This is a genomic window from Ignatzschineria ureiclastica (assembly GCF_003121845.1).
In the GTDB taxonomy this organism is placed as follows: Bacteria; Pseudomonadota; Gammaproteobacteria; order Cardiobacteriales; family Wohlfahrtiimonadaceae; genus Ignatzschineria; species Ignatzschineria ureiclastica.
In genome coordinates, this window is sequence record NZ_QEWQ01000002.1 from 1 (window position 1) to 57671 (window position 57671).

At 40.5% G+C, this 57671-nt stretch carries 45 protein-coding genes and 2 tRNA genes (1 of these 47 running past the window's edge); 29 read left to right on the plus strand and 18 right to left on the minus strand.

What is annotated here, in order from left to right:
* The coding region (locus DC083_RS02835) for a YadA-like family protein (RefSeq protein WP_192875279.1) at positions 1–3002 on the plus strand (3002 nt) is incomplete at its 5' end.
* Between the two features lie 130 nt (positions 3003–3132).
* Here DC083_RS02835 and folD read toward each other — a convergent pair.
* From folD to recC, 4 genes are all read right to left on the minus strand, one after another.
* Positions 3133–4017 carry a bifunctional methylenetetrahydrofolate dehydrogenase/methenyltetrahydrofolate cyclohydrolase FolD gene (gene folD / locus DC083_RS02840; protein ID WP_109188771.1) on the minus strand — a complete coding sequence of 295 codons (885 nt, stop codon included), beginning with the start codon at positions 4015–4017 and terminating at the stop codon, positions 3133–3135.
* Between the two features lie 236 nt (positions 4018–4253).
* Entirely contained in the window at positions 4254–5114 is an 861-nt protein-coding gene (rapZ, locus tag DC083_RS02845; RefSeq protein WP_229822651.1) for an RNase adapter RapZ, read from the minus strand.
* Positions 5115–5242: 128 nt separating this feature from the next.
* Positions 5243–5605 (minus strand): hypothetical protein, encoded by a 363-nt coding sequence (locus tag DC083_RS02850; protein ID WP_109188772.1) that lies wholly within the window; start codon positions 5603–5605, stop codon positions 5243–5245.
* Positions 5606–5746: 141 nt separating this feature from the next.
* Positions 5747–9598, minus strand: coding sequence for an exodeoxyribonuclease V subunit gamma (gene recC, locus DC083_RS02855; protein WP_109188773.1), 3852 nt, complete (start codon positions 9596–9598; stop codon positions 5747–5749).
* 507 nt (positions 9599–10105) lie between these two features.
* On the opposite strand from recC, the gene DC083_RS02860 reads away from it, so the two are divergent.
* Both DC083_RS02860 and DC083_RS02865 read left to right on the plus strand, forming a co-directional pair.
* Entirely contained in the window at positions 10106–11317 is a 1212-nt protein-coding gene (locus DC083_RS02860) for an aminotransferase-like domain-containing protein (protein WP_109188774.1), read from the plus strand.
* Between the two features lie 111 nt (positions 11318–11428).
* Entirely contained in the window at positions 11429–12040 is a 612-nt protein-coding gene (locus tag DC083_RS02865) for an IMPACT family protein (RefSeq protein ID WP_109188775.1), read from the plus strand.
* A gap of 199 nt (positions 12041–12239) precedes the next feature.
* Here DC083_RS02865 and DC083_RS02870 read toward each other — a convergent pair whose 3' ends face one another.
* The 4 genes from DC083_RS02870 to DC083_RS02885 form a co-directional block, all read right to left on the minus strand.
* Entirely contained in the window at positions 12240–13010 is a 771-nt protein-coding gene (locus tag DC083_RS02870) for an endonuclease/exonuclease/phosphatase family protein (protein WP_109188776.1), read from the minus strand.
* 561 nt (positions 13011–13571) lie between these two features.
* A complete protein-coding gene (locus DC083_RS02875; protein WP_157954878.1) occupies positions 13572–14225 on the minus strand; it encodes a C40 family peptidase in 654 nt (217 codons plus the stop codon).
* Between the two features lie 173 nt (positions 14226–14398).
* The gene (locus tag DC083_RS02880; protein WP_157954879.1) at positions 14399–14824 is read right to left on the minus strand and encodes a DUF4878 domain-containing protein; all 426 of its coding nucleotides are present in this window, start codon (positions 14822–14824) and stop codon (positions 14399–14401) included.
* Between the two features lie 565 nt (positions 14825–15389).
* A complete protein-coding gene (locus DC083_RS02885) occupies positions 15390–16394 on the minus strand; it encodes a formamidase (protein ID WP_026879181.1) in 1005 nt (334 codons plus the stop codon).
* Between the two features lie 598 nt (positions 16395–16992).
* Here DC083_RS02885 and focA point away from each other — a divergent pair.
* The 5 genes from focA to DC083_RS02910 all read left to right on the plus strand — a co-directional run bounded on the left by focA (position 16993) and on the right by DC083_RS02910 (position 23924).
* Entirely contained in the window at positions 16993–17853 is an 861-nt protein-coding gene (focA, locus tag DC083_RS02890) for a formate transporter FocA (protein ID WP_109188779.1), read from the plus strand.
* A gap of 46 nt (positions 17854–17899) precedes the next feature.
* Positions 17900–20182, plus strand: a complete 2283-nt coding sequence (gene pflB, locus DC083_RS02895) for a formate C-acetyltransferase (protein WP_109188780.1) — start codon at positions 17900–17902, stop codon at positions 20180–20182.
* A 127-nt stretch (positions 20183–20309) separates the two neighbouring features.
* Positions 20310–20510 carry a hypothetical protein gene (locus DC083_RS02900; RefSeq protein WP_109188781.1) on the plus strand — a complete coding sequence of 67 codons (201 nt, stop codon included), beginning with the start codon at positions 20310–20312 and terminating at the stop codon, positions 20508–20510.
* A 345-nt stretch (positions 20511–20855) separates the two neighbouring features.
* The gene (locus tag DC083_RS02905; protein ID WP_109188782.1) at positions 20856–22220 is read left to right on the plus strand and encodes an HAAAP family serine/threonine permease; all 1365 of its coding nucleotides are present in this window, start codon (positions 20856–20858) and stop codon (positions 22218–22220) included.
* 336 nt (positions 22221–22556) lie between these two features.
* Positions 22557–23924 (plus strand): L-serine ammonia-lyase, encoded by a 1368-nt coding sequence (locus DC083_RS02910; RefSeq protein WP_109188957.1) that lies wholly within the window; start codon positions 22557–22559, stop codon positions 23922–23924.
* 190 nt (positions 23925–24114) lie between these two features.
* Here DC083_RS02910 and DC083_RS02915 read toward each other — a convergent pair whose 3' ends face one another.
* On the minus strand, positions 24115–25434 hold the full coding sequence (locus DC083_RS02915) for an MFS transporter (RefSeq protein WP_229822658.1): 1320 nt from the start codon (positions 25432–25434) through the stop codon (positions 24115–24117).
* A 522-nt stretch (positions 25435–25956) separates the two neighbouring features.
* Between DC083_RS02915 and DC083_RS02920 the strand changes: the two genes are divergently transcribed.
* A complete protein-coding gene (locus DC083_RS02920) occupies positions 25957–26379 on the plus strand; it encodes a hypothetical protein (RefSeq protein ID WP_229822667.1) in 423 nt (140 codons plus the stop codon).
* Between the two features lie 160 nt (positions 26380–26539).
* On the opposite strand, the gene DC083_RS02925 is transcribed toward DC083_RS02920, so the two are convergent.
* From DC083_RS02925 to DC083_RS02940, 4 genes are all read right to left on the minus strand, one after another.
* Positions 26540–27043 carry a hypothetical protein gene (locus DC083_RS02925; protein WP_109188783.1) on the minus strand — a complete coding sequence of 168 codons (504 nt, stop codon included), beginning with the start codon at positions 27041–27043 and terminating at the stop codon, positions 26540–26542.
* Positions 27044–27157: 114 nt separating this feature from the next.
* On the minus strand, positions 27158–27997 hold the full coding sequence (gene mepA, locus DC083_RS02930) for a penicillin-insensitive murein endopeptidase (protein ID WP_109188784.1): 840 nt from the start codon (positions 27995–27997) through the stop codon (positions 27158–27160).
* Positions 27998–28290: 293 nt separating this feature from the next.
* Positions 28291–28367: transfer RNA gene (locus tag DC083_RS02935), tRNA-Asp, on the minus strand.
* A gap of 79 nt (positions 28368–28446) precedes the next feature.
* Positions 28447–28523: transfer RNA gene (locus DC083_RS02940), tRNA-Asp, on the minus strand.
* 225 nt (positions 28524–28748) lie between these two features.
* Between DC083_RS02940 and DC083_RS02945 the strand changes: the two genes are divergently transcribed.
* Positions 28749–29444, plus strand: coding sequence for a DUF4377 domain-containing protein (locus tag DC083_RS02945; protein WP_109188785.1), 696 nt, complete (start codon positions 28749–28751; stop codon positions 29442–29444).
* Between the two features lie 120 nt (positions 29445–29564).
* Here the strand turns inward: DC083_RS02945 and corA are convergent, their stop codons facing one another.
* Positions 29565–30599: a magnesium/cobalt transporter CorA gene (corA, locus tag DC083_RS02950; protein WP_109188786.1), complete on the minus strand. Its 1035-nt coding sequence runs from the start codon at positions 30597–30599 to the stop codon at positions 29565–29567.
* 296 nt (positions 30600–30895) lie between these two features.
* Here corA and DC083_RS02955 point away from each other — a divergent pair, with 296 nt between their 5' ends.
* The 14 genes from DC083_RS02955 (at position 30896) to arcC (ending at position 45034) form a co-directional block, all read left to right on the plus strand.
* Positions 30896–31114, plus strand: a complete 219-nt coding sequence (locus tag DC083_RS02955) for a PA3496 family putative envelope integrity protein (protein WP_109188787.1) — start codon at positions 30896–30898, stop codon at positions 31112–31114.
* Positions 31115–31453: 339 nt separating this feature from the next.
* Entirely contained in the window at positions 31454–32002 is a 549-nt protein-coding gene (grpE, locus tag DC083_RS02960; RefSeq protein WP_109188788.1) for a nucleotide exchange factor GrpE, read from the plus strand.
* 114 nt (positions 32003–32116) lie between these two features.
* Positions 32117–32950: a c-type cytochrome gene (locus DC083_RS02965; protein ID WP_157954880.1), complete on the plus strand. Its 834-nt coding sequence runs from the start codon at positions 32117–32119 to the stop codon at positions 32948–32950.
* A gap of 147 nt (positions 32951–33097) precedes the next feature.
* Complete coding sequence (locus DC083_RS02970; protein WP_109188790.1) at positions 33098–33517, plus strand: VOC family protein; 420 nt, start codon at positions 33098–33100, stop codon at positions 33515–33517.
* A gap of 93 nt (positions 33518–33610) precedes the next feature.
* Positions 33611–34087, plus strand: coding sequence for a transcription elongation factor GreA (gene greA, locus DC083_RS02975; protein WP_109188791.1), 477 nt, complete (start codon positions 33611–33613; stop codon positions 34085–34087).
* A gap of 43 nt (positions 34088–34130) precedes the next feature.
* Positions 34131–35222 (plus strand): AI-2E family transporter, encoded by a 1092-nt coding sequence (locus DC083_RS02980; RefSeq protein ID WP_109188792.1) that lies wholly within the window; start codon positions 34131–34133, stop codon positions 35220–35222.
* Positions 35223–35690: 468 nt separating this feature from the next.
* A complete protein-coding gene (locus tag DC083_RS02985) occupies positions 35691–36866 on the plus strand; it encodes an efflux RND transporter periplasmic adaptor subunit (protein WP_109188793.1) in 1176 nt (391 codons plus the stop codon).
* Entirely contained in the window at positions 36866–40009 is a 3144-nt protein-coding gene (locus DC083_RS02990; protein ID WP_109188794.1) for an efflux RND transporter permease subunit, read from the plus strand. The genes DC083_RS02985 and DC083_RS02990 overlap by 1 nt, the downstream gene beginning before the upstream one ends.
* A gap of 398 nt (positions 40010–40407) precedes the next feature.
* Entirely contained in the window at positions 40408–41046 is a 639-nt protein-coding gene (gene lipB, locus DC083_RS02995) for a lipoyl(octanoyl) transferase LipB (RefSeq protein ID WP_109188795.1), read from the plus strand.
* Positions 41047–41280: 234 nt separating this feature from the next.
* Positions 41281–42006 (plus strand): AzlC family ABC transporter permease, encoded by a 726-nt coding sequence (locus DC083_RS03000; RefSeq protein WP_109188796.1) that lies wholly within the window; start codon positions 41281–41283, stop codon positions 42004–42006.
* The gene (locus tag DC083_RS03005) at positions 41999–42346 is read left to right on the plus strand and encodes an AzlD domain-containing protein (RefSeq protein WP_109188797.1); all 348 of its coding nucleotides are present in this window, start codon (positions 41999–42001) and stop codon (positions 42344–42346) included. Before DC083_RS03000 ends, DC083_RS03005 begins: the two co-directional genes overlap by 8 nt.
* A gap of 184 nt (positions 42347–42530) precedes the next feature.
* The gene (locus DC083_RS03010; RefSeq protein WP_109188798.1) at positions 42531–42929 is read left to right on the plus strand and encodes a VanZ family protein; all 399 of its coding nucleotides are present in this window, start codon (positions 42531–42533) and stop codon (positions 42927–42929) included.
* Entirely contained in the window at positions 42926–43816 is an 891-nt protein-coding gene (locus DC083_RS03015; RefSeq protein WP_109188799.1) for an oxamate carbamoyltransferase subunit AllH family protein, read from the plus strand. Before DC083_RS03010 ends, DC083_RS03015 begins: the two co-directional genes overlap by 4 nt.
* 255 nt (positions 43817–44071) lie before the next feature.
* Entirely contained in the window at positions 44072–45034 is a 963-nt protein-coding gene (arcC, locus tag DC083_RS03020) for a carbamate kinase (RefSeq protein ID WP_275667258.1), read from the plus strand.
* A gap of 193 nt (positions 45035–45227) precedes the next feature.
* Here the strand turns inward: arcC and waaC are convergent, their stop codons facing one another.
* The 4 genes from waaC to fdrA form a co-directional block, all read right to left on the minus strand.
* Entirely contained in the window at positions 45228–46220 is a 993-nt protein-coding gene (gene waaC / locus DC083_RS03025) for a lipopolysaccharide heptosyltransferase I (RefSeq protein ID WP_109188800.1), read from the minus strand.
* A 145-nt stretch (positions 46221–46365) separates the two neighbouring features.
* Positions 46366–47313 carry an HTH-type transcriptional activator AllS gene (gene allS / locus DC083_RS03030; protein ID WP_109188801.1) on the minus strand — a complete coding sequence of 316 codons (948 nt, stop codon included), beginning with the start codon at positions 47311–47313 and terminating at the stop codon, positions 46366–46368.
* Between the two features lie 593 nt (positions 47314–47906).
* Complete coding sequence (locus DC083_RS03035; RefSeq protein ID WP_109188802.1) at positions 47907–49169, minus strand: YlbE family protein; 1263 nt, start codon at positions 49167–49169, stop codon at positions 47907–47909.
* Positions 49170–49181: 12 nt separating this feature from the next.
* Positions 49182–50846, minus strand: coding sequence for an acyl-CoA synthetase FdrA (fdrA, locus tag DC083_RS03040; RefSeq protein WP_109188803.1), 1665 nt, complete (start codon positions 50844–50846; stop codon positions 49182–49184).
* 334 nt (positions 50847–51180) lie between these two features.
* Here fdrA and DC083_RS03045 point away from each other — a divergent pair, with 334 nt between their 5' ends.
* The 5 genes from DC083_RS03045 to argB form a co-directional block, all read left to right on the plus strand.
* Entirely contained in the window at positions 51181–52440 is a 1260-nt protein-coding gene (locus DC083_RS03045; RefSeq protein WP_109188804.1) for an MFS transporter, read from the plus strand.
* A gap of 440 nt (positions 52441–52880) precedes the next feature.
* The gene (allD, locus tag DC083_RS03050) at positions 52881–53930 is read left to right on the plus strand and encodes an ureidoglycolate dehydrogenase (protein WP_109188805.1); all 1050 of its coding nucleotides are present in this window, start codon (positions 52881–52883) and stop codon (positions 53928–53930) included.
* A 415-nt stretch (positions 53931–54345) separates the two neighbouring features.
* Complete coding sequence (gene argC, locus DC083_RS03055) at positions 54346–55386, plus strand: N-acetyl-gamma-glutamyl-phosphate reductase (protein ID WP_109188806.1); 1041 nt, start codon at positions 54346–54348, stop codon at positions 55384–55386.
* Positions 55387–55518: 132 nt separating this feature from the next.
* On the plus strand, positions 55519–56736 hold the full coding sequence (argJ, locus tag DC083_RS03060) for a bifunctional glutamate N-acetyltransferase/amino-acid acetyltransferase ArgJ (protein WP_109188961.1): 1218 nt from the start codon (positions 55519–55521) through the stop codon (positions 56734–56736).
* Positions 56737–57181: 445 nt separating this feature from the next.
* Positions 57182–57671 carry the 5' portion of an acetylglutamate kinase gene (argB, locus tag DC083_RS03065; protein WP_109188807.1) on the plus strand. The gene runs 392 nt beyond the window's last position, so 490 of the gene's 882 nt are visible here — the first part of the coding sequence; it begins with the start codon at positions 57182–57184; the stop codon falls past the right edge of the window.

A 57671-nucleotide genomic window follows, 5' to 3' on the forward strand; every position in this document is an offset into this window, starting at 1 on the left:
ATATCGAAACCTCTATTGATGAAGAGGGCATTAAAGTAAACCTTGCTAAGAATCTTGACCTAGGTAAAGACGGATCCTTGACGACTGGTCAGACTGTTGTGAATAACGGTGGTGTGAAAGTAGGCGAGAACGTTACGCTTGGCGATCAAGGCTTAATCATCAAAGATGGCCCAAGTGTCACTAAAGATGGTATCAACGCAGGCGATAAAGTGATCGCAGGTGTTGCTGATGGTAAAGATGGTAAAGATGCCGTTAACAAAGGTCAGTTAGATGAAGTTAAAGAAGGTCTTACAGAGGCAGGTCTTAAGTTTGCCGGTAACAAAGGCGAAGTTCAGAAGAAACTTGGTGAGACTTTAACTATCAAAGGTGATTTAGCAGATGATGCTGACGCAACTGCGGAAAACCTCCGTGTTGATGTTAATGATGATGGTGATCTAGTCGTTAAGATGTCATCGAAGTTAACCGGCATCAATGATCTTCAAGTCGGAAAACCAGGTAAAGATGGTGAAGGTGGCGTAGATGGTAAGATCGGTGTTAACGGTAAAGATGGATCTTCAGTTGTTATTAATGGTGAAGATGGATCTATCGGTTTAACCGGTCCTGCTGGTAAAAATGGTAAATCGCCAGAATTGAATATCTCAGTGAAAGACGGTAGCCCAGGCTTAGACGGTAAAGATGGTGAAGTTCGTATCGTTTATAAAGATAAGGAAGGCAATGAGAAAGAAGTTGCAAGCCTTGACGATGGTCTCAAGTTTGGTGCAGATAGAGGTGATGATTTAGCGGTTAAGCTCAATGAGAAGCTCGATATCAAAGGTGATGACAATATCACAACCTCTGTAGATGAGAACGGCATTAAAGTGAACCTTGCGAAAAATCTTAACCTTGGCGAAGAAGGTTCGGTTACTACTGGTAATACTATTGTGAATAACGGTGGTGTGAAAGTAGGCGATAATGTTCTTCTCAACGGTACAGGTTTAACTATCATTGGTAAAGATGGCAAACCAGGCCCAAGCATCACGCAAGATGGCATCAATGCTGGTGGTAATAAAATTACTGGCGTTGCGACAGGTGAAGAAGATGCTGATGCCGTTAACTTAGCGCAACTTAAAAATGTTCAAGCTAAAGGAGATGTTGGATTAGACGGTATTGCTGAGGCATTTGGTGGTGGTGCAGAGTATGATAAAGAGACAGGTCGGTTTAAAGCCCCTAATTATACAGTTGCATTAAGTCTTCCTAAAGATAAAGCGATTGAGGATGGTGTTGAAGCTGGTTTTGAGTATGTAGGGGAGACCTTAGCGGATCATGAAGGGCGTATTGAAGAAAATACAACGAATATCCAAAATATCACCCAAGGAACAGCAGGTCTTGTGAAGCTTGATGGCGATAAGATTGTAATTGATAATGAACTTGCCAAAGGTGCTGATACTTTTGACTTCTCTAATAATGAAGGTGCTACTCGAACTTTAGCAGGTGTTACAGCGGGTAAAGTGGGAACTGATGCGGTAAATGTGACGCAATTAGGAACAGCTTTAGGTGGTGGAAGTCTTGATGATGAAGGTAATTGGCAAGGCCCGACCTATGAAGTCGGTGGTAAAGAGGTCAATAATGTCGGTGATGCGATTACTAATATTGATCAATCAATTACTAATATCAATCAAGGAACAGCAGGTCTTGTGAAGCTCGATGGCGAGAAGATTGTGATTGATAATAATCTTGCCAAAGATGCTAATGTCTTTGACTTCTCTAATGTAGATGAAAATGGCAATCCTATTGCCCGTAAATTGGTAGGTGTGGATAATGGAATAATTGCAAATCATTCTACCGATGCGATTAATGGTGGTCAGCTATTTGAAATATTGGGTACTAAAGCAGTATTGTTAAGTGATGGGCAGCCTGTCGTTAATTTTTCAAGTGCATTTAGAGGATTACCAGAAGGGCAGCAAATAACGACTATTTATGCCGGATTTGAGAATCTTGATAAACGTGTGACAGACTTAGAAACGGGTCAATCCGGTGTTGTTTTAGTTCCAAAACCAGATGGCGTAACAGGTAACGGTGATACTCAAGATGTTGTGATTAATCAACCTCCTGTCACAGCTAAACCGGAAGTTAAACCAACAACTCCAGTTGAATCAATACCACCAACTAATGGATCAGGTTCGACTGCAAGCAACGGTAATAGAGGAGATCAAATAATTATTAATAATGATTTGGCAGGTGATCGTCATGTTGTCAATATTGGTGGGGCCAATTCAACAGATGACAATCCATTAGGAGATCGTAAATTGACCGGTGTCGCTGATGGTAAGATAGGAGAAGGTTCTAGTGATGCCATCAATGGTAGTCAACTCTATACTTCAAATAATGCGATAGCAAACTTAATTGGAGGAGGAGCTAAGGTCGATAACAATGGTAATGTCTATTTCCCTGAAAATGCTGGATTTACAGTGGGAGGTGAATCACATATTACAATTGGTGGTGCGATTAATGCTTTAGATAAGAATCAGATGTTTAAGCTAGATCGTGATAAGAATCAGATTATTATTGCAAATGAAGAAGTGAATCAAGATACGGTGATGAATTTAGGGGGTCATAAACTCACTGGCATTACCAATGGTGCGATCGAAAAAGACTCTACTGATGCCGTAAATGGGGGGCAATTGTGGGAGCTTGATCAGAAAGTAGATCGGGAAGTGACTTCAATTCAAAATCAATTCAAGCATTACGATACGCGCCTCAATACCATAGAGAAGACCGTTCATCAAAACCGTAAGATTGCAAGTGCAGGTATTGCGGGAGCAATGGCGATGGCTTCTATGCCGTATGTTGAAACATCAAAATATTCATTTGGGCTAGGAACAGCCGTTTATGATAGTGAAGCTGCTATTTCTGCAGGATTTACCTTTAAGATGGGTGAGAAGAGCCTACTTCGGATTAATGCTTCATACGATACACAAAATAAAGCCGGTGTTGGTATTGGCGTTGCTTTTGGTTGGGATTAATTTCGTTTGATCTCACAGAAAAAGGTCAAGGATGATCTTTTTATTAAGAAGCCTAGCAAGATTAAATACTTGCTAGGCTCTATTTTTGCCATTCAAAAATTGACCGAAAGAATTTTATCGATAATCTATTTTACAACTTATTCGGGTCTACAATTTTATGTTGCTGGCACATTGCGGTAAGCGTATTCCGAAGTAAGCAAGCAATCGTCATTGGTCCTACACCGCCGGGAACTGGGGTGATAAATTCGGCGTTTTCTTTAGCCGTTGCGAACTCTACATCGCCGACAAGTTTGGTTTTACCATCGACTTCAATGCGGTTAATACCTACATCTATCACTGTCGCACCTTTTTTAATCCAGTCGCCTTTGACGAGCTCAGGTACGCCGACTGCGGCAATGACAATATCTGCTTCTCGGCAGAGGCTTGCGACATCTTTAGTACGGGAATGAGCTACGGTTACAGTACAGTTTTGACTGAGCAAAAGCTGCATCATCGGTTTACCTACAATATTAGATCGCCCTACAATCACAGCGTGTTTGCCGGAGAGGTCTTTGCCTAATTTATCTTGTAACAAGAGGAGCGAGCCTAATGGTGTACAAGGAATGAGTGAGGGTTTGCCGATCGAGAGAAGTCCGATATTGATAGGATGAAAGCCATCGACATCTTTTTGGGGATCGATTGCATAAAGTACCTCTTCTTCATTGAGGCCTTTAGGGAGCGGTAATTGCACCAAGATTCCGTGAATGGTTGCATCATTATTAAGCGTCTGAATGAGTTCAAGTAACTCAGCTTGTGAAGTCGTTGCAGGTAAACGGAAAGTCTCTGACTTAAAGCCACATTCAATGGCAAATTTCTCTTTGTTACGGACATATACTTGACTTGCAGGATCTTCGCCAACAAGCACAACCGCAAGACCTGGGCGAATATGGTGCTCTTTTTCAATATCGACAACTTGTGATGCGATAGTTTTACGTAGATTTTCGGCAAAAGCTTTGCCATCAATTAATTGACTCATTACAAATTTCCTTACTCAATGGTAGATTGTACTAGGTAGTTCAAGAGTGATGATGAGACCGATAGTGACTACTGCGAATCAAGATTCGAATAATCAGATCGGTTCTCGATGATGTTAGGGGAATGGATACACAATAATGATTTAAGTTTAAGAGCGATTATGATTTTTCTCTCTCATTTTTGAACCTCATTTTTGCTATCTATTCTCTATTTTCTATTCTCGGTTTAATGCATATGTTATGCAGTAATTTCGCGATGTTTGACGATCACATTCTCTTCTTTTTCGAGGGCATCGAATAATTTTTGAGAAAGATAAACGGAGCGATGTTTACCGCCGGTACAGCCAATGGCTACCGTTAGATAGGAACGGGTTCCCTCTTTGAAGGAAGGGAGCCATTTGGTAATAAAGTTGAGAATATCTTGATAGAAATCTTGGATATCTTGCATCTCGGCAAAATACTCGATAATGGGCGCTTCAAGTCCTGTATATTCCCGTAATTCGGGTACCCAATGAGGATTAGTGAGCATTCTGGCATCAAAGACAAAGTCGGCATCTAAAGGGATTCCATTTCTAAAACCAAATGAGACGATCTGAATCGCAAGAGTGGATTTATGACTTTCTAGTAACCGGGCTTTGAGAAGTGCTCTTAATTCGTGGACATTAAGGAAAGTGGTATCAATTGTGACATCTGCACGAGAGCGAAGCGGGGAGAGCAGTTCACGTTCTTTATTGATCGCTTCAAGTAATGAGACTTTAGTGGAGGTTAAAGGATGACGCCGGCGAGTATGGCTATAACGCTTAATCAACGTATCATCATTGGTTTCAAGGAAGAGAATTTGCGGACTTAATGCGGTAAATGCTTCGATTTCATCGAAAATGGATTCTGATGCAGAGAGATCTTCGGGGAAGCTTCGGGCATCTACGCCGATAGCGAGTTTTTGATGCCGATCTTTATGTTGAAATTCTTGTAAAAATTGAGGAATGAAGGTGAGTGGGAGGTTATCAATACAGAAGAAGCCCTCATCTTCTAGAGTTTGTAGTGCGATCGATTTACCTGAGCCGGATAGGCCACTAATAATGATCATTTTTTGCATCATAGCGCAAGACTCCTGATAGTAGGATTGTATAAATAGACAAGTGAAAGGGATCTTGGAAACGAACCCACATTATGCCATTCTCTCAGCATTTCTGATACATTTATCCTATAAGCGATTGAAAAATATCCTTAACGATTGGCCTTTTTATTGTGGGATACTTTTGCGCGATTAGCAGATTTTGTTTTTGTCGGTTTCTTCCGAGTCTTATGACTCACTTGATAGGACTTGAGTTTACTTAGAAGAGCTGAGGCAATAAAAAAGAGTGCGATGCCAATCCCGATAGGAACTTGGTAATCGGTAAAAAGATATTTAAGTGGGCCCCGAAAGTTAATTGACGGCAGTAGAAAGATCAATACTGCAAGCGCCACAACGCCAAAGCCTAGATGAAAAACAGGCGGAATGGCAAGCCAAGTACCGGCAATGCCATCATAATCATAATCAGAGGAAGGGTAGAGATGATCGGCTGTTTTATCTTTTTCAGAATGAGGCATCTTATTCTCTTTTACATTATATAGTAGGAAGATTCTGCATTAATGTACGGCAGAATTCTCTATGATTCAAGGAGATAAATCTTTACAAAATGGATGAGTTTTATCCGATCTATCTCTCTTCCTATCTCGAGTCCTCTTTCTCTATTTTTTCTTCTCTTCATCTTCTCCATTCTTGCCGGTACTTGTGATCAGCTCTACTTGCTGTAACAGCGGATCTGCATATTGCATCGTAAAGAGCAGAGCAATAATAAATACTTGAATACCGGCATTAGGGAAGAGGCGTTTAAAGGCTTCTGATTGTCCGGCGATTTCAAAGAACGTTTTAAAGCTCTCTTGGGCTTCTTCCGTAAAATCTTCTAACCATTGATTTTGACTCATTAGGGTGATGAACTGTTCGGGATTCCACTGTTCAATAGGTTGTAGTGAGTCGAGATTGAGAGGATAAGGATAATTGAGATCTTGGGAGAGGATCTTTGTGATCACCTCGTGCATCTCTTTTTGTAAGAAGAATGGATCACGACTCTCTAATTGGTAGAGGAAAGGGATCGGTGCTTTCATTCCAATCTGGTAACCACGAATGAGGTGATTAAGTTTTTCCTGCGCTTCTTCCTTACTAAGAGAAACGCCTTTCAATGCCGCTAATTGCCCTTTATGTTTACTATAGAGCCATAAGGTGCCGGGGGAATCCTCTGTTTTAGTGGCGTGGAAGAAGAGATTCAAAATAGCGGTTTTAATAGAGCGTTTATAATTGAGCGATGCTACATCCCATATAATAAGATCGCCATCGGGTGTGGCAAGGGGGAGTTTTGCTGTGAGTAGCAGGTTTTGGTAACGATAGCGATGTTGGCTAAATTGACCATAAGGGTAGCCCTTTTCGCGTAAGTGAATGGCAAGATGACCTGCAAATTGGCTCTGCATCTGCCAAGCCAATTGACCAAAGGCAAATTTCGGTAATGCCCCTTTGAGACGAAATTGTTGATAGAGTCCCTCAATGGCTTGACGATCAGCAAGGGAGAGTTTGATCTCATTCCCTTTTGATTCACCGATCTTATCTGACGCTGTAATTGATGCTGAATTTTTCGCCTCTTCTTCTATCTCTTCTTCCAGATTTTCCTCCAGATTCTGCTCAATATGGATCAATCCTTGCGCTAAAAGCTGATCAAAAATAGGATCTTCTGTTGAAGTAAGCAGTTTCTCTAAGATATTATCCGTTAAAGTCTGCTGTAATTGATATTCATCTAATCCTTTCACAATGGTAAATAGTTCATCATCTTCAATCAGCATCTCTTGAGAGCGATAAGGATTCATATTGAGATGCATTCGGGCAAAATATTGCGTAGGATCTTGATAGAACTGTATTAAATGAGTAAGTGAAAGCTGTTGTAATAGCTCATCCTGTTGCGATTCATTACTATAATGTTCAACGAGTGTGTCATACGTGTAAGGTGCGTAGAAATGCTCCGTTGGATTATGCAATATCCACTCATTTTGGAAGCTTTGAATTGGACTACTAGGATTAAAGAGCGATGCATTATAAGAGGCCATGGGGTGATGATAGGTAATAACCTCGGAAGGCTTTTCCCCTGATTCTGTTTGTGCGACTTGATCGATATAGCGAAGCAGTTCATCGATTAAGAGAGAAGGACGCAAAATACTATTATCCCGAATAGAGCGACCTACAAAGCTCAAGTAGAGATAACGCTGCGCCGAGAGAAGTGCTTCTAAGAAGAGATAGCGGTCATCAGTATTACGAGTGCGATCACCGCGCATTGGCAGATATTGCATCAAATCGAAGTTATGATAAATCGTAGATTGCGGAAAATCACTCTGATTCATACCGATCATTCCAATCATTTTAAAAGGAATAGTCCGCATCGGAATAAAGGAACAGAAGGTGATTTTACCTTGAATAAAGTTTTGTTCTGGTTTCTCTTCCAAGAGTTTTTGCTCTAACAAGGCTGTTAACGCGCTGAGGGGCAACGTGGCATTAAAATCAATCGCTAATGCACCATCAATGAGCTCTTGCCAAATTTGTTGGGTGTAATGAAGTTTATCGCGATTATCACTGTTATCTTCAAAGAATCGTTGCCAAATAACCGGTAATATTGTGAGCCACTCTGTGAGAGGACGCTCGGTCGCGAGTTCCGCTTTGGTTTGAATCAGTAGGTCAACAAAGTAGCAGAGTCGACCTAAGATTTGAGCGTTACTCCCCTCAATATAGGGATAAGGTAGTAGGCTTGGGATAGATTGCGCTTCCGATTCATAATCGAGAGTAAGGCGATCGGTACTATAGCCTAACAGCATCCGCTCTAATCCCCAGCGCCAGGTATTGATATCCCAATCAATTTGGGCATTATAAGCTGTTTGTAGCTCATCTGTGAGATGAGTGCCATCAATTGCCTGTTTAATATTGCTATCATTGACCCAATAATGAATGAGTGAAAGATCCTGCTCTTCAAAATGGAATTTCGCCATCATCTCAGGCATTTGTAACAGTAATAAAAGATCGCTTGCTTTAAAAGCGCTTTCAGGCAGAGAGAGAAGCGAGAGCAGTGTTGTGAAGATCGTATCACTCTCTTTAAGACTAATATCGGAGATGGCATAAGGGAGTGATCGCTCAGCAGGGGCGCTACCGAATATTGCCTCGATAAAAGGCGCGTATTGCTCAATATCCGGTGTCATAATCACAATATCTTCCGGCGCTAAATCAGGATCCTTTTCTAGCAAATGGAGGATCTGATTATAGAGCGCTTCCACTTCACGCATCGGGCTATAAGTGACGTGTAGGGAGAGTGAATGATCATCGTTTGCAATAGGATATTTCTCGCTTTCGCGGGCAGGTCGTAGATGAAATATCTCAGCTTGAATATGTGATAAAAGAGAGGTCACTTCAGGCTCAGAGAAGGCTTCCATTGTCGTAAGATTGAGCTTCCCCTCATATTGTTGCAAAAGATGCAGATGATCTCGTCCCACTTTTCCAAGGGATGCTAAGAGAGGATTGCCGTAGCTGCTTTGCCAATACTCATTGATTTCAGCTTGAATCTCTTCAAGGCGCATCTCTCGATCAAAAGATGCGCGTAAAGAGGGGGAAATCGGATCGATCTGACTTTTACGATTTTCGTAGAAGTTTATAAAATCAAATTGCGGTAATCCCATCTGTTTCGTGAGATCTCCCCAATAATATTGGGAAGGATTGTTAAAGAAGAGATGAATATCCATCACTTGAGAGAATTGGGCGATTAAATCTAAAAAGAGGGGTGGCAGTGAATTAAGTCCGATAATAAAGATCCGCTTAGGGAGTTTGGCAATAATCTTGGGATCTTGTAGTTTTTCCTCAATTAACGGCGCAATTAATCCAAAATGGAGCGGTCGACCAAGGGCATTATAGAGTTTTTGAAATAGTGCCGATTGCCAATGCTCTAATGTTTCCGGGAGCTGTTGTTCAAAATAGGTGGGCGCTGGTTGCCCATTGGCCCATGCATTGATCCATTGACTACGATAAACAATATATTTATCAAAAATCGTCGCTAACGTTTCCGCTAAATGCATTATGGCAAGTAGGGGGTTCGGCGGTTGATGACTATTCTCTAGCTGATGACTATTTTGATACTTTTCAAGATAACCATAGAGTGGTGCAAAGAGTTCTCTCTCGTTATCATTATCGGATTGTCGAAGTTCCTCAATAATTTTCACTAATGGCCAAAAGAGCTGATCTTTGGAGAGTCTTTCAATCGGAGCCTTTTGCCGCTCTTCAGTTGCAAAAATCATCTCAATGAGATTCATTAGCATCTTTGAGGGAAGTAGAAATTCCGCTTGGGTTAAAATACCGAGTTGTTCTGAGAGTCTAATCTGCATCCAACGTGCCATCCCAAAGTTTTGTACAAGAAAATACTCTTTGTCAAAAGGGGTGGGTTGAGGGTCAATTTGTGTAAGATAACCGGCGATATGTTGCAGTGTATCAAGGTGATTTGCGTAGTAGAGATTAAAACTCATAGAGACAATATTCCTCAAATTTGGCTATCAATATCCCATCCTTTGGAGATTGCAGACTGTTAGATCAATGCTAGAAATACGTTTAATATTGAAAGGGATGAAGATATTTATCTTTTAGATCAAGTGGATCTTTATGAAAAATAGTCATTCAAAACTCAATATTATTTGCTACATTAGTATAACAAAGTTCAATCAATCAGGTTTCCTCTTGATATATTATGAGTTGCGCTTCATAGAATCCGTATGAGAGCGCAAAGCGTTGCGCCATCCTTTACCCAAGGCTTTTGGAAAACGTTACATTGGAAAATGTCACACTGAAGAATGTCACATTGAACGACATCACAATACAATAACAGCATAAAGTGCAAAACGATTTGGCAATACTGCAAATAAATGCAATATATCAATATAAGTAGCAAAAAATATAAGCAGCAAAAAAATATGAGTAGCAAAAAGCAGCGCAATCGTTTTGACCCATAAATAGTTGAATAGGAGTAGTAAGGGATTATGGCAGATTTAGAGAGTTTATTTGCAAAACGCGTTCAAGGTTCACAGAGCTCGATTGTGCGTGATCTGTTGCAATATAGCAAAATGCCCAATATCGTTTCATTAGCAGGCGGTATTCCGGCGGCAGATATGTTTGATATGGACGGGATTAACGCAGCGCTGAATGAGGTAATCGCTTCAGGCTCTGTCAATGCCTATCAATATAGCACCACGGATGGTGAAGAAGTTCTACGGGAAGAGATCGTGCGGATGATTGCCGATCGTAATATCGTGGCAACGCCGGATGAAGTTGTGGTCACAAGTGGCTCACAACAAGGGTTAGATCTGATTGCGCGTACCTTCTTAGAAGAGGGCGATACGATTTTAGTAGAGCGTCCTACCTATTTAGCGGCGATTCAAGGTTTTAAAATGACCGGTGCCACCGTAGAAGATGTTGCCGGCGGCGCTGATGGTATCGATGTTGATGCACTAGAGGCCCGTTTAGAGAAAGGCCCTGTTAAAGCGCTCTATATTGTGCCTACATTTGCGAATCCTACGGGATCTACGCTCTCTGCCGAGAAGCGTCAGCGTATTTTAGACTTAGCGGTTAAATATCATTTTGTGATTTTTGAAGATGATCCTTATGGCGAAATTCGTTTTACAGACTCAAAAGTAAAGCCTATCTATTCACTCGCGAAAAGTGATGAGGAGAAGGCCCATATTATCTATCTCTCTTCATTCTCTAAAGTCTTAGTGCCGGGATTACGTTTAGGTTTTATTGTTACGAATAAAGTCATTCGTAATAAGATCGTACTCTGTAAGCAAGCAGTAGATCTTCATACACCGGTATTATCACAACTGATTGTCGCTAATTACCTAAAAAGTGGCCGCTTACAACCCCGTATTAAAGCTATTTCTAAAGCATATCAAGCGCGCTGTCAAATGCTCATTGATTCATTGCGTAAGCACTTAGGTGATCGCATTACGTTTGCAGAGCCTACTGGCGGAATGTTCTTGTGGGCACGTCTTCCAAAAGGCGTTGATGCCACAAAACTTCTTAAATATGCGATTGAAGAAGAGGTAGTATTCGTACCCGGTGCGGCATTCTATGTCGGAACGCCTGAAGTTGAAACTCTACGCCTCTCGTTTGCGACGATTACTGATCAAATTGCCGATGAGGCAGGTCGACGTTTAGCGGCAGCATTAGATCATTATCAAGCAGATCAGGCATAGAATAGATGTAATCAGTCGGTAATTGCGCAATCGATGACTTGAATAAAACGCGATCTTCGGTCTATTTCGAAGGTCGCTTTTTTATCTCTACTTTATGTATAATAGGGCGTTATGAATAGTGATCAATATAAAACCATTACAGCCTTAAGCGAAGATGAATTTGTCATCTCTCGTAGTCGATTTATTACTTTTGCCGTCCCCGTGAAAACAGAGGCGGAGATTGATGCTGTGCTTGCAGAATATCGTAAACGCTATAATGATGCACGACATCTCTGTTATGCTTATGTGCTTGGCGATCGCTATGAGTTATACCGAGCTAATGATGATGGAGAACCCTCCGGAAGTGCCGGAAGACCTATTTTAGGGCAGATTCGATCCTTTGAATTGACTAATGTATTAGTAATGTCAGTACGTTATTTTGGGGGCATTAAGTTAGGGACCGGCGGTTTAGTGTCGGCTTATCAAGAAGGTGCGCGTAATGCGCTCTCTAAAGCGAAGATTGTGACACGAACGATAGGGTTACCGGTCTCTTTTACTTTTGATTATCCGGCGACAAATGATGTGAATCACGTGATTAATGACTTAAATGCCAAAAAAATTGCCGAGGAGTATGGCGTGAATTGCCAAATGACCTTACAGGTGCGGGCCAACGATTATTCTGAGTTATTAGCGCGTCTTGCTAAAGTCGACACGCTCTTTATTACCGAGCAGGTAGAACTATAGACTGATATAGCATATTGAAATAGATTTTGATTTTGATGTATAGTAAATTTGGTTTAAGAAAAATGGTTTTAAACAACACTTGCAAGATGCCGGATAGAACAGCTTCCTTACTTATTACAACCGATGCGCCGGCATTTAAATGAGCTTATTTTGAACTGATCTGACTATACACACTATCTTAAGTTGTGCATCTCAATCATTAACTTACACGGAAATCCACTAAAATTGGATTATGATCTGAGGCATCAGTTTTAATCACTTCGCTTTTTTGTAAATGCAATCCACGATAAAAGAGAAAATCGAGGGGTGAATTGAAGACAGATTTTCGATGATCTTCGTGAAAGTTTACAGAACGAAGCCCCATTCTACGAGTAAAGAGATAGAGTAGGTGTAAGCGCTTACGGCTCCAGGTATTGAAGTCCCCGGCAAAGATCACAGGTCCATTATGATTGATGACGTGATCTGCAATTGATTGAATCTGCGCGCGATAAATTTTAACGCCGAGGCTAAAGTTTACCGAATGAACATTGACGACCATTAATAGTCGTTTATCGTGTAGCGGATAGATGGTAATCAGTGCCGATTTTGCAAGGCGAAGAAATGGCTCGGTGGTTCTAAAGGGGCGAGAGTATAGCGGATAGCTTGCGGCTAATGTCATCACGCCATAAGAATCCTTACTAAAACTGATCGCCGGCACCTGATCGCCAACTAAAAAATGGGCTCGAGAGAACTGAATGAGTTCATCAGAGGCTTTTGCTTCCTGCAGAAGAATCAGATCTCGATTGCGCCCATATTCCTGCAAAATGGTGTGCCAATTAAGCTTTTGCTGTTTGTAGATATTCCATACCATAACGCTGAGGCGATTATCCCGAGCAAGAGGATAGAATCGATCAAGGCGCGTCTCACCGTGCAGTGTTTCGCGTTCTTTTTGGCCTTTGATAAAACGAAATAGATGATCTTTCTTATTCATAATGGTTATCGATGGTTATGGAACAATGAATTTACCATTTTACCTCAATTGAGAGGATTATTTTAACTTGTTTAAGATTATATTTTTATTGGTTATTTAATATTATCAGGTTTTATTAAATAATTTATTGATTTATTATTTTGTGGGGGATTTAATATCGATTCCGTAATGGATAGCAAGTTTTAATGATGATGTTAGATTGCTGTTATTAATATCACCATCATTTATAGTAATATCGGTTCAAAATAAGCATCCTAAGCATCAGTGAAATGCCGGGCATCAGCTGATCGCGGCGAGAAAACTGTTCTATTCGGCACCTTGCAAGTGTTGTTTAGCACGGTTTGGTGTGCTTTTAAAATCCTATACTAGCTATTTTTAAAACTATTTTTCTTAAACCCAATTTGCTATATCACTATTATTCATCACCCTTTCTGCTTAAATCTTCTTTTAGCTTATTTAAAAATGAGAGAAGGGGAGGCAGAATCAGCGATCTATTATCGCTTATTTATATGAAAAATCATACTGTTACAATGAATGGATCAATCTAGAATTACCTCGCGTTTAATGCACTAGCCACTCATCATCTTGTAGTAATCGCTCAATATCGGGAAGCGCTAAAAAAGCATCGGGGAAGAGATAGTCGCCTTGATAGCCCGGAATAGAGAGGGTTTGCCACTCAAGTTCAGGCAGCGGATAGAGCATGTGAAGCGCCTGTTCGAGGAGCGTTGTACAGTAGAGATTTGATTCTTCTCGATTTTTAAGGATATAGGGTTGTCCTAATCGTGCTTTGAGAAGATTAGCAAACTGTAGTCGGGTATCATCGCTCAAAAAATGGGGGCGTACAATTTGATACTGTTTCGTAATTGCAGGGGAGAGAAATCGAGTAATTGGCGTAGATTGTACTTGATCGGGATAATGAGGATCTTCGTTGGTGGTTGCATGCGTGACGATAATTTCAGGGGCTATATCGGTAATTACCGCAATATGGCTATAGTTCCCGCCACTGACCCACTCAATTAGGCGACTCTCCTTACCATAAGCGGAGCGAAAAACGATATCGCCCACTTGTAGCTCGTTCATTTGGGGGTGATTCCAGAGATCGTTGCTTTTAGACTGCCGCCAAAAATGAAACTCTAATAGATAACTCAAGATCAAAAAGAGCACCAAGAGTAAAAGTAGACTTAGAAGGGTAATACGAAGTAAAGAGGATTTCATTGCCATAACGAAAGATAAAGGGCGAGAAGAAAGACTGAGAGATCAGAGCGTAGTAAAAAGAGAGAATCATAGTAAGCTGGAATAATAAAAAATGCTGTGACCGGAATCACAGCATCTCTTTCTATTTCGATGGATATCGTTCAATCATTATCTAATGATAACTCACTGATTGATTATTTAAGGTTCACTTTCCACTTACCATCTTGTTTGATGAGATCTAAAGCACTGCCCTCACCATCATTCGTTGTACCATTACCATAAACAACTGTCATAGTAACAGATGCTTGAGTTTTATCTTCATTGTAGGTGACACTATCAATTTTAACCTCTTTCACGCCGCCTTTAGCATCGGTATCTTCTTTGGCCATTTGTGTAAACATGGCTAATTTACCCATCACCATTGATTTTTCTTGAGGATCCATTTTGTCGCTATCAGGTACATAGATAATATCGAGTAATTTATCGCTATCGCCTTTACCTTCGAAGAATACTTTCACAAATTCTTTAGTGGCCGCTTCAGGTGAATCAGCATTGTTAGAGCACGCTACAGCAACAAAAGCAAAAATACAGAGGGTAAAAAAGAGTTTTAATTGTTTCATGGTATAGAACCTTATCATTTCGGGGTTAAGAGATAATGCGATTATTACATAAACCTTTTTAACTTACAAATGTATAGTTTTGATTTTTTATTTTAATATTAGTGAGTTAACTTGATGATTCTTTTGCTTAGGAAATGGTTATTATCGGCTATTAAAGTTACATATTATAGTTATGTCGGTTTAAAATAAGCTTATTTAAATGCCGGCGCATCGGCTGTAATAAGTAAGGAAGCCATTCTATCCGGCATCTTGCAAGTGTTGTTTAAAATCATTTTTCTTAAACCAAATTTACTATATAAAGTCAGCGATTAAATTGGTTATGAATAATCGGCAATGGAAAAGCCTAGTCTTGAAGTACTTTCAGTATCGTACTTTCAAAAACTAGGCTTTTAATTTTGACCTCTCTTGATCTTAAGAGAAATTCATTGAATAAGTGATAGGCAATTTAAAACTATTTGGAGATGATTATTTTAATATTGCCTATCTATGAATCAGTAATGAATCAGTAATGAATTAGTGATCCATTACAGATGAATTCATGACTTATCCATTGATGACTGACTCATTATTTGTCGTAATGTTTACCTTTTACAGGATAACCATAGATCGAACCATCTTTGATCTTGATATCTTTATCCCAAGGCAATTTATATTTACCATTAGCAAGATCGTGGATATAAGTTAGTTCTGTTTCGTGGTCGCCACCTGGGTCACCCACATAGGCACGGTTACCAAGGTTATAGATATTATTCTCTAAGCCCCAGGTTCTGCGAGCGCCATCTGCTAGCACAGGATAGATTTCACCGGTTACAATCTCACCGGGTGAACGGGTTCCTTGTTGTAATACGGTTCCATCAAAGTTACAGATTTGGCCTTCACCGAAGTAGTAGAAAGTACCATCATAACCTGCGCAGTTGACAGATACGGTGTACATAAGATTATGCCACGCATTTGAACGGTTGGTTAAGATCCATTGATCTTGTACTTGCGTGCTATAGCCAGAGATTCGGATAAAGACGTTTGCCCCTTTATAAGCCGCTTCGCGAGCTACTTCAGGGATCATTCCATCGTGACAGATACAAACTGCTAATTTACTACCGCCAGGACCTTCACATACTGGCATACCAAGATCACCTGGTGACCAAGGCTCGATCGGCGTCCATGGGAAGAGTTTACGGTATTTAAGAATAATTTCCCCTTCAGGATTAATGATAATCGCAGTATCAAAAGGGTTTTTGGTAGGATCAGGATTACGCTCAATAATAGAGAATACCCCATAAACACCTGCTTCTTTACAAGCTTGTGCGTAGATATCTGTCTCTTTTCCAGGGACATCGATTAAGAATTCTTCAGTGAGCCATTTTTCAGTATTCAACCCTTGTGTACTATATTCAGGGAAGATAATGAGCTCTAAGCCAGGATATCCTGCTTTTGTATGATGGATAATACGTACAATATTGTCGATCTGTTTGTCGATATCTGCACGGCTATTCACAACGGGTACAGGATATTGTACTGCTGCAACGAGGAAACCTAATTCAGGTTTAGTCATACTTCCGATTGAACCCATAACATCACTCCTTACTAAAAAGTTGTTTGATATTAAATTCTGCGACTAAAATATTTAAATCGCATTATTAATATAATATAGATAGTAAATAATTAAAAGAAATATTTTTAAATAAATTGATAAGTATTTAAGTTTTTGTAAATTGCATTACGTTAAATACCAGAATTTCGATCTAGGAAATAGCAGATCGAAAATAATGGATAGAAGTAGGGTGTATTTGGGAGGCATTGATAAATGATTGAGAGCCGATTGGCGCGGTCCGCTTGGTTCTGCTCTTTTATGCTGCTTTTATTCTATTTTTCTTCTATGGGATCTCTTATTTCTTCATTAATATTTTTGATGAGATATTTGAGAAGGCAGAAAAGAGAGAGAAGAGAAGATCATGAGGTCGCTCCGTCTGAGTTATGACTCATTGATATATAAGAATAAAATGGATAAACCCATAATTTATCAATTAATATAGCTTTTAAATGGGTGTGAGTTAACTTTATTTAAATTATTTGATAATAAATTATCATAATCTAGGTCAAATTTTTGAAGTATTACTTATGCTATATTCATCAGCGTAGTAAGACGAACTTCAATAAAGAGATCGGATATGAAAATAGATAGAGGTTGTAATTTATTGTTACCGAAAGAGATGGCTCAAGTTGCTGATGATATTTATTGTTATAAAGCAAGCAAATCTTTTAAGGAAACATTGTTATCAGCTTTTATGGCGGGAATATTTATCTCTATTGCCGTAGTCTTTTACACCACAGTGACAACTGGCACGAGCTTAGTACCCATCGGTTGGGCGAAGTTAATTGGGGGAATCTGTTTCTCATTAGGATTAATGTTGGTGGTCGTTTGTGGTGCGGATCTCTTTACTTCGGCAGTATTAACAATTATCCCGAAAGCTACGGGAAGAATTAGTTGGCAACAGATGCTTCGGCATTGGGGATATGTCTATCTGGGCAATTTTATCGGCGCACTCTTTTTTGTCGGATTGATCTGGTTTTCAGGACAATATAAGGTTGCCGGCGGTGCTTGGGGGCTCAATTTGTTACAGTTTGCGCAACATAAAGTAGAACATAGTTTTATAGAGGCGATCTGTTTAGGGATTTTAGCAAACTTGATGGTCTGCTTAGCGGTATGGATGAGCTATGCAGGTAAGACATTGATGGATAAATTATTTGCGCTCATTTTACCGATAGCGATGTTTGTTGCGAGTGGTTTTGAGCATAGCATTGCGAATATGTTTTTGATTCCGCTCGGTATTATTATCAAAAAATGGGCTCCTCAAACATTTTGGGAGCAAGTGGGCACATCGCCGGAGGCATTTCCTCATTTAAATAGTACGGAATTTTTGTTCAATAATTTATTACCCGTCACGATAGGTAACATTGTGGGTGGCGCGGTGTTAGTAGGTCTCTTTTATTGGCTGATCTATCTTAGAAATCAGCAAGTGCAGCAATAAGCGTTAGGCCAAAATTTAAAGTTCCCTTATTAAAAGGACACAAATTATGTTGGATTTAAAAGAAAAATTTGCGAAAGCTTGGGATGGTTTTAAACAAGGTGAATGGCAAGAAGGCGTTGATGTACGTGACTTCATTCAGAAAAACTATACCCCTTATGAAGGCGATGAGTCCTTTTTAGCTGGCGCAACGCCAGCAACGACCCAATTGTGGGAAAAGGTTCTAGAAGGTATTAAGATTGAGAACCAAACTCACGCACCTGTAGATTTTGATACCGATAAAGCTTCTACAATTACCGCACATGATGCCGGTTATATCGAAGAAGGTTTAGAGAAAATCGTAGGTTTACAAACTGATGCACCTTTGAAACGTGCCATTATTCCTTTTGGTGGTATCAAAATGGTGGAAGGATCTTGTAAAGCGTATGATCGTGAGCTTGATCCTGATTTGAAAAAAATCTTTACCGAATATCGTAAAACCCATAACCAAGGGGTATTTGATGTCTATACACCCGATATTCTAAAATGTCGTAAATCCGGGGTTTTAACGGGTTTACCTGATGCGTATGGTCGTGGTCGTATTATCGGAGATTATCGCCGAGTTGCGCTCTATGGTATTGATTTCTTGATGGAAGATAAATTCAAGCAATTTGCCTCACTACAATCTCGGTTAGAAGCGGGAGAAGATCTAGAGATGACGATTCAGCTTCGAGAAGAGATTGCTGAGCAACATCGCGCACTGGGTCAAATGAAAGAGATGGCGGCAAAATATGGCTTTGATATCTCAGGACCTGCGACTACAGCACAAGAAGCGGTACAATGGACTTACTTTGCTTACCTTGCGGCAGTCAAATCGCAAAATGGAGCCGCAATGTCCTTTGGTCGAGTATCAACATTCTTAGATATCTACATTCAACGGGATATTGAAGCAGGACGCTTAACAGAAGTCGAAGCGCAAGAGCTGATTGACCATTTAGTGATGAAATTACGGATGGTGCGTTTTTTACGAACTCCTGAATATGATGAACTCTTCTCAGGCGATCCTATTTGGGCCACAGAATCCCTTGCAGGTATGGGCTTAGATGGACGGACATTAGTAACTAAAAACACCTTCCGCTTCCTCAATACACTCTACACAATGGGGCCATCGCCTGAGCCTAACTTAACGGTGTTATGGTCAGAACAGCTCCCACAAGGCTTTAAAGAGTATGCGGCGAAAGTTTCGATCGATACTTCATCGATTCAATATGAGAATGATGACTTAATGCGCCCGGACTTTGGTAGCGATGATTATGCGATTGCTTGCTGTGTGAGCCCGATGATCGTGGGTAAACAGATGCAGTTCTTTGGTGCTCGTGCCAACCTTGCGAAAACACTTCTCTACAGTATCAATGGTGGTATGGATGAGAAGATGAAGATGCAAGTCGGGCCAAAACATGCGCCGATGACTGATGAGATCTTGGATTACGATAAAGTAATGGCAAGTATGGATCAATTTATGGATTGGTTAGCGACACAATATGTCACAGCGCTTAATGTCATTCACTATATGCATGATAAGTATAGCTATGAAGCGGCCTTGATGGCGTTACATGATCGTGATGTTTATCGGACAATGGCTTGTGGTATTGCCGGTCTTTCAGTGGCGGCGGATTCACTCTCAGCAATTAAATATGCCAAAGTTAGACCGATTCGGGATGAAGATGGCATTGCCGTAGATTTTGAGATCGAAGGGGAGTATCCACAATTTGGTAACAATGATGCTCGAGTAGATGATATTGCGTGTGATCTTGTGGAGCGTTTTATGAAGAAAATTCAGAAACTCCCTACCTATCGGAATGCAGTACCTACCCAGTCTGTGTTAACCATTACTTCTAATGTGGTGTATGGTAAGAAAACAGGAAATACGCCGGATGGTCGCCGCGCAGGTGAACCTTTTGGTCCTGGTGCAAACCCAATGCACGGTCGAGATCAGAAAGGGGCGATTGCTTCATTAACCTCGGTGGCGAAAATTCCGTATGCTTATGCGAAAGATGGGATCTCTTATACTTTCTCAATCGTACCGAATGCTTTAGGGAAAGATGATCAAGCGCGTAAAGCGAACCTTGCCGGTATGATGGATGGATATTTCCATCACGATAGTGAGTTTGAGGGTGGACAACATCTGAATGTCAATGTGATGAATCGTGAGATGTTACTTGATGCGATGGATCATCCAGAGAAATATCCACAGCTCACCATTCGGGTATCGGGCTATGCTGTACGCTTTAACTCTCTCACCAGAGAGCAGCAGCAAGATGTGGTGACTCGAACCTTTACACAGACGATGTAATATTACATACAAATATTACATACAAATCTTTCTATTGAATTATACGATAGAGAGTAGTTTAAAACCTTAGGATAGAGACTTTGTTGTTAGAAGTCTCTACCCCTAAGATAACTTTGGAGAGATCCTTATGTCAGTACTCGGACGTATCCATTCTTGTGAATTTGATGGTACCGCTTATGGTTCAGAAATTCGCTTTAACAATGTTTCTCAAGGCTATTTACAATTTTTAGATAGTCAAAACCGCTATTGTAATAGTAAGCAACATTTGGTCGCTTTTAATGAAGCCTATAAGTTAGAAGGAATTCATCCGCCCTCTATGCGTGTATGAGATAAGTGAAGTCCATTCTCACATTCTATGGACCCCAAGTAATCTACTAAAACTTGTCACTCAGATGGATTGTACAGATTGTATTAGGTAGTCAGTATGCTTATTCGCATTTGCAAAATGTCACGATCACATTATTAAAGCAGCAAGTTCACGCTGATAACGACAACAACGACTTATTCCGTTCTTGATCATTTCTAATTCAAAATTTTTAAATTCAACTATTTTTGATACAGATAGCTTGAATAGGATTTTTGTTGCCATTATTTCAGTGTAGAGCCTTTAAATGCTCGGTTAGTAGGGACTTTAAATCTTATTTTTACCGCATTAATTTTTGGAGATACCATTATGTGTGCCAATCAAGTTAGCTCTATTGCTATAAGCCCCACTGATACCTCAATTGAAACTCGAACGAAACAGATAACGAAAGCGAAGTCAAAATTGGCTTGGCGCCGTTCAGATACTGTTTGGATGCTCGGCCTATATGGTACTGCTATTGGTGCCGGAGTTCTATTCTTACCGATCAATGCCGGTATTAGTGGTCTGATTCCACTCTTAATTATGCTAGTTTTAGCATTTCCTATGACTTTCTATGCTCATAGAGGGCTATGTCGCTTTGTCTTATCGGGCAAAAATCCCGGTGAAGATATTACAGAAGTGGTAGAAGAACATTTCGGTAAGCGAGCGGGTAAGTTGATAACGCTTCTCTATTTCTTCGCGATCTATCCCATTCTGCTTGTATATAGTGTTGCGATTACGAATACTGTGGAGAGCTTTATTGTCAATCAGCTGCATATGTCGGCGCCACCGCGTATTATTCTGTCACTCGTGCTAATCGTCGGTATTATGGGGATTGTCCGCCTGGGTGAACAAGCAATTGTAAAAGCGATGAGTGTACTTGTCTTTCCATTTGTTGCTGTATTGATGATTTTAGCGATCTATCTAATTCCTCAATGGAATGGTGCGATCTTAGATACCCTCTCTTTTAGTCAAGCAAATGCGGCAAGTAGTGCAAACTTAGGACAAGGATTGTTTGTAACGCTTTGGCTTGCCATTCCTGTGATGGTCTTCTCTTTCAATCATTCACCGATTATTTCAGCTTTTGCTGTGGCGAAGAGAGAAGAGTATGGAGATAACGCTGAGAAAAAATGTTCACAAATTTTGGCTTTTGCGCACATTATGATGGTAATTACAGTGATGTTCTTCGTTTTTAGCTGTGTATTTAGCCTTTCTCCTGAAAATTTAGCAGAAGCAAAAGCGCAAAATATTAGTATCTTATCTTACTTAGCAAACCACTTTGAAGCACCCGTCATTGCGTATATCGCCCCCTTTATCGCCTTTGTTGCCATTACTAAATCATTCCTTGGACATTATTTAGGTGCAAGAGAAGGTTTTAATGGGCTTGTTGTGAAGAGCTTACGTGATAAAGGTAAAACGATTGATAAAAACCGTTTGAATAAAATTACAGCTGCTTTTATGTTGATTACCACTTGGATCGTCGCCACATTAAATCCTAGTATTTTAGGGATGATTGAGACATTAGGTGGACCTGTTATTGCAATGCTTCTCTTCTTAATGCCGATGTATGCGATTCGCAAAGTCCCCGCAATGAAGAAATATCAAGGTGCTGTGAGTAATATCTTCGTAGTTATCATGGGTTTAATTGCCATCTCAGCGGTATTTTACGGTCTTATTAGCTCATTTATTAGTTAGTTCTTCAGAGAAATAGGTTTTGCTGATATTAGAATATGGACAAGAGAGATGGCTACTTTGCAAACGTAGGGTAGTCATACTCTAAAGGTAAAAGATTAATCTATAATCTAGTACAACACTAGCTTATAATCCTTCCCTTAATTCGTAGAAATACCTATTGGCAATTACCAAAGCTAGCGAATAATGCGTATTTTAGCCACTAAAATCTAGTAATAAATAATATCCCTTAAATAATCAACAAGATAATCAACCTCTAACTGAATAGATGAGTGATTGAACGTGGGTAATAAATTCCAATGATTAGCTTGTTGCACTTTTAAATTAGGAAAGTGAATGATGATTAGCGTATTTGAAATTTTCAAAATTGGCATTGGCCCCTCAAGTTCTCATACTGTCGGCCCGATGAAAGCCGGTAAATCTTTTGTGGATCAATTACAATCAGAGGGATTGATTGATTCGGTTTCCCGTATTGTGGTGGATGTATATGGTTCACTCTCTTTAACCGGAAAGGGTCATGCGACCGATAGTGCCATTATTATGGGACTAGCCGGTAATCTCCCGGATACTGTCGATATCGATAATATCGCCCCTTTTGTAGAGAAAGTGACGCAGACCGGTCATTTAATGATTGCCAATGGCATTAAAGAGGTGGATTTCCCCATCGAGAGTAGCATGAATTTTCATCGGCATAATTTACCACTGCATGAAAACGGTATGACTATCACCGCTTTGAATGGTGAACAGATACTTTTGAAAAAGACGTATTACTCTGTTGGTGGTGGTTTTATTGTGGATGAAGAGCACTTTGGCGAAGAGGAGACATCGACTATTCAAGTGCCTTATCCTTATCAATATGCCGCAGATCTCTGTCGTTATTGTGATGAAACAGGATTATCACTCTCATCGCTTGTGATGAAAAATGAGCTGGCGCTTCGTAGTCGTGAAGAGATTTTAGCTCACTTTGCTGATGTTTGGCAGGTGATGAAAGATGGGATTGAGCGAGGTACAACGACAGAGGGGCTATTACCAGGGCCACTTCGAGTACCTCGCAGAGCGCCAGCACTTCGAAATATGTTGCTTGCGGAAGGAAAACATAGTACTGATCCGATGGCGGTTGTGGATTGGGTCAATATGTTTGCTTTAGCCGTGAATGAAGAGAATGCTGCTGGCGGACGAGTGGTCACAGCACCGACGAATGGGGCTTGCGGTATTATTCCAGCAGTTCTCTCTTATTATGATCGATTTATTCATCCTGTGGATGAGAATGCTTATAGCCGTTTCTTCTTAGTGGCCGGCGTGATTGGAACACTCTATAAGATGAATGCTTCAATTTCAGGGGCTGAAGTAGGTTGCCAAGGGGAAGTCGGTGTGGCTTGTTCGATGGCGGCTGGTGCTTTAACCGAATTGCTCGGGGGCACACCAAAACAGGTCTGTAATGCCGCTGAGATAGCGATGGAGCATAATTTAGGGCTGACTTGTGATCCTGTTGCAGGACAAGTACAAGTGCCTTGTATCGAGCGTAACGCAATTGCGGCAGTAAAAGCGATCAATGCTTCACGAATGTCTATGCGCCGTTCGAGTGATCCTCGTGTCTGTTTAGATAAAGTGATCGAGACGATGTTTGAAACCGGAAAAGATATTAATGCCAAATATCGGGAAACTTCACAAGGTGGCTTAGCGATTAAACTCGCACCTTGTGATTAATAAAATTATCAATATTGGAAAAGCTTCAAGGGTAGTATCGAATCGAGACTAGCAGTTAATAGTTAGAGATATTATAAAATGAAAGAAGCCCATTCTAAGACCTCTGAAAGTCTGAGAATGGGCTTTTTATTGATTTGATCATTCAGTGGTTTGATCGTTCAGCTGTTATGCAGAGTAACCAGATTAGTGATTAATCCATCATACTGATATTTTTAGTTTCTTTGACAAAGTAGACCGCTAAGAAACTGATAACTGCAACAACGGCAACATAGTAACCCACATAGTAGATTCCACGATCAAACCCCATCAGATAGGTAATGATGAACGGGGGCAATGATCCACCTAAGATACCACCTAAGTTATAGGTCATTGAAGCACCGGTATAACGGATATTGGTTGGGAAAATTTCAGGTAAAAAAGCGCCCATAGGTGCAAAATTTAGACCCATTGCAAAAAGACCAAAAGAGAGATAGAGCAAGGTTAAGCCTGTATGATCACTTAAAATTGCGCTTCCAAAGAGTGTTCCGGCAACGATAATAATTAAATAGCTAATTAATAGAATTGGTTTACGGCCATATTTATCCGATAACATTGCCGAAATCGGTGAGGCTAGTGCCATAAAGAGAATGGCCACAGAAAGCATTAACAGATACTCGGTTCTTGAGTAGAGCCCGTGAGTCGTTGCGTATTGCAGCGAGAAGACGGTAATCATGAAGAAAAGTGTATAACACGCAACCATACTGATAGAGCCAAGTGCTAACATTTTAAGATGTTTAGTACACATCTCAACGAATGGAACGCGCACAGTATTTTGTTGTTTTTCAACTTTTTGGAAAGCTGGGCTTTCGATAATGCTAATACGCACATATAAACCGATAATGACAAGTACTGAACTTAAAATAAACGGTATACGCCAACCCCAAGCATTCACGCTATCAGGGCTTAAAGTCTGTTCAATAACAATGAAGATTGCACAAGAAGCGATAAAGCCGATTGGGGGGCCTAATTGTGGGAACATACCAAAGAGTGCGCGTTTACCTTTCGGTGCATTCTCGGTTGCTAACAGTGCAGCACCTCCCCATTCCCCACCAAGCCCTAAGCCTTGACCAAAACGTAAGAGGCAGAGCAAAATGGGTGCTATAAAACCGATAGAATGGTAGGTTGGTAAAAAGCCGATTAAGGTTGTACTAATCCCCATAATGAGTAGTGAAGAGACGAGTGTCGCTTTACGTCCAATTCTATCGCCAAAGTGACCAAAAAGTGCAGAGCCAACAGGGCGTGCAACAAAGGCAACGCCGAAGGTGAGGAATGCAAGGAGCGATTGCGCTTCGGGACTAGAAGAAGGGAAGAATAGTGGCCCGATAAAGAGCGCAGTGGCTAAACCAAAAATATAGAAGTCATAGAACTCAACAGCGGTGCCAATAAAGCTCGCAAAAGCGACACGAGTATAGGAATTTTGAGCAGGTGCAGATGATGCATCCGCAGACTTTGTTTGCATTTGTGATGACATGGGAAACACCTTTTGTGTAAGTCATTAGTATTATAATTATTAATTGATTCAATGACCTATTGGTGTTTAAAGGCAGGATGGTGCTTTAGACATTTCAACCTTGTGGGTTATAAACCAATAGTGTATTAGGTATATCACATCTCTTTTTATAAAAAAAGCACTAACGATTCACAAAATTTATGACATTTGTTCATAAGGGCGAATTTAAAAGGAAAATGCAGTTTGAGTAGATGTCGATAGCTACGAGTGAAGCGTTAAAATAGTTTCTAAGTAGAGAGCTTCTGTATATTGTAGTAAAGTATGTAAATATTAGTATATGATGGATTTGTGATGAGTATATGTAAATGAATGGTGTAAATATTGAAATCAATATTGCAACATTAAGATTAAGTGGGATTAAGTTAGAAATTAATGAAAATATCTGCGAATTCCATTGCAAATAAAGTTACAAATAAAGTTATAAATTAAATTGTAAGTTCAACTATTTTAATGAATGAAATATTGCAATATAGAGAGGGTAATATGATGAAATCTCCATTGAAGAAAACAGGTTTAAAAGCAGCGGTATTACTATTAGCTGTGAGTGTTGTGGCTGCTTGTGCGGTAACGCCAGCAGAGAAATCAGCTGAAGCAAAAGCACGAGCTGAGCAGATGCTTCAAACGCAAGTAAGCCTTGCTTCGCAATGTAGTCCGCAAGCTGCAAGCCTAATGCAAGAGATGCCTCAGGCGAATAGTTTATCTCCAGCAGAGAAGAAAGTTTTTGAAGCGAAATATCTCAGTGTGGTGAACAATCCTGTATTCCAAGCTTGTTATAAGATGGCGTGGGAAGATTATCGAGAAGAGAATGCAATGCAAGCTGAACAGATGGCTGCTTGGGAAGAGGCAGATAATGCCGCGTGGGATAATGGATTCTTCTTTAATGGTCCATTTGGTTGGTACTATTAATTCATTTATAGATGAATTTTATCTATATGAAAATAGGGTAATACGCAGAGTAATATAAGGATCAAAAAGAAGCGCAAGTTTATTAGAGCTTGCGCTTTTTCATTTTTGTCTTCGCCACTTGTAATGTGCGAGCTTTTACTAGAAATTGTACACCAATATTTTATTGCGAAAATTGGGCGCTTTGAAGTAGTAAAAGCGGATCAAGCGAAGGACTTTCATTTTCAGAAGTGATGGCGACAATGACGACTTTACCATCAGGATATCGTTTTAGACGTTGCCAAGTGTGAAGCTCTGCATTATTTAAGCGATAAAATATTTCATTCTTATCCGGATTAATGGTCATAATTTCCATCTTAACTGTATCTGGCGTTTGCGATAACAGTTGTTCTGCATACGCTTCGAGTGAAAGAGTTTGTTCGGCTTCAGTGAGATGACCGCCGGTTACCATCGCTGTAATCCCATGTCTTTGCGAATATTGCGCTAGAAGCGTACCCTCGGGGGCGAGTGTTGAGTCGATATTTTTATAGCTATTATCAAGATTGAGTGTCACGAGTCCTTGTTTAGAGATGACCTCTTCTTCAGATAATGGTTTAAAACGATCATATATTAAGAATATGACGATTACAGCGATAATAGCGATTAGGGAGGCTTTCTTATTACTCACAGTTTGAACACTCTCTTTATGGTATCTGTTATAAATAATGAATCATCGTAGATTATAAATGGCGATTGTAACACTATTATTTGGGTAATAGATGATGGAAGAAATAGAATCTATTTAAGGTTGTTGTAGTATCGCTTGGCATTCGATTGGTAACACTTTAGGTGCTTTAGGGCTCGCCGGGGCTTTAGGCTTTGGTGGTGCGGTTGTCCACTTTATCTGATCATTGACCCAATTGGCAAGAGAGCTATCACAGCCAGAACCTCGCGGGATCGGTGCTTGAGCAATACATCCCGTAGAATCTTTAGGGCATTTTAAACGAATATGAAAATGGGAATCATGGCCATACCAAGGGCGAAGTTTGCCGAGCCAGCGTTGATCCTTTTCTGTAGCACATAGATGGGCTTTAATGACCGGATTGACAAAGATACGCTCGGTTTCAGGATATTGACTTGCGGTAAATAGGAGCTCCCTGTAAAAAGGTCGCCAATGTTGATTGATTTTCCCCGTTGCCGGATTAACGACAGATGGTGTTTGTAAGGATTCTTGGAGCTTTTTAGGTAGATGATCTGTGCGTTCCTCAAACCAAATATCCATATCAAGCCCCGTTTGATGGCTTGCATGACCAAAATTCGCCGGGCCGCCACGAGGCTGTGAGATATCTCCAAAGATGAGAATCTTTCCACGCTGATTTGCCCAAAGATCAAGATAATTAATGAAGGTGGCAATTGCCGGCATTCCATAATGGCGATTGCGACTGGGGCGGACTTGCTCATAGCCGACGCTTTTAGTGGGAATATCAATGCCGCCAGAAAAACAGCCATTGGCATAGCTACCATAAATTTCACTAGGGCCGGTTGTTGGACGTTTTACAGTATGCCAATCTGCCGCTAATATGAGCGGTGAGATGGATAGTGTTAAAAGTGTCAAAAGGGAGGTTGCAAAGAATCGTTTCATAGATAGTTCTCATTAAATCGTAAGGCATTCAATCGTTAGAGTTAGACACAATAAAATAGAATTGTAGAATTGATCAAAAGAGGATAAATACAGAAATAGAATATCGAGAGAGTAAGAATATCGGAAGAGTAGAATTCTATTGAGTTGTATTTTATTGATTCAATAGCTTTATTGTATCTATTTATGCTTAATGAGGAAATAAGAGGATGCGTTAAGTGTTATGTTTTAGATGATTGCCTTTAAATGATAGGCAATAAAAAAGCCTAGATAATTGATCTAGGCTATCTTATTAATGGCGGAATGGACGGGATTCGAACCCGCGACCCCCTGCGTGACAGGCAGGTATTCTAACCAGCTGAACTACCACTCCGAGATTAGAATTGCTACTCTAAATAGCTTTACCTGATAAAATCAAATTTAATTTCATCTATCAGATAACTGATAAAAAATGGCGGAATGGACGGGATTCGAACCCGCGACCCCCTGCGTGACAGGCAGGTATTCTAACCAGCTGAACTACCACTCCGAGATTTCTTTTTCGTTGTTGCCAACTAAGGAATGCTATTATACGAAAAAATTCGAGCTTGTCATCTTTATTTTTCAATTTGTGTAATAAACAATCAAAATATAATTTGCGCTCGAAATGTCATTTTCAGTAGCTATTGATTTATAGGAACTATTTCATCAATCAGTAATTGTAAAACATGCTACACTGAATGTCAGTCATGAATTTACATTTAAGAGGCAATTTATGAATTTACACAGAATTATTTTGGCAGGCATCGGCTTATTCTCAACCACAGTTGCATTGGCTGCCCCTTCTACCACGATTCCTAGCTTAGAGATTGCGCCGTTATCAGAATCGCAATCCGTGCAAGTGGTATTAGATTTAGAGGATAACCGTTTCTCAGTAACGGGTGGTTGCAACACGATGGTTGGGCAAGTTTATGTCACGGATCACGGTACTTTCCTTGTGAAGCAGGGGCATAATGGCGCCGGTCTTGCTTCAACGATGATGGCTTGCCCAGCAGATTTACAAAAATTAGATGATCGTATCTCTAAATTTATCGTGAATAATCCTAAAGTCGTGCGTAGTGGGGATGATCTTTACCTTGTAGGGACTATTGATGGTGAAAAGGCTTCAGCCTATCTTCCGATTGAGTTAGATAAAGGCGCTTATCAAGATGTCGTTGCTAAGCCTTATGAGCAAGTTTTCTATTATGTATCAAGCGAACAGGTTCCTTGTGAAGCGGATAGTAAAGAGAAGTGTTTACAAATTCGTCAAGATAAAATTTCTGAGTGGCAACCTTATGAGGGGAAAATTGAAGGGTTTACGCCAATTGACGGTTATGAATATCGTCTTCGTTTAAAAGAGTACAAGAATGAAGATGGTTCCGTAAAACATCAATTAGATATGGTTGTTGAGCAAGAGAAAGTTGGAGCGTAATCAATACGCTTGTATCGGATGATCACTTATCATGTATAACTAGGTAACACGAAAATAGAAAAGCAGTTCAATTGAACTGCTTTTTTGATGCTGTCTATTTGATTCTGTTTGATGTGCGTACTAGAGCCAACCCTTACGCTTGAAGAGTAGATAGGGCGCAATTCCCGAGAGAATCATTGCTGCGATAGAGATAGGGTAGCTAATTGTATAATTAAGTTCCGGCATTGGGAAGTTCATCCCATAGATACTTGCAATTAATGTCGGCGGTAAGAAGACCACAGAAGCAATAGAGAATATTTTAATAATTCGGCTTTGTTCGAGAGAGATTTTACCGGTCGCCGCATCAAGTAAGAAGTTGACCTTATCGAAGAGGAACGTAGTATGTCCTGTGAGTGATTCTAAATCTTGCAAAATTTCGCGGACATCATTTTTTTGCTCTTCCGATAAGACTTGTGTTCGCATCAAAAATGAGAATGATCGGCGCGTATCCATTAGGGATAATCGAGCCTTACCATTCATATCTTCTTGCATTGCAATATTTTGTAATACTTCTTCCATTGTCGGTTTCTTGTCAGAATCCTCATCTTGAGATTCAAGGCGTTTACGCTTTTTGCCTTTTTTAGTCTGTGCTTCTTCAGCTTCTTCTTCCATCGCTAGAACATAGGGGCTAGTATTTTCTAATTCGGCGTAAATTCGCTCTAATACATCGGCAACGTGTTCAATCGCTGTTTCATGTAAGCCTATGAGAATATTCATCACATCCACTTTGCCATCTGTCAGTTCTAATTGTACTTGGCGTGCACGCAGTCGATAGAGACGAAATGCTGAGAGATCTTCATCATGAATGGTGAAAAGGCGGTTGTTGTAAATAGAGAAAGCGACGGTGATATTTTTCGCGCTTGAGTCAAAGTCATTGAGAAAGAAACTATGAATATGCAAACCATCTTCATCTTCATAAAAACGAGCAGAGGCTTCTAAGTCATTGATTTCAGCTTTTTCAGGAAGATCTAATTTGAAATGGTTTTCCACTAAAAGTCGTTCATCTTCTGTGGGATCTACAAGATCAATCCAGATCATTTCATCTGTAAAGTCTTCTGCATGCTGAACAGAAATCTGTTTGAGACGATTATCTTTGAGTGTAAATCCTGAAATCATTTTAAAAAGTTCCTCATCGGTTGAAATTGAAATGAATAAAATGTATGGCTTAAAGATAAGCTATTGTAGTCAAAAATCCTAATTTATCCCATTTTAATTATAGATTTATGCTGTGCTCTATGCTTATTTTTTAAGCATTAACTTGTATTCAATTAATACGAACACCATATATCAGGCAGATTATACAGCAGTAATACTTTGCCAATTAGAATTTTATGCTTGCATTTTTTTGAAAATATTATATAAGGCATGCAAAGATTTTAATTATTTGCACTTACAGTAAGGAGAAGAATCATATGTCAAATGATTATGATGATGATTTATTAGATGATGAAGATATCATGGAAGAAGATGTCCCCGATGTGACTGATGTGAAGGGCAGTAAATCCCAAGCATGGAGAAGCATTGAGGCCATTAGAGAAGAACGAGCACTTCAAAAGAAACTAGCGAAAGAATTTGATCTTGATAGCTTTGATGATTTGATTCTCGATGATGAGATTGATAAAGATTTATAATAGCTAGCGTTTAGTCATTTTTTGATGGTTTGGTTGTTTAATAACAGTTAATTTTATAACCAATTGTTATAACCAATTTATAACCAATAATAGATGCTTGATATTTGCAAAAAGGATTTGATTCTATAACGATAAAGGTTAATGAGAATCGGCTTGTTAAAAGTTATAGTGACATTCCGCAATAGATGTAGAGATAAGCTCGATATTATTTAGTGATTAGCATGGATTGTATTAATCGAAAATGATCTTCTAACATTGGGGCGATTCTGATTTAAACCGGCTAGAATGACAATTTCATTGTATAATGCTGACAAATTATTCAATAAAGAGGGGAAAAAGATGAGTAAAGAACAGATGACAGAAACACAAAATGCCACAGAGGAAATGCTTGAAGCAGAAGTTGAACTCGCAGAAGAAGCGATTGAAGAGACTGTTTCTGAACTTGAAGCTTTAAAAGCTGAAAAGGAGAAACTTTATGATCAATATGTAAGAGCTGTTGCTGAATCTCAAAATGTTGCTCGTCGTGCAGAGATTGATGTTGCAAATGCACATAAGTATGCGCTTGATAAGTTTGTAAAAGATCTTTTACCCATCATTGATGCGATGGAACTTGAGATGAAAGCTGTCGATGAAAACTCATCTGAAGAACTAAAACGCTTTAGAGAAGGTTCTCAATTGATGTATAAGATGCTACTTGGCGCCTGTGAGAAATATGGTGTTAAACAGCTCAATCCTGAAGGGGAGAAGTTAAATCCAGAATTGCATCAAGCAATCTCGATCATTCCTCATGAGGGGTTTGAGACCAATCAAATTATTACGGTTGCACAACACGGTTATTTATTAAATGATCGTCTCATTAGACCAGCACAAGTTATTGTCGCAAAATAAAAAACAGTTTCTTTGATTCGGTACACTAGCAAAAGATAACAAGTTGATTTATCATTGTCGGGTATTAGATCATATTAAACAATAAAATTGACTTGTATTTTCTAGGAGCAGATCGTGCAAAAACAGTCAGATAAATTCTCATTTTCGTTGCTAACCATTTTAGCAGCACTTGCTTTACTAGTAATTTTAGTTGTACTAGTGACCTCATTTGTCAAATTGATCGATCGAAGTATTGGTGGAACACCATATGAGAATAAAGATCTAGTGGCTGAAAGATTAACCCCTTATGGTCGTGTGAATACAGGTAATTTAGTGGCTGCCGGCCCTAAAGTAAAAGCACCTCAAGAGATCTACGTCTCACTTTGTGCAAGCTGTCATGACACCGGGTTAAATGATGCGCCCCATATGGGCGATAATGCAGCATGGTCTGCTCGTTTTCAAGAGCGTGGTCTAGATGGTTTGCATAATAGTGCGCTTCATGGACGTAACCTAATGCCAGCTAAAGGTGGCGATCCACGTCTATCAGATGATGAGGTGATTCATACGGTTGACTTTATTCTTGCTAATAGCGGTATCGAAGTGGCGGCAAGTGATCCTGCAGAAGATATCGTTGCGGAAGAAGCACCAGCAACAGCCGAAATGGGTGAAACAGAAGCGGCAACTGCAGAGAAAGTAGATGCTGCGATTGTAGAACAAGCTGCGGTAAAACAAGAAGCGATTGAGGCAGCAGTAGAAGAAGCAGTTGCCGAAACACCTAAAGCTGAAACAACAGAAGATGCTATCAAAGCTGAAGCAGTTAAAGTCGCAGATGATGCAGTAGAAACAGTTAAAGATGCTACAAATAGTGTGCAATCAGCTGTAGAGAAAGTTTCTGAAGAAGCAAAACCAGTGATTGAAAAGGTCACAAAACCAGTAGTAGAACATAATGCTGCTGAAACAACAGAGTAAACTTCTATAAGTAGTATGATGTGGGAGTTACACTCATCCCCATAATGCACTTATCAGAATTTAAGCGTATAAGAGAAAACGGGTATGAGACAGTAGATCACATACCCGTTATTATTTTTTGTTGTAGTCTTACAGAGGAGAGAAAAGATGCGTTTTTTACATACAATGGTTCGTGTAACGGATTTAGAAAAATCATTGAAGTTTTTCACAGAGATTCTAGGATTAAAAGAGACTCGCCGTAAGGAATATGAAAAGTGGGAATGCACTTTAGTCTATTTAGCCGCTGAAGGACAAGATGTTGAAGTAGAGTTAACTTACAACTGGAACTCTGATGAAAAATATGGCATTGGCCGAGCATTTGGGCATTTAGCTTTTGAAGTAGATGATATCTACGAAGTATGCCAACGGGCAATGGATGCAGGTATTGAGATTAATGTACCGCCAAGAGATGGCTGGATGGCTTTCTTTAGATCGCCTGATGATATTTCCATTGAGTTGTTACAAAAAGGGGAGCCTAAAGCGCCTCAAGCACCTTGGAAAGACATGGAGAATGTCGGTTGGTGGTAATGTAATCCTAATATAGTTCATAGTTCACGTTGCAACTGTGAACTATGGTGGGCTATGAACTGTAATAAGAATAATAAGTAAAGGATAAATTAGATGAAGAAATTTCCCATGACTAAAGTGGGTGCAGAAGCACTACGTCGTGAATTAGACGATTTGAAACAAGTACAAAGACCACGTGTGATTGAGTCAATTGCAACAGCTCGTGAACATGGTGACTTGAAAGAAAATGCCGAATATCATGCAGCTAGAGAAGAACAGAGCTTTATTGAAGGTCGTATTGCCGACTATGAAGCGCGTTTAGCCAATGCTCAGGTGATTGATATTACTGAAATCCCGAATACGGGGAAGGTTATTTTTGGTGTAACGGTGACACTTTTTGATGTAAATGAAGATAAAGAAGTTACCTATCAGATCGTCGGTGAGCATGAAGCGGATGTGAAACAGAATAAGTTATCAGTAGTTTCCCCGATTGCTCGTGCGCTTATTGGTAAATCTGTTGATGATGAAGTCACTATTCAAACACCGGGTGGCAATCGTCTATATGAGATCATTAGTGTGGAGCACATCTAATCTATCCGATTTTTAATAAAGGTTGATAACAGAGGTAAAACTTATGCAAGCATTGACAGCAAATCCGGTAGCAAAATGGATTATCATTCTCATTCTACTATTAGGGGCTGTCTTCTTCCATGAGTTCCTTGTTCCGGCATTAGGGGCGATGATTATCACGTTTGTGACTTGGCGGCCTTATACTGATTTAGTACGATTTTGCCGAGGTAGCACACTGCTTGCTGCCTCTATTGCAACAACCTTAACTGTTTTAGTGATTATCATTCCTTTTCTATTTTTATTGCATTATCTCTATGGTGAGATAATGCTTTTTCGTACTTGGTTAATTGAAGCGAATACCTATGGGATTGCTACGCCTGCTTGGTTACTCAATCTACCTTATGGTAATGAGCTTGGAAAATATTGGGTTGAGTACTTAGGAACGCCCAATGGGGTAAATCTCTTTTTTACCGAGATCGGTCTTGCAAACTTGAGCTATGTTGCTGCTGTCACAAAATCGGTCACCAAAAGTTTTAGTGCTTTAGGCTTTACACTACTCTTTATGATGATTATCCTCTTCTTCTGCTATAAAGATGGGCGAAGAGTCAGTCGGCAGTTAGATAAAGTGGGAGAGAGGGTATTTCCGGGGCGATGGAAACGAATTTCTCGTATTGTACCAACGCTTGTGAGCTCTACGGTGTCAGGAATGGTGATTATTGCCATTGGCGAAGGGATTGTATTTGGTTTCGTTTATTACTTCGTCGGTGCTCCAATGCCAATTACTCTTGGTATCATTACCGGTATTTTTGCTTTGATTCCCGGTGGTGCACCGATGTCAATGACCTTAGTATCACTCTATTTAGTGGGAAATCACCAATTAACGCAAGGGATTATTCTATTTTGTTGGGGAACGGTTCAGCTCTTTGTGGTTGATAAAACGATCCGTCCTCGTCTAGTGGGTGGTGCGGTTAAACTGCCGTTTTTACCAACTATTTTAGGGCTTGTTGGTGGAGTCAAAACAATGGGCATTATTGGACTCTTTATCGGACCTGTCATTATGGCGTTACTGGTGGCTATTTGGCGTGAATGGGTGCATGAAGATAATCCTCGGCAACTCGATGAGCAGTTAAAAGCGAAGATCGCGAAAAAACCATAAAATATCGAATATGATGAATCCCTCAATTTGAGGGATTTTTTTAGTTTTTGGGAAATGTTTTAATTCATTGTTTTCAATTTTTAATAAGGTTTTCCGCTATATTTATGGAGTTTTGATTATCATGATGTCATGTTTAAGGGGTATATTATTAGAATAGAATCAAATAGATGATTGAATGGTTGATAGGGTTTATTTATCAATATATGGGGGGCATACAACCTCTTATCCAAGAATAAAGGCTGTGAAATTGAAATAAGCTTTAAATATTTTTAAAATTTTTCAGTTATTATCACTTAGAATATATTGTTTATATGGGGCTATTTTCTAATAGAATTATGTCTTGTTATATCTCAATTTAAATAATTAAGATAACCTTAAGATTCAATTGATCTACTATCTTATTGATAAAGATAATGATCATTAAGAGAGATGTGAATTGAATCAGCTTGATACTTCAGAAGGAATCGAATGAATAGGAATTTTACAAAAACGTGGGGGCTATTATGTCTTATAGTATTACTCTCACCGTTAACGGTATTTGCTAAAGTGACGGATGTCGAGCTTGCTGAAGTGGTACTACAGGATAAATTCGAAGAGATCTATGCTGTGGGGATTCTCTATCCTTATCAAGAGGTGATTATTCGACCTGAAGCGTCAGGGCGTATCGTGGAGATTGCTTTTAAAGAAGGGGAAGAGGTAAAAGCTGGGGATCTTCTGATTGCCTTAGATTCCAGTATTGAAGCTGCAGAGTTACAAGAGAGCAGTGCAAAGCGAGTGTTAGCCAAACAAAATCTCGATCGAATGCTTGCCGCAAAAGGCGGGTCAACCGCTCAGGCGCGTGATGTTGCACAGGCTGAATATGCGCAAGCGGTGGCCAATGAAGCGATTGCTAAAGCTAAATATGAGCGCCGTTTTATTCACGCCCCTTTTGCCGGAACAATGGGCCTAAAGAAAGTGGAGTTAGGTGATTATGTACAATCTGGGGCTGATCTTGTTCGACTTCTGAATATCGATCAATTACGACTTGAGTTTAATATTCCCGAGCGCGTTGCCCACGTCGCTGAGCAGGGGCAAAATGTCACTTTTACGGTGGATAATTTTCCCAATAAGCTCTTTACCGCAGAAGTCTATGCTGTAAGCCCTGAAATTGAGCAGAAAGGCCGATCTCTGTCTGTATTAGCGAAATTTCATAATGAAGATCAGACGCTGATTGCCGGTTCATTTGCGCGTTTAAATCTCTTAATTCCGCTTAATTATCAAGTGATTATTATTCCGGAAGAATCGATTTTTGCTTCGGAAGGGGCGCAATTTGTTTATCGAGCAGTCGAAAATGAGAATGGCGATGGCTTTATAGCTGAGTTAACGCCGGTGGAAATTGGGCAGAGAAGCACCTTTAATGTGGAAATATTATCAGGATTAAATCCGAATGATATCGTTGTGAAAGCGGGGCAAGTACGCATTAAAGATCAGAGTGAGATTCAAGATGCAACGGGGACCATTCTTCCTGAAAAGTTACGTAGTAAAACGAATCAAGATAGTACACAAGACCAAGAGCCTAAGATTCAAAATAACAATAGAGTAGAAAATAACCTAGAAAATAGCGTAGGAAATAGAGTCGGCGATACGGCAGATCAGGAGTCATAATGAAATTATCTGAAGTTTCGATTAAACGACCAGTTTTTGCGATCGTCATTAATATTATTTTGATTCTCTTGGGACTGATCGGTTTAGATCGGATGTCGATACGGGAATATCCTGATATTGATGTACCGATTATTAGTATTCGTACAAGCTATCAAGGGGCAAGCCCTGAGATTATTGAGACGCAAGTGACTAAAGTGATTGAAGATGCGGTAACGAGTATTGATGGAATCGATTATATCGCTTCCGATTCTCGGCGCGGTTCCTCTTCGATCAATATCACTTTTAATCCTAATAAAAATATAGAAGAAGCGGCCAATGATGTACGTGATCGGGTTGCGCGGGCGAAGCGTTCGCTGCCTGATGAGGTGGATGATCCGATTATTCAAAAGAGTGATTCTGATGCCGATCCGGTGGTGATTCTAGCGCTATCAAGCGATCAATATAGTGCCATTGAGCTCACTAAGATGATTGAGACCATTGTCCAACCGCAGATCGAATTACTCGATGGCGTGGCGAATGTGACGCTTTGGGGCGGACGAGAACCGGTGATGCGAATCTGGATTGATCCACAGAAAATGGCAATCTTAGATGTGACAGTGAATGATGTAGAATCGGCACTTCGGGCACAAAATGTGGAGATTCCGGCGGGCACTATTAAGAGTTCAACACAAGAGTTTTCTATTGTAGCGAGAACCGATCTTAATCAGGTGGAAGAGTTTCGCAATATTATTATCAAAGTGGCAGATAATGATGTCACTGAAAATCGTCCTATCGTCCGTTTAAGTGATGTTGCCTTAGTGGAATTAGGGGGCGTAGAGGAGAGCTCTCGCCCTCGATTAAATGGTAAGCCCGGCGTAGGGGTTGCGGTGATTAAACAGTCGGTTGCCAATCCGCTAACGCTCTCTGCCGATATTCGTGCGCTATTGCCGGCATTACAAGAATCATTGCCGGAAGGCGTTCAAATTGCTGTAACTTCTGACTCATCGGTCTTTATCAATAAATCTTTAGGGTCTGTTTATAGCACTATTATCGAAGCGCTCATTTTTGTGGGTGTCATTATCTTTATTTTCCTAAGAAATTGGCGCGCAACCTTAATTCCGATGGTCACAGTGCCGATTTCCCTTGTGGGAACGCTCTTTGTGATGTATCTCTTAGGCTACTCAATTAATACACTCACGCTCTTAGCGTTCGTACTGGCGATAGGGCTTGTTGTGGATGATGCGATCGTGATGTTAGAGAATATTCATCGTCATATTGAAGAGGGATTAAGCCCCATTAAAGCGGCATTTATTGGTTCTAAGGAGATCGGTTTTGCGATTATTGCAATGACCATTACGCTAGCGGCGGTTTTCCTACCTTTGACCTTTACCCAAGGGCGCATTGGGAAGCTCTTTGTGGAGTTTGCCGTCACCTTGTCGGTTACTGTACTTATTTCAGGCTTTACGGCTTTAACGCTCTCGCCGATGATGTGTTCTCGATTACTCTTGAGTCATCGAGCAGAAGAGGCTTCCGAGACAAAACCACGAAAATGGGGCATTACCCGTTTATTTCATCGGATATCTGACGGTATCGAGTGGTGTTTAAATAAACTGACAGAAGGATATGGCCGATTACTACATTGGCTAGTGAAAGCGCGTTACTTTGTATTGCTCTTTATGGTGGTTATTTTTGCCGGTGCAGGTTGGTTCTATACCAAGCTACCCCAAGAACTATCGCCGACTGAGGATCGAGGAATGATTCGAGTGATGGCGATTACTCCGGAAGGGGCAACGGTTGATTTTACCGATCGTTATTTTACGGAGGTGGAAGATCATCTATTAGACAATTTAGATGACGGCACAACCGTTTATGCGATTTCCGGAATCTCAATGGGGGCGATTGCTTTTGTGACCTTACCGGATTGGGATGATCGTAATGAATCACAAATGGAGATTACTTCTCGGTTAAATAAAGGGTTACAAAATACGGCATTAGGGCTACGGGTCTTTGCAAGTAATCCGCAATCACTCGGACAGCGAGGAGATTCCAAAGATGTACAGATTGTGATTCGTTCCAATGATTCCTTTGAGAAGCTCGATGGTCAGGTTACCGAAATTATGGAAAAAATGCGGGAGAATCCGCTCTTAATTTCGCCAGATAATGATTTACGAATGAATACACCACAGTTGGAGGTTTCTGTCGATCGGGAGAAATTAGCGCTCTTAGGTATTGATGTTTCTGTGGTCGGGCGGACTTTAGAAACTGCGCTCGGTGGGCGAAATGTCACTCGTTATAAAGAGGGTGCAGAGCAATATGATGTAATGGTGCAAGTGGATCCACAAAAACGAAGTCAACCGAAAGATCTCGAAGGGATCTATGTACGATCGCAGTATGGGGAAATGGTGCCACTTTCAAACTTTGTGACGGTGGAAGAGACGATTGCGCCGCAGAATTTACGGCATTTTAATAAGCTCCGTTCGGCCACTATTTCAGCCAACTTAGAGTCAGGTGTTTCCCAAGGGGAAGGGATTGCCATTGTTGAGAATATTATTCGGGAAGTGATCCCGGAAGCAATGCTTGATTATCAAGGATCATCTCGGGAATTTATCGCCTCAGGTGCTTCAATGGTCTTGATCTTTATGATGGCGCTACTCTTTATCTATCTAGTATTAGCGGCTCAATTTGAATCTTGGATTGATCCTTTTATAATCCTCTTTAGTGTACCATTAGCTGGTTTTGGGGCGTTAGGGGCTCTTTATTTAGTCGGTGGAACAATCAATATCTATAGTCAGATCGGTTTGGTGACACTAGTGGGATTGATTACTAAACACGGGATATTAATTGTTGAATTTGCGAATCAGATTAGGGAAGAGGGCGTGTCTAAAGTGGAAGCTGTGATTCGCTCGGCGACTTTACGGTTACGACCTATTCTGATGACAACCGGTGCAATGGTACTAGGTTCTATTCCGCTTGCGCTTGCAATTGGTGCGGGTGCGGAATCTCGACAAGCGATTGGTTGGGTGATTGTCGGCGGTATGAGTGTTGGGACATTCTTCACTTTAATTGTGGTGCCGATTGTCTATCTCTTTATCGGCGGACGTAAGCGCCGGCAAAATCCGGAATTACACAATTCCACAACCGATCATAATGAGATGGCAGTGTAATCATTATTCTTTGACTGATTCTCTGATTTCTGATCTCTACCATGATCTTGAGTAGGAGATCAGCAGGGGATACTCGGAAATACTTGAGAATAATAAGAAATAATGAAAAATATAGTAAATATGGTTTGAGAAAAATGTTTTTTAGACAGCTATAGTGCCGGATTAAAAAAACATAAAACCGTACTAAACAACACTTGCAAGATGTCGGATAGAACGGCTTCCTTGCCTCAATCAGCTGATGCGCCGACATTTCAACAAGCTTATTTTGAACCGATATTACTATAAAAGGGAAGCATTACTCGGATGCTTTCCCTTTTTTGTATGAAGATTTCTGATCGATAAAATTGAGTAGAATCAGGTACAATACGATCTATTGAGTATTGGTATGAGAGAAAATAATGAAGATCGTAAACTTGGGTGAGCAGCCTTATTTATCGGTATATGAAGCAATGAAACAATTTACCGAAACAAGAGATGAGAAGAGTGAAGATCAATTATGGGTTGTCACTCATCCGCCAGTTTATACTCAAGGACAAAATGGTAAAGCAGAGCATATTCTCAATCCCGGCAATATTCCTATTGTTCAAGTCGATCGTGGGGGGCAAGTGACCTATCATGGGCCGGGGCAGATTGTGATCTATACCTTGATTAATTTCAAAGCAAGACAATGTGGCGTGCGCTCGTTGGTGCGTGCTTTAGAGCAGGCAGTTATTGCTACTTTGGCTGATTACGGGGTTGCGGGAAATGGTGATGTGAATGCACCGGGTGTCTATGTGGCCGGAAAGAAAATCGCAGCACTTGGGCTTCGGATTCGGAAAGGCTCGGTCTATCACGGTTTGAGTTTGAATGTCGATATGGATTTAACCCCCTTTTCCGGCATCAATCCTTGTGGTTATCAAGGATTAGAAGTGACTCAACTGGCTGATTGGGTTGATCATCCGTTAGAGATAAAAGCAGTGACGGAAACATTATTACAACATTTAACCTATTATCTTGCACCGGCACAGTTAAGTGTTGCATTTAAAAGTTCCCAATGATGCAGAATCAGGGAGAGATTTATGACCATTATTGATCGATAGATCTGACAAGCTATTGATTAAAAAAGAGTGCGTGATAGGCTAGAGAAATTAGGCATAGTTAGGATGAGACTCAGGCTGAATAGATCAAGGCTGAATAGATTAAGGCTGAATAGATTAAGGATAAATAGTGATGCAAGCACGAACGCTTAAGATACAAACTCATACAATAGGGGAAGAGATGAGGGGAAAACAATGGGGGTAGCACAACAGGAGGAACGCTCGACAGTTAAAACCGAAGGCTGGAAGCGAGCGGTGCAAATTACAGGGCCGGTTGCGATGGGTTATGCCCCTGCAGGAATGGCCTTTGGGGTTTTAGCCAGTGCCGCAGGTATTCCTTGGTGGATTTCAATTGTAATTTCGATCGTGGTCTTTTCAGGAGCCGCACAATATGCGGCGATTCCCTTAGTCGCGAGTGGTGCCGGAATCTTTAATCTTAATCTCAACACCTTTGTGATTAATTTACGCCATATTTTCTATGCACTTCCCTTAGTGGATATTTTGCCGGTGAATCGATGGAAGCGAGCTTATTGCTTATTTTGTTTAACGGATGAATGTTTCTCGGTGATGAGTGGTTTATCAAAGACGGAGCAGAAACGCTATTTTCTACAAGTAGCTTTTCTAGTACACGCTTATTGGGTGATTGCCACGATTGTTGGCATTATTGCCGGTGAGCAGTTAGCAAATCTGATTCCCCATTTAGAGTTTGCATTACCGGCACTCTTTGTCATTCTCTGGTATGAGCAGATGCGTGTTAAAAATATTTGGTGGCCAACGCTGATTGCTTTAGCTTGCTATCTCTTGAGCTTATGGCTCTTTCCGCAATATGTCTTAATTTTGGCACTGATCTTATCTGTGGGTTTCATTATGATTCGTGGCGCGCTATTACGTCATTTAAGCAAGGAGCAGAATAATGGGTAATATGAGCTTAATAGCGCTGCTGATTGCGATTTTACTGATGGGATTGATGACCTTTTTACTTCGGGCATTTCCGACATTTGTTCCTAAAAAGGTGTTAGATTCTTATCTATTACGCTACCTGAATTATGCATTACCATTGAGCGTGATGGCGATTTTGATTATTCATAGTATGGAGATTGATTTTGCGGCGATTGATGGAGCGCTATTATTGGCAAAAGTGGGCGCATTAGCGCTTGTTTTATTGAGCTATATCGGTTGGCGAAATGTCTTTTTAAGCGTGATTATCGGTGTAGCGGCTCTCAATGGCTTGATTTATCTTATTGAATGGCTTGTACAATAGTGTAAAAAATCGTTAAAATAACGGACCGTTTTGTGTCATGATTGATCTATTGTTCATCGATTATTGTCCATTTGATTTAAGATCAATAGGTTAGGATAATAGAACGAGAGCACTATTCAGGCACAATTTTAATCTTAATGTACAGTGCAGATGTGCGGTACAAATAGACGATAAGAACAGAAAGATGAAAATTGCAACTAGGTGGCTATGGGTCACAATTTTTTGGTTTGTTTTAATGACATTAATGCTTTTTCTGCCAGATGCGACAGAAAATCTGCCAACACCGCTACTTTTCCCGCAAAGTGATAAAGTCGTACATTTTGCTATTTTTGCGCTATTAGCCGGATTACAATTTCATACACTCAATCAATATCGATTAAAGCTACAAATGCGACAATTGATCGTGATATTTTTAGTCTTTTTTAATATTCTTTTTGCCGCATCGAGTGAAATTATTCAAGAGCATTGGGTCGATGGTCGTAGTGGTGATCTCTGGGATGTTGTCGCCGATGTCATCGGAATGCTGGTGGGAATGCTGATTAGCAAGCTTATCGCGCTATCAAATCATAAAGGAATGGAGTGATCTCGATACTCTCTATTGATCAAAAGTGGGCTAATTTGCTACAAGTGGGCGCACGATATCAGATCCATTCTTGCTTTGCGCATGCACTTAACTTAATAGATGAAAGAGGGCAGTTTGCCACATTTTTATCAGCGGATTTCCCTAATGGTCCATTGACGTTACGGGTGAATACACTGCCCAAAGCGACATTAGAAGCATTACAGGAGTCAGCAATCCCTTTGCAGTATCAAGAGCAGGCAGGGAAAGGGGCTTTTATAGCGCCAGGTTTGTGCTTTACTTTTAGTGGAGAAACGACTTACTGGGAGAGTCAGCTTCCGATTATGGATGGGTCAGCACAACAGCCGTCGAATATTAAACAATCGCTGCAAGCTAGTTTACAACTTGCAAAATCATTGTTACCCGTTAGAGCACTTGATGATCGTGTGATGCAATATATCTACGAAACATTAGAGTCTCAGAGTACTCAATTAATATCGGCTATTGTGGATAATAATCTGCCTGAAATCTCACGATTAGCGGTAAAACAGATAGGGCTAGGAATGGGATTAACGCCCTCTGGAGATGATTTTTTAGTGGGGTTAATGTTAATTTTATGGCTTAATCCGAAGCGTTATCAAGCTCTCTTAGAACAACTTCAAGTCACAATTGAGGATAGCCGTACGCAGACCAATGAAATTAGTTGGTGGATGCTCAATTATGCCGTTTCAGGACGTTTTAATGGCTGGCTACAAGATTACGCCAAGGCATTGGTTCTTGCTGATTTAACCGCTCAAAAAAAGGCGGTAATGCAAATTTTAACGATTGGTTCAAGCTCCGGTTCGGATATGGTGACAGGGATTGTGGCGGGGCTTCGAGTATTATTGAAAGATAATACAATGCAAGAATAGTACAATCACTATCAGTCAATAATGAGTAACGAAAAAAAATAAGCGAGCGTTACGGCTATTTTTGAGGATTTATGCTAAAGAGGCTCGATCTATTAAATCAAAAATTAATGCAATCAATCGGGTTATTTAAAAATATTTTAATGATTGATTTTATTATTGATTTTCATCATAAAGCCGACTTTTTCGGCCACAAAAAAATAATTCTTAGGATACACTGTGGTAGTCTTTATTGAATCATCGAATAAGGAATTTATCATGGAGAAACAAGAAATGAAAAAGCCGGTTATGGTATTAGCAATTGGTGGGAATGCTTTAATTCCTGATAATAATCATCTTGATATGCAATCTCAGCGGGATATTGCCGCAAAGTTAGCGAAAAATATCGTAGATCTTAGTGAAGAGGGCTGGCGCGTTGTATTGACTCATGGCAATGGGCCACATGTAGGTATTCATCAGAGCCAAGGGGAAGCGGCTAAAGATAAATTACCGCAGTATCCGTTAGATCATTATGTATCAGCCACGCAAGGTGAGATTGGCTATCTCTTGCAGTCTGCAATTTATAACGAATTAATGCAACGTAAGATCAATCAACAAGTAGCGACGCTGATTACTCAAGTGGTAGTCGATCCTAAAGATCAAGCATTTACTCATCCCGATAAACCGGTCGGTGTTTTCTTGAGTGAAGATGAAGCGAAACAATATGAAAAAACATTGGGTTGGAGCGTAGTAGAAGATTCAGGTCGTGGTTGGCGCCGAGTGGTTGCTTCACCGAAGCCTAAGCAAATTTTAGAGCTTAAAATGATCGAAGAACTCATTAGTAATGATGTATTAGTGATCTCTTGCGGTGGTGGTGGAATTCCTGTGATGATCGATGATAAAGGGCAGTTACAAGGTGTTGAAGCAGTGATTGATAAGGATCGAGCATCTTCACTTTTAGCTTCTGCATTAAAAGCAGATGTTTATCTGATTCCTACAGGTGTTGAAAAAGTGGCTATTAACTTTGGTAAGCCTAATCAAGAGTGGTTATCAGAGATGACCGTAGCAGAAGCGAAAGCTTATATCGAAGAAGGGCAATTCCCGGCAGGTAGTATGTTGCCGAAAGTGGAATCATTGTTAGATTATCTGAAAGAGAATCCTAATGGTGCCGGTATTGTGACGACTCTTGATGCGATGGCTGATGCACTTCGAGGCAAAACAGGCACTCGTATTGTGGTGTAAGTTGTTTACAGTATTGACATCGTAACTCTTCAAAAGTGAAAGAAAAAATCAGAAAAATCAGAAAAATCAGAAAAATCAGAAAAATCAGAAAAATCAGAAAAATCAGAAAAATCAGAAAAATCAGAAAAATCAGAAAAATAAAAAAAGAGAGATGGATAAATCTCTCTTTTTTATTGTCGATTGTTTTAGTCGCTTATTCGTTAATAGGCAAGGTAAAGGATTCAATAACTTGGATGACTTCCGACACCTCTGGGTTCTGTCCTTTTCCTCCTAAATTATGAGCATAAGGATTTTGTTGTGTGGGAATCACGCCGGCATAGTGGGAATCACTACCGAGGAATAGACCAATAATGGGTCGGTCCTGCGTATTAGCAAGATGAGCAAAGCCGGTATCGACAGCGATAATAAGAGCCGCTTTTGAGAGAATGAGTCCCGCTTCTTGAAGGGAAACTTTGGGCATCACAATCGCTTCAGGCACTTGTGCTGCAATACGTTCAGCGCGTGTTTTTTCCCGCTCATTTCCCCAAAAGAGAATGGAGATTAAGCCTCTGCGTATTAAGTATTGACCTACTTCGATCCATTTTGCTTCCGGCCACTCTTTATTCTCGGCGCTAGTCCCATGAATTAGCGCGACAAAGGGGCGATTAGGCGTTAAAGGAGAATGCTCGGTCCAATGATCAATTCCAAAATCTGCTAACGGTTCTGGTGTATAGTTGAAAATTTGCGCTAGGAGCTGCCGATTACGTTCAATGGCCGTGAGACCTTTGGGGACTGAAAATCCATGTTGATAAAATCGTGCGGCAAAAGGATCTCGGATCGATTCTTTTGTGTAGCTATAAGTGGGAATGGTGCCTTTTTGTGCCGCCATTTTTGTAATCATGGCACTTTTAAAAAGCCCTTGACAATCAACGATTAAATCCCATTTTTCAGCTTGAAGGGCTCTTTTGAATCGGCCAAAATCTTGCCAGGTTTCCCGTTTGAGTAGATTTTTCTTCCACCGGCGACTTCCAAAGATAATCAGATCTCGTGTCATCGGATGCATACGCGCGATGTCGGCAAACGACTCCTCAACCACCCAAGTGAGATGATATTCATTAGGACGATGGCGAGATAGATCAGTTAATGCAGGAAAGGTATGTATTAGATCCCCCATAGAGGAGGTTTTAATGAGCAATAATTTTTTCATGTAGTAAGGATCTATCAGCTATTGATTGAAGGGATAATGACGCAGATATTCGTGATTATCAGGAGAATGAGCCTCCTTCTATGAGAGAATATCTGCTATAAAATAGGCTATAGGATAGCAAGATACGGTGCAGAAATCTTCTTCGTTATGATTCACTTGCAGATACCACAGGTATATCGATATTTTTTAATAACTTTTGTGCAATTGGGTCATTTTGCTCAAAGAGATTGATAATTTCTTGTACAATCTTGCCTTTAAGTTCTTTATTCCAAGCGAGCATCATTTTAGAGGGCACTCGATGATTAGGAATTTTAATCTCAACGAGTTCCCCTGAATCTAAGTAGGGCTGACAAATTGTGCGAGGAAGAAAACCGATGCCTAAGCCTTGGAGATGGCATACTAATTTTGTGCGCATATTGGGGACTTTAATCTCTTTTTGCCCTTTCAATAGCCAAGCTGTGCGCTTTTGTAAATTACGAGCCGTATCTTCGACATTAATAGCAGGATACTGTCGTAATAGCGCTTCTGTTGCGATTTTATCTCCTATCTCTTCTAAGATTGGATGATCTTTTGCCACAATAAACGCCCAGGAGATGGCTCCTAAATCGAGCATTTCATAGTGACTAGTCAAGGCTTCTTCGCCAGGCGCACCGATGGCAAGATGATAATTATCATAGATCAAACTATCCCAAACGCCCATAAAGATCTGCCGAGAGATCGTGATTTTAGTCTGGGGAAATCGCTGATTAAGATGGACGAGGAGCTCTGTAACCGCTTCTACATTATAAAGAAGATTATTGATCGTGATATTCACGCTAGGCTCAATTCCGTCATTAATCTGTTGTAGCTCTTTAGTAATCCCATCGAGCCAGATCAGCCACTGTTTACATTGTTCTAGTAGATGCTCGCCGGCGGCAGTTAATTCTACGGTTCTTGTGGTTCGGTGAAAGAGCTGTGCGCCGACATACTCTTCGAGCATTTTGATACGATAACTAATTGTCGCAGAAGTTTTATGCAAATTATGAGCGGCTTTAGAGAAACTCTTCATTTCAGCAACTTGGACAAACGAACGCATTGTTTCTAAATCAAGCATAAGAATCCTTTCTTAAAATATCTCAATTGATAATCTTATCTGTAATTTATATTTAATAGAATCTTTAATAGACTTTAAATAGGTCTTTAATGGACCTTAATGATCTGTTATTGATCATTTATGGGCATACTGAGTGAAAGCCATATATTAGATATCTTGTTGATTTTATATTCTAAAAGACTATTTAATAAATTAGATAATGGAATAATATATTAAGCAATTAAGATATCATATTGCATCATAAAATATAGATAGGATTATAAAAAAGAAGCCAATAAGTAGAAGACTTATTGGCTTTAGTCATATTAAGGTACTGTTCTTCGGTTTAATTTGTCTATTTTTTGTGCTTTTACTAGGAGGTTTTTGAGCGATTTTACTGTAGCACTTTTGATAAACAGAACTAGATGTCTATACTAACCATCAAATACCTTATGATATATCTCCAAATCGAGCCATCTTAAAGGATACAACTGAAAGGAGTCGATGAAGAAGAGATATTTAAGATGAGGGACTTATCGGTGATAGAGCCGATAAGTGCTCCTCAGATTACAAATGACAACTAATTAAGATGCATCTATTACTAGGATGCTTGATTATGCGTTATAGATCTTATCAAAGGCCACTAACGCTTTTTCGAAGCATTCAAGCGGTGCGCGTACTGTACCTGCACCCACTTGACCCACACCTGGATCTTTATGCGCAATACCGGTATTGATCACAGGAGTGATTCCTGTCTCTACGACTAAGCGCATATCTAGTCCAATTAAGGCTCCTTGGAAATCCCAAGTAGGAATCTGTAAGCCCATATTGTGATCCACATAGATTTCACTCATCTCTTCAGAAGTTTCAACGGCTGCATCAAAACCACCTGCACCGACAAATCGAGTTACACCAGGCGCTGCAATCATTGCACAACCACCTACACCGTAGGTCTCAGTAATCGCACTATCACCGATATCAGGGTTTGCATCATCTTGGGTATAGCCGGTAAAGAAGAGACCTTGTGGCATATTCACAGGTGCTTCAAACCATTGATCGCCTAGACCACTGACACGAATTCCGAAGTTACGACCATTACGGGTCATGGCTGTCACAATGGTCCCTGCTTTGATCTGAGCGCCGGCATCCATGGCTGCTTTACAGTACGCCATACAGACATTAAGGAAGAACTGGTCAGTGATACTTAAGAAGTTAATCGCTTTCGTTAACTCTTCTTTAGGACGATCAAGACCTGCAATAACTGGTGCAAGCGTTCTCACTAAAAGGGCAGAGGTTGCAATATTACGTTGATGGAACTCATCGCCCATTGTGATACCTTGTGCCATATGTGCGGTGATATCAAGGCCTTCATCCATAGATTCTAAGGCTTCATTGAGAATAGGGCCAAAGGAATCACGCATCCAGCGATGACGTGCTTGCACTTCTTCCCCAAAGGCACCAAAGCGCATCACTTTACCGATCCCTTCATTGATATTGCAGTAGGCGTAGTTACCATGAACTTTATTGAATACTTTAAGCATCGGCATATTAGCAGAAGTGATCCCGCCCATAGGGCCGACTGCATCAACCGTATGGCAAGGAATAAATTCCACTTCACCGGCATCAAGAATTTTACGAGCACTTGCTTCATCTGTTGCCCAGCCTTCAAAGATCGCCGCCCCAATACAAGCCCCTTGTGCCGGGCCTGTCATCTCTTCCCATTTGATAGGAGGACCTGCGTGGAGGAGTTTTTTACCAGTGGCTAAAGTCGGTACTGCTTCTTTAGCAGGAATAACACCTACCCAACGGGGACGCGCTTCACGAATACGTTCAACAACTGCTTTGTTCGCTTCATCAATGGTTGCAAAATTTGTCATAATATAGTCCTCTTATTTCAAACGTTTAAGAATGTTTGCTAATTGCTGATTGCCACCTGCAATCGGAGCCCACTGAAACTGTACAACAGGAATGCCGGCAGATTGAAGATCCTCTGAGAAGCTTCGTAATCCCGCATTAATGACCTTAACGCCCTCTAACAGTGGATAAGGTTTGAGATCGGTTTTAGCTTGACGTGGTGTAATGAGTGCAAAGGCAAGGGCGGCTGCTTCAGGAAGATTATTCACAACAGCGATCCCCGCTTCTTTAAGAAGTTCGATCTCTTTATCACGTCCTTGAGGATCTTGATTTGTTCCTGTAACGGTCGCGATGAAGTTAATCGGTGCTTGTCGTTTTTCCCGTAATTTTTTGATGGCACTCACGACAGATTCCGCGGGAGCAGGTCCTGCACCGTAGCCGATCACCACATCAAGGAGTACAACACCAATTTCAGGACGATTGGCTAATTTAATAATCTCCTCTTGTCGAGAAGTGGGGTCAATCATAGGATGAGGGCGACCTACTGTGTAGAAATCATCCCCAAGGTCAATAATTTTATGCCCATTAGCATCTAACATTGTACCTTTCTCATGTTTAGAATCGATCTCGGCATTCATCCCTTCCGCTAAAATAAGAGCGATCTCTGCCGCAAGCGTCCCTCCAGTATAAAGTCCCAAAATTTTACTCTCTGGAACTGGAGTCATGATTTCATAATCTTTCTCGACCTCTGATAACTCTGCAGCTAAACGGGCTGCTTTATCAATGGTATTAATCAGGTGAACATTACCATCGCGGGGTTGATCGATTTTACTACCTAAGAAGAGCGCAACGACTGGTTTCGCAATTGACTTCATCCGTTGAATGATCTTTTGACGCACTTCTTCAGCAGGAGGTTTAGAAACAAAAGCAATGACCTTGGTGTTTTCATCATTCTCTAACATATCAAGTGCAGTCATCGCACTCACACCGCCGACATCTACCGATAAGTCTCGTCCGCCAAGACCAATTGCATGGGTAATACCTTGTCCCGCTAAAGCGATCTGTGAGCAGAGCTCTTGAATCCCCGTTCCCGATGCGCCCACAACGCCGATATTTCCTTCAGGAATCACATTGGCAAAAGCAAGGGGTGCGCCGGCAATCATCGAGGTACCGCAATCTGGTCCCATAACAATAAGCCCTTTATCAGCCGCTTGTTTTTTAAGACGAATCTCATCTTGCAGTGACATATTATCGGAGAAGATCATCACATTAAGATCTTTCTCGATCGCTGATTCTGTTAAATCTGCAGCATATTCACCGGCGATAGAGATAAGCATAGTATTGCTATCTGGCATTCTTTCAAGTGCTGAAGCGAGTCGGCGTGCTTTAGGAATACGTTTACCACTTCCCCCTTGATTTTTGGCAAGATTGGCAAGTTCTTCCTCTAGTGCTTCAACGACCATTTCAACAATTGAGTTATCTGTTGTTTCTGCTTTAATCGCGATACAGATGTCGTTAGGCGTTGCTTCTTCAAATTCTGGGCTCCAAAAACCGGTGGCTTTTAAGAGATCTTTATTGGCAGGTGTTCCCATCATAACGGAAATTTCTTCCACTTCAGGATGTTCACTCAGTTTGCGAGAGATAATCATCAAGCTAACCGAATCCTGAAAGCTGCCTTTCTTGATATAAGAGTGGATCATAGTTTCGTACCTCATTTAAATGTACTGAAATTTGTGTGTGCTATATGTCACATCTCAAAAAGTAACACCCTTAGTGTAGGGAAATGATGATATATGTCATGAAAAAAAGGCTGTTTAAAATTTTCAAAGAATAGTGATTCATTACGCTGATTTTTTTGATGAGTGAGCTTGAATACTGGCAAGTGTTCAATATTAAAAATATTTTGAGTAATGTGATCTTATTTACAAGACTTTTCTCGCAATAGGAGAAATAGGTATTTAAGTCAAATTTTCACAAACTTTTATGATATAGGATAAGATCAGTTACAACTCAATCTCTTTTTAGGAGTCTATTATGAACATCAACTCACAAAAAACACCGGCAAATAGTCGCTATTGGATCACGACGATTATTATCTTCTTTTTAGGGTGGGTCTTTATTTATGCAGGTCGTGCAGTTTTTAGTCCTGTGATGCAAGATGTTGGTCGATCATTTAATATCGACCAGGCAGCGATTGGAGGGATTATGAGTCTCTTCTATTTTGCATATACCGCACTACAGATTCCTTCAGGTATGATGGGTGACAAAGTGGGGCGGAAACGTATTTTAGTGACCGGCTTCTTCTTATATGCGGTATTTATGGCTGCAGTGAGTTTTGCCCCTAATTACACTGTTTTCATTATCTTCTGGATGTTAGCAGGGGCGGCGCAAGGGACTTTCTATGGCCCTCAATATGCCCTTTCATCAGAAGCAATTCCTAAAAAATGGGTAGCAGTAGGTAGTGCTATTATCGGTAGTGGGATGTCTTTTGGTATCGCGTTAGGTTATAACTTATCCAGTATTATGACGACTCGTTTTGAAACCACTTGGCAACAACCTTTCTTAGTGATGGCTGTACCAGTATTTGTATTAGCCATTGCGATGTTAATCTTCATCAGAGAGCGTGCGCCGGGTCTGGATGAGCAAGAACAAGAAGCGAAAGCTCAAGCCGCTGCAAGTGGTGATGCTGGGAATTCAGGTTTCTCTGCGCTCTTTAAAAATCGTAATCTTGTTATGGCTTATATTGCAATTTTCTGTTCAATTTATGGTTTCTTCGTCATTATCACGTGGTTACCGACTTACCTTGTACAGCAACGTAATATGGATCCTGTATATGCGGCAAACGTTGCCTCTATCGTGCCTTGGATCTCAATTATCGGAACAATCTTCTTTAGCTACTTATCTGATAAATTGGGTAAACGTAAACCGATTGTGCTCTTTATGTTGCCATTATCATTGATCTCAATCTTTGGTATCGTAGCTTCAGAATCAACCGCTGTTTTAATTACCGTATTAGTGCTTTATGGTTTTATCGGTAAAATTAGCTTGAACCCTGTATTATTAGCACTTTGCGCAGATAACGCACCACGTGCTTCTTTAAGTACCGCTTTTGGTCTCTATAACTTCTTCGGTATGAGTGCTTCAATTGCGGCACCTTGGTTAACAGGTTTTATTGCAGATCAAACAGGTAACTTAAATATGAGCTTCTACTTCGCAGCAGCGATTACCATTATCGGTATTATTGCAATGCTCTTTGTAGATGAAAGCAAAAGTCCAAATCGAGTTGCTAAATAATTAGTATAGAAGCATCTATCAATAATATTGAATCATTAAATAATTTGATAATTTAATGGATGAAATCTAGATCAAACCTAGATAGAAATAGAGTGAGCCCTAGTATGAAAAATCATGCTAGGGCTTTTTCATTGGCACTATTATCGACACTATTATTGGGGTTGGGAACAATATTTTGTATATCAAAAATGATCATTTAAGTTGGGGAGAGAGCCGTTATAAAAAGTTATTAAATGATCATGTCCATTTAGATGAAAAATTTAAGTAGTGTGATAAAGCTAATTTAAATCAAGCTATAGAATCATGTTCATCCTTTATATTGCAGATAGGATTAGATAAAAGGCTCCTATGAAAAGAGTAATCATTATCGTGAGCATCCACCATTACCGAGATTGATTCGATTTAATCAGGTGTTACATTCCAATATAGAGGGCAAGCGTATGAAACTTACAAAAACAGCATTACATCAGTTAATGAGTCAAAAACTTCACCGAGCAGGATTATCTCAGGAACACGCAGATATCGTTGCGGATATTTTAGTGCATGCGGATGCGCGAGGCATCCATTCTCATGGCGCGGTACGTGTAGAGTATTATTCAGAACGTATTAGCAAAGGGGGAACGAACTGTACACCTCACTTTCGTTTTGAAGCTACAGGGCCTTGTAGTGGGATTTTTCATGCAGATAATGGTGCCGGCCACGTTGCCGCAAAATTGGCAATGGAGGAGGCGATTCAATTAGCGAAAGAAAATGGTGTTGCAGTTGTCGGTATTCGGCAGATGGGGCATAGTGGCGCACTCTCTTATTTTGTGGAGATGGCGGCGAATGCGGGTATGCTTGGGCTTTCTGTATGTCAATCAGACCCGATGGCAGTGCCGTTTAATGGTGCGGAAGTCTATTATGGAACCAATCCCTTAGCATTCGCAGCACCGGGAGAAGCAGGTAAAAATATAATCTTTGATATGGCAACCACTGTACAAGCCTGGGGGAAAGTATTAGATGCGCGTTCCCGTAATGCTGCGATTCCAGATAATTGGGCAGTGGACAGTGCGGGTAATTCTACAACTGATCCACACGCAGTACATGGGCTATTGCCGATCGCAGGGCCTAAAGGCTATGGTTTAATGATGATGATTGATGTGTTATCAGGTATTTTATTGGGACTCCCTTTCGGTAAACATGTCTCTTCTATGTATCATGATCTCTCTGAAGGCCGTAATTTAGGGCAATTACATATTGTGATTAATCCTGACTTTTTTGCCGGTGGTGAAGTTGTTCGCCGAGGCATTACCCAGATGATGCAGGAGCTGAACCAAATTAAACCCGCAGCTGGCGTTGAACGAGTCTTCTATCCCGGTGAAAATACAGAGATTGCCGAGCGTGAAAGTGAGGAGAATGGTATCGAAGTGGTGGATGAGATCTATCAATATCTCATTTCAGATCAGCTCTATATCAATTCTTATGATCATAAAGATCCTTTTGCAAGCTAATCTGAATGGGTTGCTATGAAGGTAAGAGATATAGAGAGGATCTATAGAGCGATAGGATCTACAGAGGCTCGATAGAGCCTCTACATAACATAACATAGCAAAACTATAACGCGTCAATGAGAAGGGGGGGTAACGAGATGGGATTAAAAGAGAAGAGTGGCTATCTTTGAATCTATAGGGCTATCTTTTCTGAAATATCATCTTTAAAAACCCTAAAACACCTGCTACATTGAGTGATGATCCTAAAATTGATGATGATAGCTTATCATGTAGAGATCATAGTGAGATTATTAGAATATCCGCTCTTTGAATGGGCGGATATTTCTGTAACTGCTATAATTGATTGAAATTGAAGATAATAATAACGAACACAATAGAGTGATCTATAGATCAAACCTATATATGGAGCGATAAGATGATTAAGGTAGGAATTATTGGGGTAACCGGTTATGCCGGGCAGCAATTATTATGGTTATTAGAGCAGCATCCTGAGATAGAGATTCGTTTACTTTCTTCTCGCTCTTATGCTGATATGCAGATTCAAACTGTCTATCCCAATTTTGAAGGTCGATTAGATCATACCTTAATTAAAGATGAAGACTTTATTGCGCGATTAGAAGAGATTGACCTACTCTTTATGGCATTGCCCCATGGCTTATCGCAAGGCTTTGCCCATAGCGCTTATGAAAAAGGGGTGAAAGTCATCGATCTTGGCGCAGATTTTCGATTTGAAGATTTAGACACCTATGAAAAATGGTACAAAGTGCCCCATAAAGCCCCTCATTTAATGCCTTATACCGCATATGGAATGCCGGAACTGCACCGGGAATTGATCGCTCAGAGCCATATTGTCGCTTCACCGGGCTGTTTCCCCACAACAGCGATCTTAGGGATTGCACCGCTTATTGCAGGTCAATGGGTAGAAACAGATCTGATTGTCGATTCAAAATCAGGGACAACTGGCGCAGGTCGGGATGCACGTACATCCTCCCTTTTTTGTGAAGTAAATGAGAATTTCAAAGCGTATGGTGTGATGAGTCATCGGCATACGCCGGAGATGGAAAAAGAGCTCGAAAAGCTGACCCATGAGAATGTGGATGTCCTCTTTACGCCACATCTTTTACCGGTCAATCGGGGGATTCTCTCGACGATCTACGCTACAGTAAAAGCAGATATTGCATTGACAGAAGCGAAAGCGTATGAGATCTACCGAGAATTTTATCAAGATGAGCCCTTTATTCGTATTCGGGAATCATTGCCGGAACTCAATGCGGTCAGAGGCACTAATTATTGTGATATTGCCATTCGCGTAGATGAAACTCGGCGGAAAGTGATCGTAGTTTCGGCAATCGATAATTTGATTAAAGGCGCGGCAGGTCAAGCGGTGCAGAGTATGAATATTCTCTTTAAATTCCCAGAAACATTGGGATTAAATATGCTTTCGATGTATATTTAAAACACAATTTGAAAGAAAGGCGATAGCAGTAAGGATCGCCTTTTTGCTGTGCGTGTTATAGTACAATTAATATTAAGAATTGGGCGAATGGCCAAATTTTATTGACTCTCAATTAGGAGAAGAAACACAATGATTACAGTTTTGAAAGACGGGACGATTACATCAACACCGGGATTTCAAGCGGCAGGGACGACGGCCGGTATTAAAGAGAGTGGCAAGAAAGATCTTGCTTTTATCTGGAGTGAGGAGCCGGCGGTAGCTTCTGTGGCACTCACGCAAAATCAATTTCGAGCAGCACCGGTGGAGTTATGTGCCGGTTTTGCGGAGAAGACACATCATCGCGGGCTCATTATCAATAGCGGTAATGCCAATGCTTGTACGGGTGAAACGGGGGCCGCGAATGCCCTTGAAATGTGTGAGATTATCGCCCGTGAGATGAATGTGGAAACAGAAGAGGTGTTTGTTGCTTCAACGGGTGTGATCGGACAACAACTACCGATGGATATTATTCGGAAAGGGCTGCATGAGATCCCTAAGCATCTTAGTCGTGAAGGCGGTAATGAGGCTGCCGAGGCGATTATGACAACCGATTTGACTTCAAAACAATTTGCCGTCTATTTTGAATTAGGTGGGGAGATTGTCACAATCGCCGGGATGGCAAAAGGTTCTGGAATGATTCATCCGAATATGGCCACTATGATCGGCGTATTAACAACGGATGTGAATATTACTAAGGAGATGTTAGATAAGGCTTTTTTAGCAAGCGTGAATACCTCTTATAATATGATCTCTGTGGATGGCGATACGAGTACGAATGATTCTGCGTTTATTTTTGCAAATGGTAAAGCTAATAATCCCTTGATAGAGACCAATGATGAAGCGTATATCAAGTTTAAACGTGCGCTTGATATGGTCAATCAAACATTGGCGAAAATGATTGCAAGAGATGGTGAAGGGGCCACGAAACTACTTGAAGTACGAGTAGAACATGCGCGTTCTTTGGCAGATGCACAACGAGTTGCAAAATCTGTAGTTACTTCTAGCTTAGTCAAAACAGCAATTTTCGGCGAAGATGCGAACTGGGGTCGGATTATCTGTGCTATTGGTAATGCAGAAGCGGAGTTTGAACCAGAGAAGGTACAAATCTACATGGCTTATAAAGATCAGAGTGTACAGATTGTGGAAAATGGTTCTGGTGCAACATTTGATGAGGAAAAACTCAATGAGATCTTAAAACAAGAGACCATTACCATTTTGATTGATTTGATGAATGGTGGCAGTGTAGCAACCGCTTGGGGCTGTGATCTATCGTATGACTATGTGAAGATTAATGCCGATTATCGAACCTAATCATCACAAGGTTAATTTATAAAACCTCAGAAAAGAGATGGGCAGATGGATTTGCCGATCTCTTCTTTATAAAGTCGTAATGGCAAAATAGTAATGATAAAGCAGTAGTGATAGAGCAGTTATAGAGCAGTAATAGAGTCGGATAATTGTAGGGCTTCTATCGAGATTCATGTCATGATTGATAGCAATACAGATAATTCGATAACAGTAGTAAGATCGGTTCAAAATAAGCATTATTTAAAGGCCGGCGCATCAGCTGATCGAGGCAAGGAAGTTATTCTATCCGGCATTTTGCAAGCGTTGTTCAGTGAGTTGTTTAGTAGGATTGTATCTTCTTTTTAAAACTCCATACGAGCTGCTTAAAAACTATGTTTCTTAAACCAAATTTACTAAAAAACAATAATAAAGATCAATAGGATCAAATCACTAAAAAGGATGGATATAAATGATTACTAATCACGAGAAAGCGCATATTTTAGTAGAAGCACTCCCTTTTATTCGTAAATATGCCGATAAAACCGTTGTCATCAAATATGGCGGTGCAGCGATGGTCGATCGAGCGATTCGCGATGAGTTTATGAAAGATATTGCTTTGATGAAATATGTGGGGATTCATCCGATCATTATTCATGGAGGGGGACCTGAAATTAATGAGATGCTAAAGAGAGTCCAGAAAGAGACAGAATTTATTGAAGGCAATCGAGTGAGTGATGCTGAAACCGTCGAGATTGCCGAAATGGTTCTCTCTGCCAAAATTAATAAGAGCATTGTTGCTGATCTGAATAAACTCGGTGCAAAGGCAGTGGGGTTAAGCGGAAAAGATGGCGGCTTAATTACGGCACAAAAGAAATATATTGAAAAAGATGGTGAGAAGATCGATATCGGTTTTGTTGGAGAGATTACCAAAATTAATCGAGAGCTGATCGATCTTTTAG

Coding starts and splice junctions, on each gene's coding strand:
- DC083_RS02990 (WP_109188794.1), top strand. CDS start 36,866: ATGAAATTATCTGAAGTTTCGATTAAACGACCAGTTTTTGCGATCGTC.
- recC (WP_109188773.1), bottom strand. CDS start 9,598: ATGAGTTTTAATCTCTACTACGCAAATCACCTTGATACACTGCAACAT.
- DC083_RS02955 (WP_109188787.1), top strand. CDS start 30,896: ATGTCAAATGATTATGATGATGATTTATTAGATGATGAAGATATCATG.
- lipB (WP_109188795.1), top strand. CDS start 40,408: ATGAAGATCGTAAACTTGGGTGAGCAGCCTTATTTATCGGTATATGAA.
- DC083_RS02885 (WP_026879181.1), bottom strand. CDS start 16,394: ATGGGTTCAATCGGAAGTATGACTAAACCTGAATTAGGTTTCCTCGTT.
- DC083_RS02915 (WP_229822658.1), bottom strand. CDS start 25,434: ATGTCATCACAAATGCAAACAAAGTCTGCGGATGCATCATCTGCACCT.
- fdrA (WP_109188803.1), bottom strand. CDS start 50,846: ATGATCCACTCTTATATCAAGAAAGGCAGCTTTCAGGATTCGGTTAGC.
- DC083_RS02900 (WP_109188781.1), top strand. CDS start 20,310: ATGTCAGTACTCGGACGTATCCATTCTTGTGAATTTGATGGTACCGCT.
- rapZ (WP_229822651.1), bottom strand. CDS start 5,114: ATGATGCAAAAAATGATCATTATTAGTGGCCTATCCGGCTCAGGTAAA.
- arcC (WP_275667258.1), top strand. CDS start 44,072: ATGGAGAAACAAGAAATGAAAAAGCCGGTTATGGTATTAGCAATTGGT.
- DC083_RS02920 (WP_229822667.1), top strand. CDS start 25,957: ATGATGAAATCTCCATTGAAGAAAACAGGTTTAAAAGCAGCGGTATTA.
- allS (WP_109188801.1), bottom strand. CDS start 47,313: ATGCTTGATTTAGAAACAATGCGTTCGTTTGTCCAAGTTGCTGAAATG.
- DC083_RS02945 (WP_109188785.1), top strand. CDS start 28,749: ATGAATTTACACAGAATTATTTTGGCAGGCATCGGCTTATTCTCAACC.
- DC083_RS02870 (WP_109188776.1), bottom strand. CDS start 13,010: ATGAATAAGAAAGATCATCTATTTCGTTTTATCAAAGGCCAAAAAGAA.
- corA (WP_109188786.1), bottom strand. CDS start 30,599: ATGATTTCAGGATTTACACTCAAAGATAATCGTCTCAAACAGATTTCT.
- DC083_RS03035 (WP_109188802.1), bottom strand. CDS start 49,169: ATGACAAATTTTGCAACCATTGATGAAGCGAACAAAGCAGTTGTTGAA.
- DC083_RS03045 (WP_109188804.1), top strand. CDS start 51,181: ATGAACATCAACTCACAAAAAACACCGGCAAATAGTCGCTATTGGATC.
- DC083_RS02910 (WP_109188957.1), top strand. CDS start 22,557: ATGATTAGCGTATTTGAAATTTTCAAAATTGGCATTGGCCCCTCAAGT.
- argC (WP_109188806.1), top strand. CDS start 54,346: ATGATTAAGGTAGGAATTATTGGGGTAACCGGTTATGCCGGGCAGCAA.
- pflB (WP_109188780.1), top strand. CDS start 17,900: ATGTTGGATTTAAAAGAAAAATTTGCGAAAGCTTGGGATGGTTTTAAA.
- DC083_RS02875 (WP_157954878.1), bottom strand. CDS start 14,225: ATGAAATCCTCTTTACTTCGTATTACCCTTCTAAGTCTACTTTTACTC.
- allD (WP_109188805.1), top strand. CDS start 52,881: ATGAAACTTACAAAAACAGCATTACATCAGTTAATGAGTCAAAAACTT.
- DC083_RS02980 (WP_109188792.1), top strand. CDS start 34,131: ATGCAAGCATTGACAGCAAATCCGGTAGCAAAATGGATTATCATTCTC.
- grpE (WP_109188788.1), top strand. CDS start 31,454: ATGAGTAAAGAACAGATGACAGAAACACAAAATGCCACAGAGGAAATG.
- focA (WP_109188779.1), top strand. CDS start 16,993: ATGAAAATAGATAGAGGTTGTAATTTATTGTTACCGAAAGAGATGGCT.
- folD (WP_109188771.1), bottom strand. CDS start 4,017: ATGAGTCAATTAATTGATGGCAAAGCTTTTGCCGAAAATCTACGTAAA.
- DC083_RS03000 (WP_109188796.1), top strand. CDS start 41,281: ATGGGGGTAGCACAACAGGAGGAACGCTCGACAGTTAAAACCGAAGGC.
- DC083_RS02985 (WP_109188793.1), top strand. CDS start 35,691: ATGAATAGGAATTTTACAAAAACGTGGGGGCTATTATGTCTTATAGTA.
- DC083_RS02970 (WP_109188790.1), top strand. CDS start 33,098: ATGCGTTTTTTACATACAATGGTTCGTGTAACGGATTTAGAAAAATCA.
- waaC (WP_109188800.1), bottom strand. CDS start 46,220: ATGAAAAAATTATTGCTCATTAAAACCTCCTCTATGGGGGATCTAATA.
- DC083_RS02850 (WP_109188772.1), bottom strand. CDS start 5,605: ATGCCTCATTCTGAAAAAGATAAAACAGCCGATCATCTCTACCCTTCC.
- DC083_RS02865 (WP_109188775.1), top strand. CDS start 11,429: ATGAATAGTGATCAATATAAAACCATTACAGCCTTAAGCGAAGATGAA.
- DC083_RS02905 (WP_109188782.1), top strand. CDS start 20,856: ATGTGTGCCAATCAAGTTAGCTCTATTGCTATAAGCCCCACTGATACC.
- DC083_RS03010 (WP_109188798.1), top strand. CDS start 42,531: ATGAAAATTGCAACTAGGTGGCTATGGGTCACAATTTTTTGGTTTGTT.
- DC083_RS02880 (WP_157954879.1), bottom strand. CDS start 14,824: ATGAAACAATTAAAACTCTTTTTTACCCTCTGTATTTTTGCTTTTGTT.
- mepA (WP_109188784.1), bottom strand. CDS start 27,997: ATGAAACGATTCTTTGCAACCTCCCTTTTGACACTTTTAACACTATCC.
- DC083_RS02860 (WP_109188774.1), top strand. CDS start 10,106: ATGGCAGATTTAGAGAGTTTATTTGCAAAACGCGTTCAAGGTTCACAG.
- DC083_RS03005 (WP_109188797.1), top strand. CDS start 41,999: ATGGGTAATATGAGCTTAATAGCGCTGCTGATTGCGATTTTACTGATG.
- greA (WP_109188791.1), top strand. CDS start 33,611: ATGAAGAAATTTCCCATGACTAAAGTGGGTGCAGAAGCACTACGTCGT.